This window comes from Citrobacter sp. CK198, assembly GCF_030333295.1.
Taxonomy (GTDB): domain Bacteria; phylum Pseudomonadota; class Gammaproteobacteria; order Enterobacterales; family Enterobacteriaceae; genus Citrobacter_B; species Citrobacter_B koseri.
Window position 1 is genome coordinate 57672 of sequence record NZ_JAOWGE010000035.1, and the last position, 57671, is coordinate 115342.

Consider the following 57671-nt stretch of genomic DNA (forward strand, 5'->3'; position numbering starts at 1 on the left):
GTACTCCGGCAACCATTGCGCCGCGCGCAGCAGACGCAGGCGGAACTGTTCAGCCTCCGGCGTCCAGTTGAGCACACTTAGCCCTTTATCGCGAATGCCATTGAGCATCGCCTGGTGCAGTTCCTCTTCCGAAGGCTTAGCCAGCGGCTGAACTTTTACCGTCAGTTGCCCGATACGCATTCGGCGCAGCGCCTTTAACGTTCCCTGCGCGTCGTCCCACTCTACCGTGTCAGACTGCTGCAACAGCGCCGGACATGCCTGAATAAGCGCCTCGATATCCAGCGGTAAAGCCAGCAGAATACGGGCATCCGGCGACGCGCTTCCCTGCAACAGCAACGGTGCGATAAGCCACTCATGGCGACCCAGCGCGTCATCGGCGTCAAGCACCGCGCCCATGCCATTCGCCAGTTGATAGCGCCCTTCCTGACCGCGTCGACGCGCGATACGATCGGCAAACGCCTGCGCAAGCAGCGGCGCCAGCATCGTGCCGTCCACTTCGCCGCCTCGCCCGTTGAGCCGTTTCAGGAGCTGCTGGCTACGCTGCTGCCAGCCCGGTTGCTGGCGCGAAAACGCCACGCTGAGGTCGGTATTGCCCGCGCGTGGCGGCTCCTCCAGAATCGCCGCCAGTTTCGCCGCTGTCGCCTTTTCACTGTCATTGCCGGCGCTGACCAGCATCGCCGCCAGACGGGGGTCGTTGCCAAGCCGCGCCATTTTCTGCCCCGTCGCGCTCAGCCGCTCGCCATCCAGCGCATTCAGCATCTGCAACAGCCGCCGGGCTGCCTGCACGTTGGCAGACGGGGGAAGGTCCAGCCAGTTTAGCTGCGCGGGATCGCTGCATCCCCATTGCAGCAGCTCCAGCAGTAAACCGGACAGATCGCTTTGTAAAATCTCCGGCTCGCTTTGCGCCGCCGCCCTTTCCGCCTGCTCTTTCGCCAGCAGGTGAACACACACGCCCGGTTCCAGACGCCCGGCGCGTCCGGCTCGCTGCGTCATGGAGGCCTGACTGACGCGCTGGGTAATCAGCCGCGTCAGGCCGGTTCGCACGTCATAGCGCGCCACGCGCTCCTGCGCGCTGTCCACCACCAGACGGATACCCTCGATGGTTAAACTGGTTTCGGCAATATTGGTCGCCAGCACGACTTTGCGCATCCCGCGCGGCGCAGGCAGTATCGCTTTACGCTGCGCCTCCAGAGACAACGCGCCATACAGCGGGCATAACAGCACATCATCCGCCACGCGCGCGGCCAGGTATTCCTGTACGCGCAGAATTTCCCCAACGCCCGGTAAAAACAGCAGCAGAGAGCCGGTTTCGTGACGCAGCAAATCTGCCGTGGCGATGGCCACCGCCTCATCAAAACGCAGTTGGGCCGGAAGTGACTGGTAGCGACGCTCAACGGGCCAGGCACGCCCCTCAGACACCACCTGCGGCGCATCAGGAAGGCGCTGTTGCAGCTTCCCGTTGTCCAGCGTCGCAGACATGATCAGCAGTTTCAGATCGTCACGCAGCCCTTGCTGCACGTCCAGCAGCAAGGCCAGCGCCAGATCCGCCTGCACACTACGCTCATGAAATTCATCGAGGATCACCAGCCCGACGCCGTTCAGCTCGGGATCGCGCTGGATCATTCTTGTCAGCACCCCTTCCGTCACTACTTCAAGCCGCGTCTGCGGGCCAACACAGCTTTGCGCGCGCATCCGATAACCGACCGTCTCGCCGGGCTTCTCGTTCAGGAGTTCCGCCAGCCGCTGCGCCACATTACGTGCCGCCAGGCGGCGCGGCTCCAGCAGGATAATTCGCCCCTGAATGCCTTTATGCGTCAGAAACTGCAACGGCAGCCAGGTCGATTTCCCCGCGCCGGTTGGGGCGGTGAGCAAAACCTGGGGCGCGCCTTCAAGCGCGGCAAGTAATTCGGGCAGTACGGCGGCAACGGGCAACGACGTCACAAATGGCTCCAGAGGGTTAACATTCTTCGCGCTGCATTGTAGCATCGCGTTAATTCATAACCGAGTACCCATCATGTCTGAGCCGAAAAGGCTGTTCTTTGCCATTGAATTGCCCGACGAGGTTCGTGAGCAGATCATCGCCTGGCGCGCCGGTCATTTTTCCCCGGACGACGGCAGGCCGGTCGCCGCAGCGAATTTGCACCTGACGCTGGCGTTTTTAGGCGAGGTGAGCGCGAGCAAGCAACAGGCGTTATCACAGCTTGCCGGACGCATCCGTCAGCCGGGCTTTACGCTCAGGCTGGATGACGCGGGCCAGTGGCTACGTTCGCGGGTCGTCTGGCTGGGGATGCGACAGCCGCCGCGCGGGCTGCTGCAACTGGCGAACATGTTACGCGCCCAGGCGGCGCGCAGCGGTTGTTATCAAAGCCCGCAGCCTTTTCATCCGCATATTACGCTGCTGCGTGACGCCAGCCATGCGGTCGCCATTCCAGCGCCGGGTTTTTGCTGGTCGTTTCCGGTCAATGAATTTGCGCTTTATGCCTCGTCGTTCGAACGCGGCCGCACACGTTACACACAACTACAGCGCTGGACGCTTACCGAATAAAATAGTCTGCAAAAGCAGGCTTTAAGGAAATCACATGCAGTTCTCTCCGCCATTACAGCGTGCCACCTTAATTCAGCGCTACAAACGTTTTTTAGCCGATGTCATTACACCGGACGGCACGGAATTAACGTTACACTGCCCAAATACCGGTGCGATGACCGGATGCGCCACGCCGGGCGATACCGTCTGGTATTCGACATCAGAAAATACTAAACGCAAATATCCGCACACCTGGGAATTAACGCAAACCCGGACAGGCGCACTTATCTGCGTTAACACCCTGTGGGCAAACAGATTAACGAAGGAAGCGATTCAGAATGAGCAGCTTTCAGAACTTTCAGGCTACAGCCTGTTAAAAAGCGAAGTAAAATACGGCGCGGAACGCAGCCGTATTGATTTCATGTTACAGGCAGATTCCCGACCCGACTGCTATATTGAAGTGAAATCGGTCACATTAGCGGAACAAGAGTATGGTTATTTTCCCGATGCCGTCACCTTACGGGGACAAAAACACCTTCGGGAACTGATGAGCGTAGCGGCTGAAGGCCATCGCGCCGTGGTGTTATTCGCGGTGCTGCATTCAGCCATTACACGGTTTTCACCCGCGCGGCATATCGATGCAAAATATGCGCAACTATTGATTGAAGCACAGCTAAAGGGGGTAGAAATTCTGGTTTATAAAGCCGAACTTTCTGCCGAAGGTATGACTCTAAAAGAATCGTTACCCATGACTTTATAATGGCGTAAACAATCGGTTAATTAGTATTCTGGTCGCGTACGCAAATACGCTTTTCCTCACAGGGTTGTCAAGTGTTACGTTTAGATAATTGCTATCCTGAAAAGCATCTGCTATTTATAGCGACCTGATTTTTCCCCCGACAATGGGGATCGATAGTGCGTGTTAAGGAGAAGCAACATGCAAGAAGGGCAAAACCGTAAAACATCGTCCCTGAGTATTCTCGCCATCGCTGGGGTGGAGCCGTACCAGGAGAAACCGGGCGAAGAGTATATGAACGAAGCCCAGCTGTCGCACTTCAAGCGTATTCTTGAAGCATGGCGTAATCAACTCAGGGATGAAGTCGATCGCACTGTGACTCATATGCAGGACGAAGCGGCTAACTTCCCTGATCCGGTTGACCGTGCCGCGCAGGAAGAAGAATTTAGCCTTGAGCTGCGTAACCGCGACCGTGAGCGCAAACTGATCAAAAAGATCGAGAAAACGCTGAAGAAAGTGGAAGACGAAGATTTTGGCTACTGCGAATCCTGCGGTGTCGAAATTGGTATTCGCCGTCTGGAAGCGCGTCCAACAGCCGATCTGTGCATCGACTGCAAAACGCTGGCTGAGATCCGCGAAAAACAAATGGCGGGCTAATCCCGTCAGACCGTAGAACGCCGGATGGCGCTACGCTTATCCTGCCTGGCAACAATTCATAGGCCGGATGAAGGGTTTGCGCCGCCATCCGGCAAAATCCGGGCGGGGTTATCTCCCGCCTTATTCTTTTATATTGTCCACCGGTATGACCAACGCACACTATATTGGCCGCTTCGCCCCGTCCCCCTCTGGCGAGCTGCACTTTGGTTCACTGATCGCCGCCCTCGGTAGTTACCTGCGAGCCCGCTCTCAGCATGGGATCTGGCGAGTACGCATTGAAGATATCGATCCCCCTCGTGAAGTTCCCGGTGCCGCAGAGACAATTCTGCGTCAGCTGGAACATTACGGCCTGCACTGGGATGGCGATATATTGTGGCAGTCCCAACGCCATGACGCCTACCGCGACGCGCTCGCCTGGCTGCGCCAGCAGAATTTAAGCTACTACTGCACCTGCCCACGCGCGCGTATTCAACGCATCGGCGGCGTTTACGACGGCCATTGCCGAACCTTGCAGCATGGGCCGGAAAATGCCGCCGTGCGGATTAAACAGTTCAGTCCGGTGATGCAATTTCATGACGTGCTGCGCGGCGATATCCAGGCCGACCCGCTGCTGGCGAGTGAGGATTTTATTATTCATCGCCGCGATGGTCTGTTCGCCTATAACCTGGCGGTGGTCGTGGACGATCATTTTCAGGGCGTCACGGAAATCGTGCGCGGCGCGGATTTAATCGAACCCACGGTACGGCAAATTTCGTTGTACCAGCAGTTCGGCTGGCGCGCGCCGGACTATATTCATCTGCCGTTGGCGCTCAACGAACAAGGCGCTAAACTTTCCAAACAGAATCATGCCCCAGCCTTGCCGGAGGGCGATCCACGCCCCGTACTCATTGCCGCGCTGCGCTTTCTGGGCCAGAACGCCACGGCGCAATGGCAGGATATGCATACCGACGAATTATTGCAGTATGCGGTGGATAACTGGACGCTTACGACGGTGCCGGAATCGGCAAGTGTAAATCCAGCATTCTCAAATGCGTCTTGCTGAGCTATGATTAGCCGCTATTTTTACGCAGTAACTTGTCCTGATTGATGTTTGACACTACCGAGGTGCACTATTTTTACCCGAGTCGCTAATTTTTGCCGCAAGGTGCTAAACCGCGAGGAGAGCGAGGCCGAGCTTGCCGTCGCCCGTCCACATATGACGGTAATCCCGCGTGAGCAGCACGCTATTTCCCGCAAAGATATCAGTGAAAATGCTCTGAAAGTAATGTACAGGCTCAATAAAGCGGGATATGAGGCCTGGCTGGTTGGCGGCGGCGTGCGCGATCTTCTGCTCGGCAAAAAACCGAAAGATTTCGATGTCACCACCAATGCAACGCCGGATCAGGTGCGGAAGTTGTTCCGTAACTGTCGTCTGGTGGGTCGCCGTTTCCGTCTGGCGCACGTCATGTTCGGCCCGGAGATTATCGAAGTGGCGACATTCCGTGGTCACCATGAAGGCAACGACAGCGACCGCGCCACCTCCCAGCGCGGGCAAAACGGCATGCTGTTGCGCGATAACATCTTCGGCTCCATTGAAGAGGACGCCCAGCGTCGCGACTTCACCATTAACAGCCTCTATTACAGCGTGGCGGATTTCACCGTGCGCGACTATGTCGGCGGTATGCAGGATCTGAAAGACGGCGTGATTCGCCTGATCGGCAACCCTGAAACGCGTTACCGCGAAGATCCGGTGCGAATGCTGCGTGCAGTCCGTTTCGCCGCAAAACTCGATATGCGCATCAGCCCGGAAACCGCAGAGCCGATTCCGCGCCTGGCGACCTTACTCAACGATATTCCGCCCGCGCGTCTGTTTGAAGAGTCCCTGAAGCTTCTGCAAGCGGGATATGGTTTCGAAACCTACAAAAAGCTGCGTGAATACAGCCTGTTCCAGCCCCTGTTCCCCACCATTACGCGTTATTTCACCGAAAACGGCGACAGCGCGATGGAGCGCATCATTGCGCAGGTGCTGAAAAATACCGATAACCGCATTCATAACGACATGCGCGTTAACCCGGCGTTCTTGTTTGCCGCCATGTTCTGGTATCCGCTTCTGGAAATGGCGCAGAAAATCGCTCAGGAGAGCGGCCTGGCCTATTACGACGCCTTTGCGCTGGCCATGAACGAGGTGCTGGACGAAGCGTGCCGTTCGCTGGCGATCCCGAAACGCCTCACAACGTTAACCCGTGATATCTGGCAACTCCAGTTGCGGATGTCCCGCCGCCAGGGCAAACGCGCCTGGAAGCTGCTGGAGCATCCGAAATTCCGCGCCGCATACGATCTGCTGGCGTTGCGCGCCGAGGTAGAAAACAACGCTGAACTGCAACGTCTGGCGCAGTGGTGGGGCGAGTTCCAGGTTTCAGCGCCGCCCGATCAGAAAGGCATGCTGAATGAACTGGATGAAGACCCCGCGCCGCGCCGCCGCCATCGTCGTCCGCGCAAACGCGCGCCACGCCGCGAGGGAACCGCGTGACGGTTGCCTATATCGCGCTCGGCAGCAACTTAGCCTCTCCGCTGGAGCAGGTTAATGCTGCCGTGAAGGCTATCGGCGACATCCCGGACAGCCGCATTGTTGCCGTTTCCTCGTTTTACCGCACTCCCCCGCTAGGCCCGCAGGATCAGCCCGACTACCTGAACGCCGCCGTTGCGCTGGAAACCCAACTGGCGCCGGAAGAACTGCTCAACCACACGCAGCGTATTGAGTTACAACAGGGCCGCGTTCGCAAAGCCGAACGCTGGGGACCGCGCACACTCGATCTCGACATCATGCTGTTTGGTGATGACGTAATAAATACGCCCCGCCTGACGATACCGCACTACGACATGAAAAATCGCGGTTTTATGCTGTGGCCGCTCTTTGAAATCGCCCCCGACCTGGTGTTCCCGGACGGCGTCACGCTGCATCATTACCTCACACGCCTCGCAGCAGAAAAACCTGCCCACTGGTAAATTGCCCGCCCCTCTTTAGCGTTTACTGCTTTCGGGTTAATCGATTGCTTAAATCCATTGCCCCCATCAATGCTGCTGTTAAAATGCCGGTTAATATGACCTCCACCATCAGGAAACGTTATGAAACCGACGACTATCGCCTTGCTGCAAAAATGTAAGCAAGAGAAAAAGCGCTTCGCGACTATCACCGCCTACGATTACAGCTTTGCCAGACTCTTCGCTGACGAGGGTATCAACGTGATGCTGGTAGGCGACTCGCTGGGCATGACGGTTCAGGGACACGATTCCACCCTGCCTGTTACCGTAGAAGATATCGCTTACCACACGCGTGCGGTGCGCCGTGGCGCGCCTAACTGTCTCCTGCTCTCCGACCTGCCGTTTATGGCCTATGCCACCCCGGAGCAGGCGTTTGAAAACGCCGCCGTGGTGATGCGCGCGGGGGCGAATATGGTCAAAATCGAAGGCGGCGCCTGGCTGGTCGATACGGTAAAAATGCTCACCGAACGCGCGGTGCCGGTGTGCGGCCATCTGGGACTGACGCCGCAATCCGTCAATATCTTTGGCGGCTATAAGATCCAAGGGCGCGGCGATGCGGGGCAGGTACTGCTGGATGATGCGCAGGCGCTGGAAGCGGCAGGCGCACAGTTGCTGGTGCTGGAATGCGTACCGGTTGAGCTTGCTAAACGCGTCACCGAAGCGCTCTCCATTCCGGTCATCGGCATTGGCGCAGGCAACGTAACTGACGGTCAGATCCTGGTGATGCACGACGCCTTCGGCATTACCGGCGGCCACATTCCGAAATTTGCTAAAAATTTCCTAGCGGAAGCAGGCGACATGCGCGCCGCCGTGCGGCAGTATATTGCCGAGGTTGAGTCCAGCGTCTATCCGGGCGAAGAACACAGCTTCCATTAATGGGGTGCTTGTAGGCCGGATAAAACGCCCTGCGTCGCCATCCGGCAAAATGCCTGATGGCGCTACGCTTATCAGGCCTACAAACCACGGTCCATCAGGCAACTTAAGGAGTCTTGTTGTGCTAATTATTGAAACCCTGCCGCTGCTGCGACAGCATATTCGCCGCCTGCGCCAGGACGGTAAACGCATTGCGCTGGTGCCAACGATGGGCAACCTGCACGATGGTCATATGAAACTGGTTGAGGAAGCGAAAGCGCGCGCTGACGTCGTGGTGGTCAGTATTTTCGTGAACCCAATGCAGTTTGACCGCCCGGACGATCTGGTACGCTACCCACGAACGTTGCAGGAAGATTGCGAAAAGCTGAACAAACGCAAAGTGGATTTCGTGTTCGCGCCGGCGCCAGCGGAAATTTACCCGCAAGGCACCGACGGCCAGACTTACGTTGATGTTCCTGGGCTGTCCACCATGCTGGAAGGCGCCAGCCGTCCGGGCCATTTTCGCGGTGTTTCCACCATCGTCAGCAAACTCTTCAATCTCGTCCAGCCGGACATCGCCTGCTTTGGCGAAAAGGACTTCCAGCAACTGGCTTTAATCCGCAAGATGGTGGCCGATATGGGCTACGACATCGAGATCGTCGGTGTACCGATTATTCGCGCCAAAGATGGTTTAGCGCTGAGTTCGCGTAACGGTTACCTGACCGCCGAACAGCGCAAAATTGCTCCCGGCTTAAATAAGGTGATGAACAGCGTCGCCGAGAAATTGCTGGCGGGTAATCGCGATCTGGAAGAGATGATCGCCGTCGCCGAGCAGGAGCTGAATGAAAAAGGCTTCCGCGCGGATGACATTCAGATTCGCGACGCGGACACGCTGCTGGAACTCACCGATAGCAGCAAACGCGCGGTGATCCTGATGGCAGCATGGCTGGGTCAGGCTCGCCTGATCGACAATCAGTCCGTTACATTAACCCAGTAGACAGGGGTTAAAAATCAGGCAATACTGCCTGAGAATTTCCTCAAAGCAGGCGACGCCTGCTTCGTTATCGCTAAGATTTAAAGGTAGAAGTTATGATTCGCACTATGTTGCAGGGCAAACTCCACCGCGTGAAAGTGACTCAGGCGGACCTGCACTACGAAGGTTCCTGCGCCATTGATCAGGATTTTCTGGACGCAGCCGGTATTCTTGAAAACGAAGCCATTGATATCTGGAACGTGACTAACGGCAAGCGCTTCTCAACCTATGCGATTGCCGCCGAACGTGGCTCCAGAATCATCTCCGTGAACGGCGCTGCGGCGCACTGTGCTGCGGTGGGCGATATCGTGATCATCGCAAGTTTCGTTACCATGTCAGACGAAGAAGCGCGTCGCTGGCAGCCCAACGTCGCCTATTTTGAAGGCGATAATGAAATGAAGCGCACCGCGAAAGCGATCCCGGTACAGGTTGCCTGATATTTCCCAAATATATTATTATATTAATAAAAGGAGCCGAAAAACTTCAGCTCCTTTTATTTTAAATAATTCCGGCCTTTCTTATCAGGACAACTAATAATATTAGTTGAGGCGTTATCAGAAAATTTAAACAAACGTTCAACAATCCATCGTTATATTTATTTATATCATTAAATTCTTTTCCTCACAAATTCATCAGATGAATAGCCAAAAATAAAAACACTTACCTTTCAACGAAATAACCATCAGTTAAGTTTACTTAAACACCATTTAAGTAAAGATAATTACAATTATCAATAAATATTTTCCTATACTCCGCAAAGTTAATGTAATTCCCCGGCCGGCCTTTACGCTTAACAGACGAAGTACTTTTTCTAAAAACGTAAAGTACACTTATTATCTAATACGGATGTTTATCAAAATGGCATTGAAAAAATACGCATTAGCTGCGGCAGTTCTGGCAACTATTTCCAGTTCAGCATTCGCAGCAGACGCAGATCGTGGCACCATCACCTTCCACGGCCTGGTCACCCCGAATACCTGTAACATCACGCTGAAAGATGATCCACTGAGCTCCCAGACAACTAAAGACTTCAACGTCACTCTGCCGACCGTGTCAGTAGAAGACTTCACCCCAGGTACTGCTGCCGACGTTAACAGCACCCTGGGCCAGGCTAAGTTCGCGCTGTCTATTTCCTGTGCGGATACTGAGTTGCAGTCTGCTGATGCGCAGTTTGATTCCTGGGGCGGTTCTTCCGCAAACAACGAAGGCGCGCTGGTTCCACCAACTGGCCTGCAAGGTTCAGCAACCAACGTAAGCCTGGTTCTGCACAACGATGGCAACACGAAGACCGATCTGATCAAAATCGATCATCCTAACAACACTCAGTCAACCACGCTGACTGATGGCAAAGGCGAACTGAACTACACCGTCGCTTATATGGGTCCGGCTACTGGCGTAACCAGCGGTTCCGTGCAGGCACAGGTTGCCTTCACCATGAACTACCAATAAGCAACAGGACTGTTGTTCTTCATCCTCTGGCTTAAGCCAGAGGATGTTTTCGTTACATCCAACAGGGAGTGGGTAGCATTATGTTCAGCCTGACGTTAAAAACCGGATTAAAAACCCTCACCGCCGCCATGATCGGCATCGCCTCTTTTCAGGCATGCGCCGACGTGGTTATCTCCGGCACACGCATCGTATATCAACAATCCATGAAAGATGTGATTGTGAACCTGGATAACCGAGGCAAAAACCCGCTGTTACTTCAGATCTGGCTGGATGACGGGAGCCCGAACGTTAACCCGCAGGAATTAAAACTGCCTTTTGTCATTACCCCGCCCATTTCACGCATCGATCCAGGGAAAGGCCAGTCTGTGCGTGTGACATATTTACAGCAGCCGCTGCCGCAGGATCGGGAATCCTTATTCTGGTTTAACGTGCTGGAAATCCCCAAAAAAGCAACGGCGAAAGACGGCGAAAGCCAGAACCAACTGCAACTCGCTTTCCGTACCCGTATTAAGCTATTTTTCCGCCCGGACGGCTTAAAAGGCACCCCAGGTGAGGCGATGAAGCAGGTTAAATGGTCGCAAACGCGCCAGGGCAACACCCTGTCTTTAGTTGGCCGTAACGACTCGCCCTATAACGTTTCACTCTCCAGCGCAACGTTTAAGGTCGGCGCCAAAGAGTATGAAATTGACAGTAAGTCGATTAAGCCGTTCTCCAGCGAAACCATGACGGTTAAAGGATTAACGAATAACGCCAGCGGAGAAGTGGTGTATATCGCTATCAATGATTTTGGCGGAACGGAAAAACTCACCGCCAACGTTAATTAATAAATTAAAAATATATTTTTTCTTCTTATATAACGGCAACCCGCTTTAATCGACTGGACTTGTTATGATTTTTCGACGATCTCTATTATGTCTCGCCATTAGTGCGGCATTGCCGTTCTCTGTTCATGCGACGGGAAATACGCCTGCACAGTCCTCTGCTCCCGACTCAGAGGAAATGGTAGAGTTTAACGATCAATTCCTGCTGAATATGGGGAGTGCAGTCGATGTAAGCCGTTATGCTCAGGGTAATCCAATATTACCGGGAACCTACCGGGCGAAAATAAGCCTGAACGGTGAAAATAAATCGACGCAAAACATCGAATTTAAAGATAACGGAACGCCACGCGCCACGCCGTGTATTACCGCATTGTTGCTGAAACAAGCGGGCGTTGATAGTAGCGTGCTGGGGAATACTATTTCCGACGATGATACAACCTGTATTGATATCAAAAAATATTACCCCCACTCGTCGGTGAATTTCGATACCTCAAAACTCACCCTGGAATTGACGATGCCGCAGCTTTACGTTCTCAAGCGCCCGGCGGGATATGTCGATCCATCATTATGGGATGCAGGTATTCCGGCGGCGTTGCTGTCGTACAACCTCAACGCCTGGCATAGCGAAAGCGATGGCAATAATTCCGACACGGCTTATGCCGGTCTGCAATATGGGCTGAATTTGGGCGCATGGCGGCTGCGCTCCCGCGGCACCTACAACTGGGATAAAGACAACGGCTCGGACTACTCCAGCCAGGACATTTACCTCCAGCGCGACATTCCGGCGTTAACCGCGCAGGTTGTGGCGGGCGAAACCTACACCAACGGCGATACCTTCGACTCCGTCAGCCTGCGCGGGATGCGCCTGTACAGCGACGATCGCATGCGCCCGGAAGGCCGTACCAACTACTCACCGGTCATTCGTGGCGTCGCTAACAGCAACGCCAAAGTCACCGTCATGCAAAGCGGCAGCAAAATTTATGAAACCACCGTACCACCAGGCCCGTTTGAACTGAGCGATCTCAGCACCACCGGCTACGGTAACGATCTACAGGTGACTGTAGAAGAGTCTGACGGCAGCAAGAGAACCTTCACGGTTCCTTTTTCCTCGGTTACGCAGATGATGCGTCCGGGAACCTCACGCTGGGAGTTTGGCGCGGGCGAACTGAACGACGATTCGCTGCATGACAGACCGAACATTGGTTACGCCACCTGGTATTACGGTCTCAACAACACCTTTACCGGCTACGCGGGCGTGCAGTACAGCGACATGGATTTTTACGCCGGTTTGCTTGGCGTGGCGATGAACACCGCGATCGGCGCCTTCGCGTTAGACGTCACGCAGTCACATGCACAAATTGACGAGCTGGGAACGCTGACCGGCCAAAGCTATCGCCTGACGTACAGCAAAGTCATCGAAACCACCGACACCTCATTCAATGTGGCGGCATACCGTTTCTCGACGGAGGACTACCTCAGCTTACGGGACGCCGCCGCGCTGCACGACGACGTGAAATACGGCAGCTATAAGAATCAGTCATATGAGTCCAGCGACGAACTCTATTCTGACTATCAGCGTATGAAAAACCAGTTTCAGATTAGCGTCAGTCAACCGCTGGCGTTCAATGGTGAAAACTACGGCTCGCTCTATGTCACCGGCACCTGGGAAGACTACTGGAATGAGAGTGGTTCCACCTCAAACTACAGCGCAGGTTACAGCAATGACTTCCGCTATGGCAGCTACAGCATCTCGCTCCAGCGTACCTATGATGAAGATGGCGAAAAAGATGACAGCGTTTATCTCAACGTCAGCATTCCGTTAAGCACGTTTTCCAGTGAACGTAAAAATATTGCCGGTTTTAACAACGTCAATATGAGCGCGCGTACGGATATGGAAGGCAGCGCCAACTTTAACAACACCGCCAGCGGTAATACTGAAGACGGTAAGATTAACTACTCCATCAGTACGGCAAGCAACACCGGTGATTATGGCGATTTGAATCAGATCAGCGGTTACGGCTCATGGAGCAGTCCGTATGGCCCCCTGTCAGTCTCTACCTCTTTTAGCGATGACAGCAGCAAACAATATTCCGCCAACTATAGCGGCGGCATGGTGGTTCACACTGGCGGCCTGACGATGGCGCCAGGAACGTTAAGTGACACCGGCCCCATCATTCTGGTTCATGCCAGCGGCGCAAAAGGCGCGCAGCTCGGTTACGGCAAAGGTGAAATTGGTCGTTCAGGATACGCGATTATGCCGTATGCCTCGGCTTACCGTGAGAACCGCGTTGGGCTGAATATCAGTTCTCTGGACGCCGACGTCGAGGTCAAAAACACCAGTGAAACCATCGTCCCGCGTGATGGCGCCGTGGTGCTGGTCAACTTCGAAACCGACGAAGGTCGTTCTCTCATCCTTGAACTTCTACGCAACGATAAAGGCTTTATTCCACTCGGCGCAGACGTCCTGACCGATAAAGGCGAGCTGGTCGGCGCCGTCGGTCAGGCCGGGCAGGCTTATGTGCGCGGCGTAGAAGATCAGGGCACCCTGCGAGTTGTCTGGGGTAAAGAAGCAGGTAGCGCCTGTACGGTGAATTATCACATTACCGACAGCGCACAAAAGGCAGGATTAACCACAATCCTGAACAATCAACTCTGTCATATGCAATAAGTTATTTTTCTACAGGGAGTTCCCTTAATGACTTTAAAAAGTAATAAATATCTCCGCAGTTTACCTGTCGCTATGTTAGCGCTGGCGGTGTGTTCATCCGTTCATGCAGACAACGGCGACAGCATCGACATTACCTTCCGAGCCAATATCCGGGACACAACCTGTGATATGACGATTAATGACTCGGACAGTAGCTCCACCATCATCATCGGCGCCGACGGCAAAGTGTCGCTGGGCGATATCATTAAATACCAGACCAGCGAGACAGCGTCAGGGCCAACGATGGCGCAATTCGCCCTGAAAATTAAAAACTGCCCGGAATCCGTAACCGGAATTAAAGCCTCCATCAGCGGCACGACCTCCGGTTACGACGGCGGTACGCCGAAAACCATCCTCCTCCCCGGTACGGGTGAGACAGGCCCCACCGGGATTGGCCTGAAATTCTCTCGTGTCAGTGCGCCAACCAGCTATTTTGCTATTTTTGCCAACGAAACGGAGACCTCAGATAACGATGCCGAGGTGATTAAATGGAGTCCTGCTGAAATAGACAGCAAACAGGTCGACCTTGTGGCGCGTCTGGTGACGACAAGGATCTCCGGTACAACCCCGGCGGTTGGCGCCTTCCAGGCAACAGCAACCTTTAACTTTAGCTATGAATAATTCCTGCGATATAACGGAGCATCATAATGAAATCTAATTCTCTTTTTCTCGCGCTGGCGGTAGCTGGTGGATTATTCAGCGGCCTGACCCACGCCGCCCCGGTGACAGGCACCAATCAGTTGCAGGCTATCTTTACCACTGAGATCCTCCCTGGCACCTGTAACACCCAGGTGACGGATGCAGATGGCCCGACCAGCACGATTGACTTCGGCGATCTGTATAAGAACGAAGTCGGTACGCGTACCGAATCCTTTAATATCGCACTGACCGAATGCGCGGGCGTGTTAACCACAACCGTGGCGGCTCAGCCAGGGGCGGGCAATACCTGTTCCGGCGACTCCTACGCGACAACAGGCGCCACGAATACCGCCGTTGAGATCTGGGAAACCGCCGCAGACTCAGGCACCCAGTTAGCCTGCCAGACGGGCAACCCTTCGAATGTACTGACGCATTCGTTTGGTTCGAAGAATATGAACCAGAGCTACACCTATCCTCTGGTGGCTCGCTGGGTCGTTGCGAACGGTAAAACAGCCGCTGATATCACAACAGGTGAAGCGACGTCGCTTATCACCTTTTTAGTCACCTACCAGTAATGTAGCCAGCGGGCAACTATGCGACAGACACTATTTTTTATGCGATTTACTTTCGCCCTGCTGGTGGGCCTGGCAGGACTGTGGCCTGTCGTCAGTCAGGCTGACGACAGCGGAATGGACGTCAATTTTAAGGCGAAGATTCTGGCCAATACCTGCCAAGTAAGCCTGGAAAATGGCGGTAATGTCGAGTTGCCAACCGTCACGCGCAGTTGGTTTTACAATACGGACAACAGCGATCGCCTGCGGCCGGAAACGGACGCTGGCGGTACAACGTTTACCATTCAGGTTGTCAACTGCGACGTGCCGCCAGCAGGAAGCGAAGGAAGCCAGCAGCTTCATTTTCGATTTGAACCGCAATTCGGTATAAACCCCGACAACAGCCAGGTATTTATCAATAACGCGGTCAGCGATCAGGCCAGAAATGTCGGTGTGGTTGTTTTTTCCGCCACACACCACACGAACGTATTGAATAGCGATGGCAGTTCCGACGTAGCGTATGACCTTAGCGGGCAAGCGGCACCGCTCTTTCCAGCAGATTATGTGTTTTACGCCCGCTACCAGAACACGGGCGATGTCGGCAACGGACTGGTGACCAGCAATGTGGTGGTCAATGTAACCTATCAGTAAAGGGATTTATGATGAAATTACGCTATTTACTGCCGCTATTATTTTGCGTGCTCTCCATTTCCACCAGGCAAGCGTTAGCAGACACCGCATGTCATTTTACGACACAGCAGGCCAGTATACCTGCTTTCTGGACTGCCAGAACGCTCATCGGCCCCATCGGAGGCATCGATACGCCGCTCATCATTATGAACCCTCAGTCTATGGAGGGTGATTTCCCTTTATTCCAGGGAGCGGCGCCCATCACATGCGGAGGTAGTGGGAGCAATGCCGTAACGTTGACCGGCCCTACCGACGCCAATTTGTGGGATCAATATACCACTCAGGGGTCAGATGGCCCTACCGGGCTGCTCAAAACCTCGATTCCCGGCATTGTTTACACCTATTCCGTGAGGTGTATCGGGAACTGCCACAACGGCAACAACACTAACGATCTGGATTTAAACCTGCCGCTGCCCGGAGGAACGTCAACCTTCCCAAGCCATGGCGATGCCCCCTGGACGGGGCCTAGCGCAACACGCAACTGGGATATCTTCGTCACGATGTATCAGACGCCAGACTACCACCCCCGAAATGGTCAGACGGACGGGAACGCGCTGCCAGGGAAAATCGGTACTCTGCACATAGGAGATGCCGGGCAAAACGATCTCGACCTTATGATGAGTGGAGCATCGATGGCGTTTTCCGTCATGGAGCCGACCTGCCAGGGAATGGGGATAAATAATGACGAATACGATCGGGACGTGGATTTTGGCGACTTTTACCGTTCCGATTTCGAAAAAACGGGCGAGTCGGTAGAAAAGCCGTTTACGTTTAACTTATTCCGCTGCTCATTGACGACCGTTACTGTCACCCTGACCGGCAATCATGGCGCAGACAATACGATTCTCACCAACTCTTCAGGGAGCGCCGAGGGCGTGGGCGTAAAAATTCGTTCCATTATCAATAACAACACACAAACAATGAAGGTAGACGGTTCGGAGCGTGTCGGTATCACCTACAGCGGAAATCGTGAGTGGTATCATGAATCTATTGGTCTGGATTTCACCGGGCAGTTAATCAAAATCGGTACAATTAAAGCCGGCACTTTTGAAACCGTCGGTACTTTCACCCTCAGCTACGAATAACGTTCCCTGCGGCTGACTGCCTGTCAGCCGCATCATCGCCTCCACGAATTGACCGTCAGTACGCGTACAAATCATGCTTCAGCACAAAAGGCGGATTTTTTTGCTGTTGATGCCAGAGACTGGTGACATCGGGCGCGCCGAGGGAAACAATGGTGTCACGGAACGCCGCGCTGCTCATGGATTCCCGTGCGGCAAGCATTTCTTCAAGCAATGAATACGTCACACCGGCAATCACTTCGCAGCCGGAATGTTTATGGCTCATCAGCGACGCCACACGATAAGGTGCGGCGCCGGACGTGTCCGTTAAAAAGATCACCCCATCGCCGGAATCCGCCTGGTGTAATGCTTCACACATCATACGGCTGAGCATATTGGTACTCAGACCGCGCCAGAAGTTCACCGCCCGGCACTGCGCCAGCGGGCCATGTTTTTCTTCCAGACGATCCTGTAGCTCCTGCGCGCGATCGTCATGACAGGTAATCACCCAACCCAACATAGCCTACCTCCTTAGCAAGCAAGTAGTTTATCAGTGTGATAAATGAGTAAGGGTGATAAACGTCAAAGTCTGCCCCTCCCCCGGCGGAGGAGAGGAAAAACATTACGTGCGCAAGCCGCGTCCGCGCTGGATTAAGTACCAGCACAGCAGGTAAAACGCCAGGATAAACACGGCCAGCACGCCGAACGTAGTGACCAGAGGTACATCGTGAATGCCCAGGAAACCATAGCGGAAGCCGCTGATCATGTAGACAATCGGGTTCAGATGCGACAATCCTTGCCAGAACGGCGGTAGCAGCGTCAGGGAATAAAACACCCCACCCAGGTAGGTGAGCGGCGTCAGCACGAACGTCGGGATCAGGCTGATATCATCAAAGGTTTTCGCAAAGACCGAGTTCAGCAGCCCTGCCAGCGAAAACAGCACCGCCGTCAGCACCAGCGTTAACGCCACGAACACCCAGGAGTGTACCTGGAACGGCACAAAGAACAGCGAAATCACCGTAACCAGAACCCCTACGCACAGCCCGCGCGCCACGCCGCCGCCAATATATCCGACGATAATGACGTGCGTCGGGACAGGCGCCACCAGCAGCTCTTCAATGTTGCGCTGGAATTTGGCGCTAAAGAAGGATGAGGCCACATTGGCATATGCGTTGGTGATCACCGCCATCATGATTAAGCCCGGCACGATAAACTGCATATAGCTAAAACCGTGCATCTCGCCAATGCGTGAGCCGATCAGATTACCGAAGATAATAAAATAGAGCGTCATGGTGATGACCGGCGGCACCAGCGTCTGCACCCAGATACGCATAAAGCGGTTAATCTCTTTCGCCCAGATGCTTTTCAGCGCGACCCAATACAGCTGCATCATCCGCGATCTCCTTTTTTATCATGCACCAGAGAGACAAACAGTTCTTCCAGGCGGTTTGCCTTGTTACGCATACTGAGAACCTGAACGCCCTGGCTGCTCAGTTGCGAAAAGACGCTATTGATGCCCTGCTCCCGCAATACTTCGACCTCCAGCGTCGAGGTATCCACCAGACGGTACTGATAGCCTTCCAGCCTCGGCAGCGGGCTTTTCGCCGCCAGATCGAGAATAAACGTCTCGGATTTCAGCTTAGAGAGCAGATTTTTCATCGAGGTGTTTTCCACCAGCGCGCCGTGCTGAATGATACCGATGTTGCGACACAGCATTTCCGCTTCTTCAAGATAGTGCGTCGTCAGGATAATCGTGGTGCCTTTGTCGTTTAAATCCTTCAAAAAGCCCCACATTGAGCGGCGAAGTTCAATATCCACCCCCGCGGTGGGTTCATCCAGAATCAACAGTTTCGGCTCATGCATCAGCGCCCGGGCGATCATCAAACGACGCTTCATCCCGCCGGAGAGCATACGCGCGCGTTCGTTACGTTTTTCCCACAGATCGAGTTGTCTCAGGTACTTTTCGCTGCGCGCAACGGCTTCTTTACGCTCAACGCCGTAGTACCCCGCCTGATTGACGACGATCTGCTGGACGGTTTCAAACGGGTTGAAGTTAAATTCCTGCGGCACCAGGCCAAGCTGGCGTTTGGCGTTGACCACATCTTTTTCAAGGTCGTAGCCAAAGACGCAGACGCGCCCGGAGGTTTTGTTAACCAGCGAGCTGATAATGCCAATGGTGGTTGATTTCCCCGCCCCGTTTGGCCCCAGAAGCGCATAAAAATCACCCGCTTCAACCTGCAAATCGATCCCACGGAGCGCCTGAACGCCGCCCGGATACGTTTTTTTAAGTTGCTGAAGTTCCAGTGCAATGGTCATGAATTTTTACTTACCTTACGTTCTTACACTTTATTTACACTCTAAATAATTCGAGTTGCAGGAAGGCGGCAACGCAGTGAATCCCCGGAAGCTTACACCAGTAAGTGACCGGGGTGAGCGAGGAAGCCAACGCACCTGCAACGTGAAGAATGACGAGTATATGGTTTAAATAATCCCGGAGTTGCCCTATATTAGCCCAACGCACTTATTTGGTTACAGGTCGTTAACCTCCATGAAAGACATAGATACACTCATCAGCAACAATGCACTATGGTCAAAAATGCTGGTGGAAGAGGACCCCGGATTTTTTGAGAAACTGGCGCAAGCGCAAAAACCGCGCTTTCTATGGATTGGATGTTCCGACAGCCGCGTTCCCGCAGAACGTTTAACCGGCCTTGAGCCGGGCGAATTATTTGTTCACCGCAATGTTGCCAACCTGGTCATTCACACCGATCTCAACTGCCTATCCGTGGTGCAGTATGCCGTCGATGTACTGGAAGTTGAACACATTATTATTTGTGGTCACTACGGTTGTGGCGGCGTCCAGGCGGCTGTTGAAAACCCGGAACTGGGGTTAATTAACAACTGGTTGCTGCACATTCGCGATATCTGGTTCAAACATAGCTCATTACTCGGAGAAATGCCGCAGGAGCGTCGAATCGATACCCTGTGCGAGCTGAACGTGATGGAACAGGTATACAACCTGGGCCACTCAACCATCATGCAGTCCGCGTGGAAACGCGGTCAGAAAGTGACGATTCACGGCTGGGCCTACGGTATTCACGACGGCCTGCTGCGCGATCTGGAAGTCACGGCGACCAACCGTGAAACGCTGGAACAGCGCTATCGTCGGGGGGTTTCAAACCTCAGCAAAAAGCATATTAACCACAAGTAAACGTGTATTGCCGGGTGGCGGCTACGCCTTACCCGGCCTACATTTCTACGGATATAGCACCTGTAGCGCCATCCGGCACAACGTTCTTACTCGTCCAGCAGCACCACTTTACCAACATACGGCAGATGGCGATAACGCTGAGCATAGTCGATGCCGTAACCCACAACGAACTCATCCGGGATCGAGAAACCGATAAACTCAACCGGGACGTCAACCTCACGGCGAGACGGCTTATCCAGCAGCGTACAAATCGCCAGAGACTTTGGCTCACGCAGGCTCAGGATTTCCCGCACTTTCGACAGCGTATTCCCGGAATCGATAATATCTTCGACAATCAGCACATCCTTGCCACGGATATCTTCATCCAGGTCCTTGAGAATTTTCACATCGCGAGTGGTGGACATGCCGCTACCGTAGCTGGAGGCGGTCATAAAATCGACTTCATGAGACACCTGTACCTCGCGGCACAGATCCGCCATAAACATAAATGAGCCACGCAGCAGACCTACCAGCACCATGTCACTGCCGCTGTCTTTATAACGTTCAGTAATTTGACGACCCAGTTCGGCAATGCGCGCTTTGATCTCCGCTTCGGGGATCATTACTTCTACAGTATGTTTCATATCTCTAACCATATGATTTAAAAACAAATCACTTCATGCCTGCTCTTGATAAGACAGCATCGAAGCGCAAGGCACGCAGTATACCAGCAAAAGTATTTATTCGCGGCATCTGTTAATAAAGCTCATTTTGTGATGACGATCACACTTGTTAAATCCTATAATTAATTGCTACTAAAAAATTAACAAATTGAGATGGTATCTTTTTATGGCAAATAACAACGCAAAAGCGCCACGGCTTCTCGTGACGCTGACAGCCCTCTTCGCTGCACTCTGCGGGCTGTATCTGCTGATCGGCGGCGGCTGGCTGGTCGCCATCGGCGGCTCCTGGTACTACCCGATTGCGGGCATCGTCATGCTTGGCGTCGCCGGGCTATTGTGGCGCAGCAAGCGTTCCGCGCTGTGGCTGTATGCCGCCCTGCTCCTCGCCACTATGATCTGGGGCGTGTGGGAAGTCGGCTTCGACTTCTGGGCGCTAACCCCGCGTAGCGACATTCTGGTCTTCTTCGGCATCTGGCTGATTTTACCGTTTGTCTGGCATCGCCTGAGCGTCCCTTCCGGCGGCGCTGTCAGCGCACTGGTGGTTGCCCTGCTGATAAGCGGCGGCATCCTCACCTGGGCTGGCTTCAACGACCCGCAAGAGATCAACGGTACGCTAAGCGCGGACGCGGTGCCTGCCGAACCGATCTCTCCGGTTGCGGACCAGGACTGGCCTGCCTATGGCCGCAATCAGGAAGGGCAGCGCTACTCTCCGCTGAAGCAGATCACGGCTGATAACGTCCACAACCTGAAAGAGGCGTGGGTGTTCCGTACCGGCGATCTGAAGCAGCCGAACGATCCGGGTGAAATCACCAACGAAGTGACCCCGATTAAAGTCGGCGATACGCTGTATCTGTGTACCGCCCACCAGCGTCTGTTCGCGCTGGACGCGGCGAGCGGGAAAGAGAAGTGGCATTTCGACCCGCAGCTCAATACCGATCCCAGCTTCCAGCATGTCACCTGCCGTGGCGTCTCCTATCATGAAGCCACGACCGATAACGCCTCGCCGGATGTCGTTTCAGACTGCCCGCGCCGCATTATTCTGCCGGTGAACGATGGCCGTATTTTCGCCCTCAACGCGGACAACGGCAAGCTGTGCGAATCCTTTGCCAACAACGGCATTCTGAACCTGCAAACCAATATGCCGGTCACTACGCCGGGCATGTATGAACCCACATCACCTCCGGTCGTGACCGACAAGGTGATCGTCATTGCAGGCGCCGTCACCGATAACTTCTCTACCCGCGAGCCGTCCGGGGTTATTCGCGGCTTTGACGTGAACAGCGGTAAACTGCTGTGGGCATTCGATCCCGGTGCGAAAGACCCGAACGCGATCCCGTCGGATGAGCACCACTTCACGCCAAACTCGCCAAACTCCTGGGCGCCAGCCGCGTATGACGCGAAGCTGGATCTGGTCTATCTGCCGATGGGCGTCACCACCCCGGATATCTGGGGCGGCAACCGTACGCCAGAGCAGGAGCGCTATGCCAGCTCGATCCTGGCGCTCAATGCAACGACCGGTAAACTGGCCTGGAGCTATCAGACCGTTCATCACGATCTGTGGGATATGGATATGCCGTCCCAGCCGACGCTGGCGGATATCACCGTGAAAGGGCAAACCGTTCCGGTCATCTACGCCCCGGCAAAAACCGGTAATATTTTCGTGCTGGACCGTCGCAATGGTCAGCTTGTGGTGCCTGCCCCGGAAAAACCGGTACCGCAGGGCGCGGCCAAAGGGGATTACGTCACCAAAACGCAGCCGTTCTCTGATTTGAGCTTCCGTCCGACGAAAGACCTGACCGGTGCGGATATGTGGGGCGCCACCATGTTCGATCAGCTGGTGTGCCGCGTGATGTTCCATCAGATGCGTTATGAAGGGATCTTTACCCCGCCATCAGAAAAAGGCACGCTGGTCTTCCCGGGCAACCTCGGTATGTTCGAATGGGGCGGCATTTCCGTCGACCCGAACCGTCAGGTGGCGATTGCCAACCCGATGGCGCTGCCGTTTGTCTCTAAACTGATCCCACGCGGCCCGGGTAATCCGATGGAGCCGCCGGAAGATGCCAAAGGCACCGGTTCGGAATCGGGTATTCAGCCGCAGTATGGCGTACCGTATGGCGTGACGCTGAATCCGTTCCTGTCGCCGTTTGGTCTGCCGTGTAAACAGCCTGCCTGGGGCTACATCTCCGCGCTGGATCTGAAAACCAACGAAGTTGTCTGGAAAAAACGTATTGGTACGCCGCAGGACAGCATGCCGTTCCCGATGCCGTTTAAAGTGCCGTTCAATATGGGGATGCCAATGCTGGGCGGCCCAATCTCTACCGCTGGCAACGTGCTGTTTATTGCCGCGACCGCAGATAACTACCTGCGCGCTTACAACATGAGCAATGGTGAAAAACTGTGGGAAGGCCGTCTGCCCGCAGGCGGTCAGGCAACGCCGATGACGTATGAAGTCAACGGTAAGCAGTACGTCGTGATTTCCGCCGGGGGGCACGGTTCGTTCGGGACGAAGATGGGAGACTATATTGTCGCGTACGCTCTGCCTGACGACGCGCAGTAACGTTTATGCCGGATGGCGGCTTCGCCTTATCCGGCCTACAGGATGCTCATTTTACTGTAGGCCGGATAAGCGTCAGCGCCATCCGGCATGTTTATACCGTAAAACCGAAACTGTAGGCCGGATAAGCGCCAGCGCCATCCGGCATGTTTATACCGTAAAACCGAAACTGTAGGCCGGATAAGCGCCAGCGCCATCCGGCATGTTTATACCGTAAAACCGAGACTGTAGGCCGGATAAGCGCTAGCGCCATCCGGCATGTTTATACCGTAAAGCCAAGCATCATGCCTGTATCTTCATGCTCCAGCAGATGGCAGTGCGCCATGTAAGCATGTTCTTGCGATGCCTCGTGATCAAACTTCACCAGCACCTCGCTGATCCCGCCTTCAACCCGCACCGTATCCTTCCAGCCTGCGCGATGCGCCGCCGGAGCGCTGCCGTTTTCCGACAGGATGCGGAACTGCGTACCATGAATATGGAACGGATGCAGCATCATGTCGCCTTCGCCGGAAATAACCCAGCGCTCATACTGCTCTTTGGCGGCGGCAAACATCGGTGTCGTCATATCAAACGCCTGGCCGTTGATCTTATTGGCATTGTGGAAATCGAACTTCCCGCCGTGGTTCATATGCCCACCACTACCGTGATTCATATGCCCCATCATCTGCCCATGATCCATTCCCGCCATCGCCCGATCGCCATACTTTTGCATCAGCATCTGCATACCCATCATGTCGAGCATCGGGTCCATCGACAGTTGCAGTTTTCGCTGCGTCAGGCCATCAAGAGAAGGCAATGCAGGCATCGTGGTCAGCGTATCCGGCAAAGTGCCGGAGGCCGTGACCGCCAGCGGCTGAATATGCATAACCGGGTGCGGTTTATCAAACGGCGCGATCGTCATCCCCATCTGGCTGACGGGCAGCGTCATCAACTCAAACGCTTTGCCGTCGCTGATGTCGATAAGCACTTCGAAACGCTCCCCCATTAACATGGGCAGTGCGTTTACCTTCACCGGCTCCGCCAGCAGGCCGCCATCGCTGGCGATAACATACAGCGGGCGGTTGTCGCTGGTGGCGATGTTCAGTGAACGCGCGTTGCAGCCATTCAGCAGGCGCAGACGCAGCCAGCCTTTTGGCGCAGCATGTTGCGGATAAATCGCCCCGTTGGTCAGCAGCGTGTCGCCAAACCACCCGACGGCGGCGGTCATCATATCCAGCTGATAATTGATTTGTCCGTCAGGGGAAAACTGTTTGTCCTGAATAATCACCGGCACATCGTCTATCCCCCACTGTTTCGGCAGGAGCAGTTTGCCAATGTCTTCATCTTCAATCAGTACCAGGCCCGCCAGTCCCATCGCCACCTGACGACCGGTTTTCCCATGCTGATGAGGGTGGAACCAGCAGGTTGCCGCACGCTGTTCAGGCGTGAAGGTGACGGAGCGCTTGCCGCCCGCCGCAATCACCCCCTGCGGGCCGCCGTCCACCTCGCCGGGAACTTCCAGCCCATGCCAGTGCAGCGTCGTCTCCTCGGCAAGCTGGTTATGAATATCCACGGTAATACGCTGACCTTTGCGCAGCTTAAGCGCCGGCCCGAGTAGCGTGCCGTTGTAACCCCAGGTCGTTGCCGTTTTACCCGCGAAGGTCGACTGTCCGGCTTTGACAATCAGCGAAATGTGATTGCGTGCGTCGGCGGTTAAAAGATCGGGAATGGGTAACGCGGGACGTTCCGCAGCAAACACGGCGCGGCTCCACAACGGCAGTGCCGATGCGACCCCAAGCGCCACAGAATATTTTAAGAAATCACGACGTTGCATAATCACTTCCTTATTTTCAACCGGCGGGACGCAGTCTGACCTTTGAGCATAGACCCTCCCCTTACGGGAAGGTCAAGTCACAGACGCCCGTCGGATACAATAATAAATGTCGTCGCCTCGCCCGCAGTGTGCTAACGTTTAATTTCCGTGATGCAGTGGTAGAAGCAATGAAGACGTTTTTCAGAACAGTGTTGTTCGGCAGCCTGATGGCCGTATGCGCAAACAGCTATGCGCTCAGTGAATCCGAAGCCGAAGATATGGCAGATTTAACGGCGGTGTTCGTCTTTCTGAAAAATGACTGCGGCTACCAGAATCTCCCGAACGGTCAGATTCGTCGCGCACTGGTCTTTTTTGCCCAGCAAAACCAGTGGGACCTCAGCAATTACGACTCCTTCGACATGAAATCCCTCGGTGAAGACAGCTACCGCGATCTGAGCGGCATCGGTATTCCCGTCGCCAAAAAATGCAAAGCGCTGGCGCGCGATTCCCTGAGTTTGCTGGCCTACGTAAAATAACTCGCGTTATACCCAACGGATACCTTATTGCTGAAATAATGACCGTGCATCATCGGTCATTGTTAGCTATTATGTTGCGCCCATTTTTTACGGGTGTTAACAATGGAGGTATCAGCCAATGGCCGAAAATACGAAGTGGCATGAAACGCTACACGACCAGTTTGGTCAGTACTTTGCCGTGGACAACGTGCTGTATCACGAGAAAACCGATCACCAGGATCTGATTATTTTCGAGAACGCCGCGTTTGGCCGCGTAATGGCGCTGGACGGCGTGGTGCAAACCACCGAGCGCGATGAGTTTATCTATCACGAGATGATGACCCACGTTCCGCTGCTGGCACACGGCCACGCGAAACATGTGCTGATCATCGGCGGCGGCGACGGCGCAATGCTGCGTGAAGTAACACGGCATAAAAATGTCGAAACGATCACGATGGTGGAGATCGACGCAGGCGTGGTCTCTTTCTGCCGTCAGTATCTGCCGAATCACAACGCAGGCAGCTATGACGATCCGCGTTTTAATCTGGTGATCGACGATGGCGTTAACTTCGTGAATCAGACCAGCCAGACCTTTGATGTGATCATCTCCGACTGTACCGATCCGATCGGCCCCGGCGAGAGTCTGTTCACCTCAACCTTCTATGAAGGTTGCAAGCGCTGTCTGAATCCTGGCGGGATCTTTGTCGCACAGAACGGCGTCTGCTTCCTGCAACAGGATGAAGCCATTGACAGCCACCGCAAGCTCAGCCATTACTTTGGCGATGTCAGCTTCTACCAGGCAGCCATTCCGACCTACTACGGCGGCATTATGACCTTCGCGTGGGCGACGGACAATGACGCGCTGCGCCACCTGTCAACCGAGATTATTCAGGCGCGTTTCCATACCTCCGGCCTGAAATGCCGTTACTACAATCCGTCTGTTCACACGGCAGCTTTTGCCTTACCTCAGTATTTGCAAGACGCGCTCGCAACACCGTCGTCCTAAGGAGAAGATAAGAAATTGAAAAAACTGAAACTGCATGGCTTTAATAATCTGACCAAAAGTCTGAGTTTTTGTATTTACGATATCTGCTACGCCAAAACCGCAGAAGAGCGCGATGGTTACATTGCCTATATCGATGAACTCTATAACGCCAATCGCCTGACGGAAATTCTGTCAGAGACGTGCTCCATCATCGGCGCGAATATCCTGAATATCGCCCGCCAGGATTATGAACCCCAGGGCGCCAGCGTCACTATTCTGGTAAGCGAAGAGCCGGTCGACCCACAGCTTATCGACAAAACAGAGCATCCCGGCCCGCTGCCCGAGGCCGTCGTCGCCCATCTGGATAAGAGCCATATCTGCGTGCATACCTACCCGGAAAGCCACCCGGAAGGCGGATTGTGCACCTTCCGCGCCGACATTGAAGTTTCGACCTGCGGCGTGATTTCCCCGCTGAAGGCGCTGAATTACCTGATCCACCAGTTAGAGTCCGATATCGTCACCATCGACTACCGCGTACGTGGGTTTACCCGCGACGTCAACGGCATGAAACACTTTATCGATCATGAGATTAATTCCATTCAGAACTTTATGTCCGACGACATGAAGTCGCTGTATGACATGGTGGATGTGAACGTGTATCAGGAAAATATCTTCCATACCAAGATGCTGCTTAAAGAGTTCGATCTTAAGCACTACATGTTCCACACTAAACCGGAAGATCTGACGGAAACCGAGCGCAAAGAGATTACCGCTGCGCTGTGGAAAGAGATGCGCGAGATTTACTACGGCCGCAATATCCCTGCGGTATAAGCGTAACGGCGGAGCACGGAGGCTCCACCGTATTTAGCGTTGTTGAATGAAATGACGGTAAGCCGCAACAACCTGAAGAAAGTCCTCCACGCCGCAGAGCGATAAGCTCTCTTCGTCGTAGTAGTTCATCCCCTCTTCCATTTCGTCGCCGGTAAACTCCAGTTGATTAGCGCGAACCATCACCTCTTCGCCATCCATCCAGAGCGTATATTCATGTCCCGCCCGTTGCCAGGAACGCTCACTGCCCTTTAGCGCACGCGCCGCTTGTTCCACTTCATCAAGCAAGGCCAGGTTCTCTTTCACTTCTTCGTTAAACCAGTGCCCCACCACCTCGTGGCCCATGGACATTCGCACTTTTACCACTCCGGTAATATCGCGCAGAAATTCGTAATCCATAATGTGTTCCTCTGCTCCCGGCAATGCGCCATTACCGCATTGCGCCCATGCTGTAATTATCGCAGCACAACGGAAGAAAAAAAGCGGAACGGGCGGAAGGAATAGAAATAAAAATGCCCGGTGACGCAAGGTTCACCGGGCATTGATGCGTTTTTACGCAGAACAGGTCGGAGCCGTTACACCGCGGTCTGGAAAATCACGCCGTCGGCTTTCTCGGTGTACTGGGAAAGCTGATCGAAGTTCAGATAACGGTAGGTATCCACGGAGGTTTTATCCACCTGCGCAACGTAGGTCTGGTACTCTTCCGGCGTCGGCAGTTTGCCGATCAGCGCCGCAACCGCCGCCAGTTCCGCAGAAGCCAGATAGACATTCGCCCCGGTTCCCAGACGGTTCGGGAAGTTACGGGTTGAGGTAGAAACAACCGTCGCCCCGTCAGCCACACGCGCCTGGTTCCCCATGCACAGTGAACAGCCTGGAATTTCAATCCGCGCGCCGCTCTTACCAAAGACGCTATAGTAGCCCTCTTCGGTCAACTGCTCGGCATCCATACGGGTTGGCGGCGCCACCCACAGGCGGGTCGGCAGCTGGCCTTTGTGCGCATCCAGCAGTTTACCTGCCGCACGGAAGTGACCGATGTTGGTCATACAGGAACCGATAAAGACTTCGTCAATCTTCTCGCCCTGCACATCAGACAGCAGACGCGCATCGTCAGGATCGTTCGGCGCGCAGAGGATCGGCTCTTTGATATCAGCCAGATCGATCTCGATCACCGCCGCATAATCGGCATCCGCGTCCGCTTCCAGCAACTGCGGGTCCGCCAGCCATTTTTCCATGCCCTGAATACGGCGCTCCAGGGTGCGGCGATCGCCGTAACCTTCCGCGATCATCCACTTCAGCAGAACGATGTTGGAGTTCAGGTACTCGATGATCGGCTCTTTGTTGAGCTTAATGGTACAGCCTGCCGCAGAACGCTCCGCAGAGGCATCGGTCAGCTCAAACGCCTGTTCCACTTTCAGGTCCGGCAACCCTTCGATTTCCAGAATGCGGCCAGAGAAGATGTTTTTCTTACCTTTCTTCTCAACGGTCAGCAGACCCTGTTTGATCGCGTACAGCGGGATCGCGTGTACCAGATCGCGCAGGGTGATACCCGGCTGCATTTTGCCTTTGAAGCGCACCAGCACTGATTCCGGCATATCCAGCGGCATGACGCCGGTCGCCGCCGCAAATGCCACCAGGCCAGAACCCGCCGGGAAGGAGATGCCAATCGGGAAACGGGTATGGGAGTCGCCGCCGGTACCAACGGTATCCGGCAGCAGCATACGGTTCAGCCAGGAGTGGATTACGCCATCGCCCGGACGCAGAGAGACGCCGCCACGGTTCATGATGAAATCCGGCAGCGTGTGGTGCGTAGTTACGTCAACCGGCTTCGGATACGCCGCAGTATGGCAGAAAGACTGCATCACCAGGTCAGACGAGAAGCCCAGGCACGCCAGGTCTTTCAGTTCGTCACGGGTCATTGGGCCAGTGGTATCCTGAGAGCCTACGGAGGTCATTTTCGGTTCGCAGTAAGCGCCCGGACGGATACCGGCAACACCGCAGGCGCGGCCCACCATCTTCTGCGCCAGCGAGTAGCCGCGAGCGCTTTCCGCCACGTCTTTCGCCTGACGGAACACATCGCTGTGCGGCAGACCCAGCGCTTCACGCGCTTTGGTGGTCAGGCCGCGACCGATGATCAGCGGAATACGACCGCCCGCGCGCACTTCGTCGATCAGCACGTCGGTTTTCAGTTCAAAGCTCGCCAGCAGTTCGCCGGTTTCGTGATGGCGGACTTCACCTTTGTACGGGTAAACGTCAATCACATCGCCCATGTTCAGGTTATTCACGTCCACTTCAATGGGCAGCGCGCCCGCATCTTCCATCGTGTTAAAGAAGATAGGCGCAATTTTGCCGCCAAGACACAGACCGCCGCCGCGTTTGTTCGGCACATTCGGGATGTCATCGCCCATGAACCACAACACGGAGTTGGTGGCGGATTTACGCGAAGAACCGGTGCCGACAACGTCGCCCACGTAGGCTAACGGATAGCCTTTTTGCTGCAACGCTTCGATCTGTTTGATCGGCCCCACCACGCCAGGCTGATCCGGCTCAATGCCTTCACGGGCGTTTTTCAGCATCGCCAGCGCGTGCAGCGGAATGTCCGGGCGGGACCAGGCATCTGGCGCCGGAGAGAGGTCGTCGGTGTTGGTTTCACCGGTCACTTTAAAGACGGTAACGGTGATTTTTTCAGCCAGAGCAGGACGGTTCAGGAACCATTCGGCATCGGCCCAGGACTGCATCACCTGCTTCGCGTATTCGTTGCCCGCTTTGGCTTTTTCTTCTACATCGTAGAAGTTGTCGAACATCAGCAGGGTATGGGACAGCGCTTTAGCGGCAATCGGCGCCAGTTTGGCATCGTCCAGCGCGTCGATCAGCGGATGAATGTTGTAACCACCCTGCATGGTGCCCAGCAGTTCAATGGCTTTTTCTGGAGTAACCAGCGGGGAGGTAGTGTCGCCTTTCGCGACGGCAGCGAGAAAGCCCGCTTTTACATAGGCGGCTTCATCGACGCCAGGGGGAACACGGTTGATTAACAGGTCTAACAGGAATTCTTCTTCGCCCACAGGCGGGGTCTTCAGCAGCTCGACAAGTGCGGCCATTTGGGTTGCATCTAAGGGTTTGGGCACAATCCCAAGGGCGGCACGCTCAGCTACGTGCTTACGGTATTCTTCTAGCACGACGGTTCTCCTCGCTCTCATTGTCATAGTGCGGCGCTTTTGTATATGGGCGATTCTCTTCACGCTCCTGTGAGACAGCAGTTTGTAGGGTAAATGCCCGATACCGCAACGGGCAGAATAGCAGGATTTTAGTGGGGTGTTAATCTGTTTACAAAAAAGCAACATAAAAAAGTGGCTGAATCGTTACGCATGGTCTATTGCCCTTCGCCTTTCCAGGAAAGAGACATTTTCCCCTGCAACGTTTGCTCACATTATTTCGAACGCTAATCATCACCTGACGGTAGCGATCCCAATATTAGTCAAAAATTAAACTCCCGCCGCCCTATACTCACGCAACACCGCACCCGCTGGCGGCAGGCATAATGACCATGACGATTCTTCAGGAATCGGGAGAGATAAAATGACGTTGCCCTTTAAGCCCCATGTAATTGCGCTGGTATGCAGCGCAGGGTTATTTGCCGCTTCGGGTGTGTTGTATGTAAAAAGCCGCACGCCCGAAGCCCCGCTTCAACCCGCGCCCGTCGCCGTGCAGCCGCAGCCGACCGCCGCCGCGGAACCTGAAGCAAAAGCCGCGTTTACCGCAGCGCAAATCGATCAATGGGTCGCCCCGATAGCGCTCTACCCTGACTCGCTGCTTTCTCAGGTGCTGATGGCCGCCACCTATCCGGCGAACGTGGTTCAGGCAGTGCAGTGGTCGCATGACAACCCAACCCTGCAAGGCGATGCGGCAATACAGGCCGTCTCCGGTCAGCCCTGGGACCCGAGCGTGAAATCACTGGTGGCGTTTCCCCAGTTGATGGCGCTGATGGGCGAAAACCCAACGTGGGTGCAAAACCTTGGCGACGCTTTTCTGGCCCAGCCGCAGGACGTCATGGACGCGGTGCAACGGTTGCGTTTACTGGCGCAGCAAACCGGCTCGCTGAAATCCACGCCGCAGCAAACGGTCAGCAGCACGCCGAAGCAGAGCGCCGCAGCTAACGTACAAAGCACGACGCCGACGGTGATCAAAATTGAGCCCGCCGATCCACAGGTCGTCTATGTTCCCAACTATAATCCCGCGACCGTTTACGGCGCCTGGCCGAACACCGCTTACCCGCCCGTGTATCTGCCGCCGCCTCCCGGACAGCAATTCGCCGACAGTTTCGTGAAAGGCTTTGGTTATAGCCTCGGCGTCGCCACCACCTACGCATTGTTCAGCAGCATCGACTGGGACGATCATCATCATCACCACGACGATGACCATCACCACCACGATGATAACGACCATCACGGCGGCAATGGCTACCAGCACAACGGGGATAACATCAATATCAATGTGAATAACTTCAATCACATTACCGGGCAAAATCTCAAAGGGCAGACAATGGCCTGGCAGCACAACCCGGCGTATCGCAACGGCGTGCCCTATCAGAACAACGCGGTGTCCCAACGTTTTCATCAAACCGATGTCAGCGGCGGGTTAAGCGCTACTCAACAGACGCCAGCCTCCCGCGACGGCCAGCGTCAGGCGGCGATGGCGCAATTCCAGCAGCATAGCCACGCGTCTCCCGCCACGCGAACCCAACCGCCTGGCGCGACGTCCCGCGATGCTCAGCGCAAAGCGGCCTCGCAGCAGCTAAACCAGATTGCCCAGCGGAATAACTATCGCGGCTACGACACCCGGCAAAACAGCGTTCACAGGGAGTCGGTTCAGTCACATTCACTGTCACAGCAGCAACGGGAGACCGTTCACCAGCGCGTCGCATCCGCCACGCCGCAGCAGCGTCAGACCTTCCGGCAGAACCATGCCAATGTGTTCAGCGGTAACGACAGCCGTTCGCCCTCCTGGCAATCTCAGCAGCAGCGCGGCCAGCAGAGTCGTCACGTCGGCAATCTCAATACTGAACAGCGTGCCGCTGCGCGTGAACACCTTTCCGAGCGCCATGAATTTCGCCGTCGTTAACCGGAGTCGATGATGAAAAAAATCCTGTTAAGCACCCTGCTGCTGTCGTTGCCGTTATTGAGCTACGCGCAACAACGTTTCCCTTCGCCTGATGACGCGGCAACGGCGTTCGCGACCGCAGTCGCCACGCAAAACGAGGCGCAGTTGACTGCGCTATTGGGCGATAACTGGCGACAGTTTCTGCCGCAGGAAGGCGCCGATCCCGAAGCCGTTGCCCGCTTTAACCGCGACTGGAAAATCAGCCACCGTATCGTGCAGCAAGGCGATACCGCGCACCTGAACGTCGGGCGCGACGAGTGGCAACTGCCTGTACCGATGATGAAAGATGCTGATGGCTGGCATTTTGATATGGCGGCCGCACAGGACGAGATCCTCACCCGCGCCATCGGCCGCAATGAACTGTCGGCGATAGAAGCGATGCGCGCCTATGTGGATGCCCAATACGATTACTGGCAACGCAAACAGAGGTTCGCGACAAAACTCATCAGTAGCAAAGGTCAGCAGGATGGACTGTACTGGCCGGCACAACCCGGCGAGATGCCCAGCCCGTTAGGCCCGGCATTCAGTCCTTCGGCACCCGGTGAGGGTTATCACGGCTACCATTTCCGCATTATTCCCGATAGCGAAAAGGACGGTTTCGCCCTGCTGGCCTGGCCGGTAATTTGGGGGAAGACGGGCGTCATGAGCTTTATGGTGAATCAGGACGATAAGGTGTATCAGGCGAACCTGGGAAAAGAGACGGAGAAGAACGTCGCGACAATCAATAAATTCAATGCCGATGCCCACTGGCAGACCGTTGAGTAAAAGCGGTTATCAAAGATTACAGGCCGGATAAGGCGTTGATGCCGCCATCCGGCAAAACCCGGGTCAGGATTTGCCCCAATAAAAAAGCGGCCGCTAAGCCGCTTTTTCTTTATCCACTCAGAAGATTATTTCTTCTTCGCTTTCGGGTTCGGCAGGTCGGTGATGCTGCCTTCGAACACTTCGGCTGCCAGGCCAACGGACTCGTGCAGAGTCGGGTGAGCGTGGATAGTCAGCGCGATGTCTTCAGCATCACAGCCCATCTCGATCGCCAGACCGATTTCGCCCAGCAGCTCGCCGCCGTTGGTGCCGACAATCGCACCACCGATAACACGGTGAGATTCTTTGTCGAAAATCAGCTTGGTCATACCGTCTGCGCAGTCAGAAGCGATAGCACGGCCAGATGCAGCCCACGGGAAGGTGGCGGTTTCGTAGCTGATGCCTTTCTCTTTCGCTTCTTTCTCCGTCAGACCTACCCATGCAACTTCTGGCTCAGTGTAGGCGATGGACGGAATAACTTTCGGATCGAAGTAGTGTTTCTTACCGGCGATAACTTCAGCGGCAACGTGACCTTCGTGAACACCTTTGTGCGCCAGCATCGGCTGACCGACGATATCGCCGATAGCAAAGATGTGCGGTACGTTAGTGCGCAGCTGTTTGTCTACGCGGATGAAGCCACGGTCGTCAACTTCTACGCCAGCCTTGCCAGCATCGAGGTTTTTACCGTTCGGCACACGGCCGATAGCCACCAGCACCGCATCGTAACGCTGTGCTTCTGCTGGTGCTTTTTTGCCTTCCATGGAAACGTAAATACCGTCTTCTTTCGCTTCAACGGCAGTCACTTTGGTTTCCAGCATCAGGTTGAATTTCTTGCCGATGCGTTTGGTGAAGACTTTAACGATGTCTTTGTCAGCCGCCGGGATAACCTGGTCGAACATTTCAACCACGTCGATCTCTGAACCCAGCGCATGGTACACCGTACCCATTTCCAGACCGATGATACCGCCGCCCATAACCAGCAGACGTTTCGGTACGGATTTCAGTTCCAGTGCGTCGGTGGAGTCCCAGACGCGCGGATCTTCGTGCGGAATAAACGGCAGTTGGATCGGACGGGAACCTGCTGCGATAATCGCGTTGTCGAAGTTGATCACGGTTTTGCCGTTCTCGCCTTCCACTTCCAGGGTGTTGGCCCCGGTGAATTTACCCAGACCGTTTACCACTTTCACTTTACGGCCTTTCGCCATGCCAGCCAGACCGCCGGTCAGCTGAGTGATAACTTTCTCTTTCCAGGTACGAATTTTGTCGATATCGGTTTTCGGCTCGCCAAAAACGATACCGTGTTCAGCCAGTGCTTTGGCTTCTTCGATAACTTTTGCTACGTGCAGAAGAGCTTTAGAAGGGATACAGCCGACGTTCAGACAAACACCGCCGAGGGTGTTGTAACGTTCTACGATTACGGTTTCCAGACCTAAATCAGCGCAACGGAAGGCAGCAGAGTAACCTGCCGGGCCTGCCCCAAGTACCACGACCTGAGTTTTGATTTCAGTACTCATCATGACCTCTTAATTTATTCCCGGCGATCCCTGGTCTTGTCGCCCATCATCCACCGGGTCGTTCTATCCGCCCGTATTTTACAAAATTGTTAACAATTTTGAAACAACAAACGGCAACCGATTTGTCTTTCGCACGATAACCTCACTCACTTCATGAGATTACCAGAAAAAAGCCGGCCGTCAGGCCGACTTTTTTGCTTGCTTACATCACCAGACGGCGAATGTCAGACAGCGTGTTGTTGATGATGGTGATAAAGCGAGCACCATCAGCACCGTCAATCACGCGGTGGTCGAAGGAGAGAGAAATCGGCATCATCAGACGCGGAGTAAACTCTTTACCATTCCACACCGGTTCCATTGCGGACTTAGAAACGCCGAGGATAGCCACTTCCGGCGCGTTCACAATCGGCGCGAAGTGGGTGGTGCCCAGGCCACCGATGCTGGAGATAGTGAAGCAACCGCCCTGCATTTCGCCAGCGGTCAGCTTACCATCACGCGCTTTCTTAGAGATGGTCGTCAGTTCACGGGACAGCTCAGTAATGCTCTTCTTGTTCACATCTTTGAACACCGGAACAACCAGACCGTTCGGCGTGTCGACCGCGACACCAATGTTGATGTACTTCTTCAACGTCAGGCGCTGACCGTCTTCAGACAGAGAGCTGTTGAAGCGCGGCATCTGTTCCAGAGCAGCGGCAACGGCTTTCATGATGAAGACCACTGGCGTGAATTTCACGTCCAGCTTACGTTTTTCAGCTTCCGCATTCTGCTGCTTACGGAACGATTCCAGATCGGTGATATCCGTTTTGTCGAAGTGCGTAACGTGCGGGATCATCACCCAGTTACGGCTCAGGTTAGCACCAGAGATTTTCTGGATGCGGCCCAGTTCAACTTCTTCCACTTCACCAAACTTGCTGAAGTCCACTTTCGGCCACGGCAGCAGACCTGGCAGAGAACCGCCGGTTGCGCCCGCTGGCGCGGATTCAGCGCGCTTGATAGCGTCTTTCACGTAAGCCTGAACGTCTTCGCGCAGGATACGACCTTTACGGCCAGTACCCTTCACTTTCGCCAGGTTAACGCCGAACTCGCGCGCCAGGCGGCGAATCAGCGGGGTCGCGTGAACGTAAGCGTCATTTTCAGCAAACTCAGATTTGCCTTCCGCTTTTGCCGCAGGCGCAGCAGCCGGTTTAGCGGCCTGAGCAGGTGCAGCGGCAGGTGCCGGAGCAGCAGCCGGAGCCGCGGCAGGGGCAGCGCCTTCCACTTCGAAGACCATAATCAGAGAGCCGGTAGACACTTTGTCGCCAACGTTAACTTTCAGCTCTTTAACCACGCCCGCGAACGGAGCCGGCACTTCCATAGAGGCCTTGTCGCCTTCTACGGTGATCAGCGACTGTTCAGCTTCAACTTTATCGCCGACTTTAACCATCACTTCGGTGACTTCAACTTCGTCGCCGCCGATGTCCGGTACGTTAACGTCTTTCGCGCCAGCCGCTGCTGCCGGAGCCGCCGCTGCTAGTGCTGCCGCCTGAGCGGGCGCAGCAGCAGGCGCAGCGCCCGCCACTTCGAAGACCATGATCAGAGAGCCGGTAGACACTTTATCGCCAGCGTTGACTTTGATCTCTTTAACCGTACCCGCGAACGGCGCCGGCACTTCCATAGAGGCTTTGTCGCCTTCTACGGTGATCAGCGACTGCTCAGCCGCAACGGTGTCGCCCACTTTCACCAGGATCTCGGTGACTTCAACTTCGTCGCCGCCGATATCTGGTACGTGTACGTCTTTCGCTGCCGCAGCAGCAGGAGCGGCTGCCGGAGCGGCTTCTTTCTTCTCTTCTGCCGGAGCAGGCGCAGCGTCAGCTGCACCGTCGGCGGAATCGAAAATCATGATAAGTGCGCCCGTCGCGGTTTTGTCGCCAACAGAGACTTTAATCTCTTTAACGACGCCCGCCTGCGGCGATGGAACTTCCATAGAGGCCTTGTCGCCTTCTACGGTGATCAGCGACTGTTCAGCTTCAACTTTGTCGCCCACTTTGACCAGGATCTCGGTGATTTCAACTTCATCAGCCCCGATGTCCGGTACGTTGATTTCGATAGCCATTATTCTTTTACCTCTTACGCCAGACGCGGGTTAACTTTATCTGCATCGATGTTGAATTTGGTGATGGCTTCCGCTACCACTTTCTTATCGATTTCGCCACGTTTAGCCAGCTCGCCCAGAGCCGCAACAACCACATAAGATGCATCCACTTCGAAGTGGTGACGCAGGTTCTCACGGCTGTCAGAGCGGCCGAAACCGTCAGTACCCAGTACGCGGTAATCATCAGCCGGTACATAAGTACGAACCTGCTCGGCGAACAGTTTCATATAGTCAGTCGATGCCACTGCCGGCGCGTCGTTCATTACCTGAGCAATGTACGGAACGCGTGGAGTTTCCAGCGGGTGCAGCATGTTCCAGCGCTCACAATCCTGGCCATCACGCGCCAGTTCAGTGAAGGAGGTGACGCTGTAAACGTCAGAACCTACGCCGTAATCTTTCGCCAGGATCTCTGCTGCTTCACGAACGTGACGCAGGATAGAACCGGAGCCCAGCAGCTGAACTTTACCTTTCTTACCTTCGAGGGTTTCGAGTTTGTAGATACCTTTACGGATACCTTCCTCAGCACCTTCCGGCATGGCTGGCATGTGGTAGTTTTCATTCAGCGTGGTGATGTAGTAGTAAACGTTCTCTTGTTTCTCACCGTACATACGCTCCAGACCATCGTGCATGATGACCGCAACTTCGTACGCGTAAGACGGATCGTAAGAGATACAGTTCGGGATAGTCAGAGACTGAATGTGGCTGTGACCATCTTCGTGCTGCAAACCTTCGCCGTTCAGCGTCGTACGACCGGAAGTACCACCGATCAGGAAGCCGCGCGCCTGTTGGTCACCTGCTGCCCAGCACAGGTCGCCGATACGCTGGAACCCGAACATGGAGTAGTAGATGTAGAACGGGATCATCGGCAGGTTGTTGGTGCTGTAAGAGGTCGCAGCGGCCAGCCAGGAAGAACCTGCGCCCAGCTCGTTGATGCCTTCCTGCAAAATCTGACCTTTCTCGTCTTCTTTGTAGTAAGCAACCTGCTCACGGTCCTGCGGGGTGTACTGCTGGCCGTTCGGGCTGTAAATACCGATCTGACGGAACAGACCTTCCATACCGAAAGTACGCGCTTCGTCAGCGATGATCGGAACCAGACGATCTTTGATCGACTTGTTCTTCAGCATCACGTTCAGGGCACGAACGAAAGCGATAGTGGTGGAGATCTCTTTGTTCTGCTCTTCCAGCAGCGCGCCGAAGTCTTCCAGGGTCGGCAGTTCCAGCTTCTCAGTGAAGTTCGGCTGGCGGCTCGGCAGGTAGCCGTGCAGTTTCTGACGCTGTGCGTGCAGATAAGTGTGCTCTTCAGAACCTTCCGGGAAGGTAATGTACGGCAGTTTTTCGATGTCAGCATCGGATACCGGCACGTTGAAACGATCGCGGACGTAACGAACGCCGTCCATGTTCATTTTCTTAACCTGGTGCGCGATGTTTTTACCTTCGGCAGTGTCACCCATGCCATAACCTTTGATGGTATGGGCCAGGATTACTGTTGCTTTGCCTTTGGTTTCCTGCGCTTTTTTCAGTGCAGCGTAGACTTTCTTCGGATCGTGACCACCACGGTTCAGTGCCCAGATCTGCTCATCAGTCCAGTCAGCAACCAGGGCTGCGGTTTCTGGATATTTACCGAAGAAGTGCTCACGTACGTAAGCGCCATCTTTGGATTTGAAGGTCTGGTAGTCGCCGTCAACGGTTTCGTTCATCAGTTGGATCAGTTTACCGCTGGTGTCTTTACGCAGCAGCTCATCCCAACGACCGCCCCACATCACTTTGATCACGTTCCAGCCAGCGCCGTCAAAGATGCCTTCCAGTTCGTTAACGATTTTGCCGTTACCGGTTACCGGGCCGTCCAGACGTTGCAGGTTACAGTTGATGATGAAGACCAGGTTGTCCAGTTTCTCACGGGTGGCGATGGTGATAGCCCCTTTGGATTCCGGCTCGTCCATCTCGCCGTCGCCCAGGAAAGCGTAAACGGTCTGTTTGGACGTGTCTTTCAGACCACGGTGTTCCAGATATTTCAGGAATTTAGCCTGGTAGATCGCACCGATTGGCCCCAGACCCATAGATACGGTCGGGAACTGCCAGAATTCCGGCATCAGTTTCGGGTGCGGGTAGGAAGAAAGGCCTTTGCCATGAACTTCCTGACGGAAGTTGTCCATCTGCTCTTCAGTCAGACGGCCTTCCAGGAATGCGCGTGCATACACGCCCGGGGAGATGTGGCCCTGGAAGTATACCAGGTCGCCGCCATCCTGCTCATTGCGTGCGCGGAAGAAGTGGTTGAAGCAAACATCATAAACAGTTGCGGAAGACTGGAAGGAAGCCATGTGGCCACCCAGTTCGAGGTCTTTTTTAGACGCACGCAGTACGGTCATGATGGCGTTCCAGCGGATAGCTGAACGGATACGACGCTCCAGTTCCAGATTGCCCGGGTATTCCGGTTCATCTTCAACGGCAATAGTGTTTACATAGTTGCTAGCCCCTGCACCTGCCGCTACTTTCACGCCGCCTTTGCGGGCTTCAGAAAGAAGCTGGTCAATCAGATACTGAGCACGCTCAACACCTTCTTCACGGATGACCGATTCGATCGCCTGTAGCCAGTCGCGAGTTTCGATCGGATCCACGTCATTTGGGAAACGTTCTGACATGGGGGTATTCCTTATCTATCTAATACGTTGATTTGTCTGGAACCTGTCCCATTGAGCTTTCGCCAGAAAGCGCAATAAGACAGGTTCTGCGTTTAGTTGCCGCGCGCTATAATTTGCGCTTGATTTACAACATCTTCTGGTTAACGTTCTGCCAGAAAAATCACTAATTCTTTCGTTGCTCCAGACGGCGTAAGGCGCGTTCACGACGGCTTTCCTCACGGCTTCTGTCCAGGAGAATCTCTTCGATAAACGCCAGGTGACGATGCGACGCTTCACGCGCATCGATCGGGTTACCGGCGATGATCGCTTCAAAAATACGGGTGCGATGACTGCTCACCAGCGGAAGCATCTCCCGGCGCGCATACAGCAATTCAAAGTTCTGACGAACGTTTTGCGCCAGCATCGGCTCCATACACCTTAGCAGATGGAGCAGCACCACATTGTGCGCCGCTTCGGTGACAGCGATTTGATACTGGAGAACCGCGTCGGATTCGGCATCCAGATCGCCGGACTGTTGTGCAAGCTCGATGGCATGATGGAGTTCACGAATGCGGGTTTTGTCTTCATCCGTGCTACGCAATGCCGCGTAATAAGCGGCAATGCCTTCCAACGCATGGCGCGTCTCAAGCAGGTCAAATTGGGATTCAGGATGATCGGAGAGCAGTTCTACCAGTGGGTCGCTAAAGCTCTGCCACAGACTGCTCTGCACAAAAGTTCCGCCGCCCTGGCGACGAAGCAGCAAACCCTTCGCTTCGAGACGTTGGATCGCCTCGCGTAAAGAGGGGCGGGAGACGTCGAACTGTTTAGCCAGTTCACGTTCCGGTGGGAGTTTTTCGCCGGGGCGCAAAGTCCCCTCAAGAATTAAAAACTCCAGCTGCTGCTCAATCACATCGGATAGTTTTGGTTGGCGGATTTTGCTGTAGGCCATGATTTCCTGTCTTAAGCCATTTGCCCGGAGTCAATTGGTCTTACCAATTTCACGTTCGTGACGCTAAAGTAACAAAGTATTCACCTTCTGTCCATACAGGTTTTGATTGAAATCAGTAAACCACGCACATTTTAACAAGATTACAGAAATAACGTTTCAAAGATGTAACTATGCACAAATGTTAAATTTACTCCCCTGGGAGTAGATTTAACGTAATTGAAACGAGGAAAAATTTTATCTGAACCGATTCAACCGCTTATTTAATGATTTTATATTCACAAATAATGAATAAATATTTATCAGCTAAAATTTGAGGTGGGAGAGGTGGTATTTACAAATGGTTTCTTTTTATTCAACTCGTCATCGTCCCTTCATAAAGCAGGTGCATTAACGCCCGCATACCATTATTCTTTAGCCGACGAAAGACTTTCGGTAACAATTAAGATTTCATCAGCGTAAACATATTAATACAACAAATGGAATTGCAAACTTACACACGCGTCACTGCGTAGTTCAAAAATAACCACACACGAGGTTTCATGATGGAAGGTCAACAGCATGGCGAGCAGCTAAAGCGCGGTCTTAAAAACCGCCATATCCAGCTAATCGCCCTGGGGGGCGCAATCGGTACCGGGCTGTTTCTGGGCAGTGCATCCGTTATCCAGTCAGCAGGGCCAGGGATTATTCTGGGTTATGCCATCGCGGGCTTTATCGCTTTTCTGATCATGCGTCAGTTAGGTGAAATGGTGGTTGAAGAGCCGGTTGCCGGTTCGTTCAGCCACTTTGCCTATAAATACTGGGGCGGATTTGCAGGCTTCGCTTCCGGCTGGAACTATTGGGTGCTGTATGTGCTGGTTGCGATGGCGGAACTGACGGCGGTCGGGAAATACATTCAGTTCTGGTGGCCTGAAATCCCCACCTGGGTCTCCGCTGCGGCCTTCTTTGTGCTCATCAACGCCATCAACCTGACCAACGTGAAAGTGTTTGGTGAGATGGAGTTCTGGTTTGCCATCATTAAAGTTATCGCAGTGGTGGCGATGATCCTCTTCGGCGGCTGGCTGTTGTTTAGCGGCAACGGCGGCCCGCAGGCAACCGTGCGTAACCTGTGGGAACAGGGCGGCTTTCTGCCGCATGGTTTCACCGGGCTGGTCATGATGATGGCGATTATCATGTTCTCCTTCGGTGGACTGGAGCTGGTCGGGATCACGGCGGCGGAAGCGGACAACCCGGAGCAAAGCATTCCGAAAGCGACGAACCAGGTTATCTACCGTATTTTGATTTTCTATATTGGTTCGCTGGCGGTGCTGCTTTCTCTGCTGCCGTGGACGCGCGTAACGGCTGATACCAGCCCGTTCGTCCTGATCTTCCACGAACTGGGCGATACCCTCGTAGCCAACGCGCTGAATATCGTGGTACTGACTGCGGCGCTGTCCGTCTATAACAGCTGCGTATACTGCAACAGCCGTATGCTGTTCGGCCTGGCTCAGCAGGGCAACGCGCCGAAAGTGTTTTTAAGCGTGGATAAACGCGGCGTACCGGTGAACACCATTCTGGTTTCCGCACTGGTTACCGCGCTCTGCGTGCTGATTAACTATATGGCGCCGGACTCGGCATTCGGCTTGCTGATGGCGCTGGTGGTCTCTGCTCTGGTGATCAACTGGGCAATGATCAGCCTCGCGCACATAAAGTTCCGTCGCGCCAAACAGCAGCAGGGAGTGAAAACTCGCTTCCCGGCGCTGTTCTACCCGCTGGGTAACTGGGTCTGCCTGCTGTTTATGGCGGCGGTGCTGGTCATTATGCTGATGACGCCAGGCATGGCCATCTCGGTCTACCTGATTCCAGTGTGGATTGTCATTCTGGGCGTTGGCTATCTGTGTAAACAGAAAACCGCAAAAACCGTTAAAGCGCATTAATCCCCACAGCCCTCACTCGCAAGAGTGAGGGTTGCAACCTGCCTCACATTTTCCTCTGTATAGCCATTTTATCCATATCAGCGGCGTTATCCTACAACGCAATTACTTCGCTTGCGCAGAATAATTCTCTACATCATCTGATGGGAGACGTTTCAATGGAAAAGGGTAAGCTGTCGATAAAAGAAAAAATCGGCTATGGCATGGGTGACGCCGGATGCAACATCATCTTTGGCGCCATAATGCTGTTTGTTAACTATTTTTATACAGATATTTTTGGGCTGGCTCCCGCTCTGGTCGGTGTATTACTCCTCTCCGTTCGCGTGATTGATGCCGTTACCGACCCGATTATGGGCGCAATCGCCGATCGTACCCAAAGCAAATACGGGCGATTTCGTCCCTGGCTGCTGTGGATTGCCTTCCCTTATGCGCTGTTCAGCATCCTGATGTTCACCACCCCGGAATGGACATATAACAGCAAGGTTATCTATGCGTTTGTCACCTATTTTCTGCTGTCGATTACCTACACCGCCATCAATATTCCCTACTGCTCATTAGGCGGCGTCATCACCAACGATCCGCAAGAGCGCGTGGCCTGCCAGTCATACCGTTTTGTGCTGGTCGGGATTGCCACTCTGCTGTTGTCATTAACGCTGCTGCCGATGGTGGAGTGGTTTGGCGGCGATAATAAAGCCAAAGGCTACCAGATGGCGATGACCGTACTGGCGATTATCGGCATGTGCATGTTCCTGTTCTGCTTTGCCACCGTTCGTGAACGCATTCGTCCCGCCGTTCCTACCCATGATGACATGAAGAACGATTTCAAAGACGTATGGAAAAACGATCAATGGGTGCGCATCCTGCTGCTGACATTGTGCAACGTCTGTCCGGGTTTTATCCGCATGGCGGCAACCATGTATTACGTGACCTGGGTAATGGGGCAAAGCACTCACTTCGCCACCCTTTTCATTAGCCTTGGCGTGGTGGGAATGATGATCGGCAGTATGCTGGCGAAAGTGCTGACCGACCGCTGGTGCAAACTGAAGGTCTTCTTCTGGACCAATATCGCGCTGGCGCTGTTCTCCTGCGCCTTTTACTTCTTCGATCCAAAAGCCACTACGCTTATCGTGGTGCTCTACTTCCTGCTAAACATCCTGCATCAGATCCCTTCCCCGCTGCACTGGTCGCTGATGGCAGACGTCGATGACTACGGCGAATGGAAAACCGGCAAGCGCATCACCGGCATCAGCTTTTCCGGCAACCTGTTCTTCCTGAAACTGGGTCTGGCGATTGCCGGAGCAATGGTCGGTTTCCTGTTATCCTGGTATGGCTACGACGCTGGCGCCAAAGCGCAGAGCGACACGGCAATCGGCGGTATTGTTCTGCTCTTCACGGTGATCCCCGGCGTCGGCTATCTGATCACCGCCGGCGTGGTTCGCCTGCTGAAAGTGGATCGCGAACTGATGAAACAGATTCAGAAGGACCTGGAAAAACGCCGCGCCAACTACCGCGAGCTCAACGATGACCCGCAATTTAACGTCGCTGAAACAGTAAGGAAAGCCTGATGCAAAACTGGCCCAACCCGTTTATTGAACAACGCGCCGATCCGTTTATCCTTCGCGACGGCAACCATTATTACTTTATCGCCTCGGTACCGGAGTATGACCGGCTGGAGATCCGTCGGGCAAACTCGCTGGAAAACTTACGCACCGCCTCCCCTGTCGTCGTCTGGCGTAAACCTGAAAGCGGCCCGATGTGCGAGCTTATCTGGGCGCCAGAGATTCACCGCATCGACGGCAAGTGGTACATCTATTTCGCCGCCGCGCATACCCAGGCGCTCGACAAACTGGGAATGTTCCAGCACCGCATGTTTGTCCTGGAGTGTACAGATGCCGACCCACTCAGCGGCGTCTGGGAAGAAAAAGGTCAGGTCAAAACACCATTTGATACCTTCGCGCTGGATGCCACGACTTTTAGCCATCAGGGAAAACAGTGGTATTTGTGGGCGCAGAAAGCGCCGGATATCGCCGGAAACTCCAATATCTATCTTGCCGGGCTGGAAAATCCGTGGACGATCAAAGGCGCGCCGGTGATGCTCAGCAAGCCGGAATACGACTGGGAGTGCCGGGGTTTTCGCGTCAATGAAGGGCCTGCGGTTATAACGCACGGCGATAAGCTGTTTATCAGCTATTCCGCCAGCGCCACCGACGAAAACTACTGTATGGGTCTGCTGTGGATTGATATGCATGCCGATCCGCAAAACCCGGCAAACTGGCACAAATCACCGCGTCCGGTCTTTACCACCAGCAATGAAAACTGCCAGTATGGGCCAGGGCACAACAGCTTTACCCAAACGCCGGAAGGCGATGATGTACTGGTCTACCATGCGCGAAATTATACGGAGATTGAAGGCGATCCGCTGTACGATCCGAACCGTCATACCCGCCTGAAGCTGATTCGCTGGGACGAAAACGGAATGCCAGATTTTGGCATCCCGCCTGCGGATACAGTCTGAGCACGTTGCCCGGCGGCGCTGCGCTTGCCGGGCCTACAGTCCGTGCAAACGTAGGCCGGATAAGCGCAGCGCCATCCGGCAAAACGACATTACACCAGCGCTCCGTAAATGGTCAGAAATGCGATCGCCACCACCACCGCCAGAGACGTTTTCTTCGCCATTGAGACAGCGGCTTTCGGCGTTTCAACCTTATCCGTGTGCGGCTCGCGGGCCAGCGAGAACTGTGCCAGACGCGTCAATACCTGGTACTGAGACGTGCGCAGATCCGCCAGCGAAACAAACCAGGCGGGCAGCGCCTTCTCGCCATGCCCCAGCAGCGCATAAACCACGCCAGCCAGACGCACCGGAATCCAGTCCAGAACATGAAGAATCGCGTCAATGCCAGACTGCAAACGTTGATGCGGCGTTTGATAACGCGCCAGCCAGGACTGCCAGGCGCGCAGAAACGCATAGCCGACCAGCGTCACCGGCCCCCACGGGCCGCCGACAATAAACCAGAACAGCGGCGCCAGATAGAAGCGGAAATTTATCCAGAGCAGCGCATTTTGCAGCTCGCGCAAAAACTCCCGTTCGTTGCAGTCTGGCGGCACGCCGTGGATCAGCGTCAGTTCGTTAGCCATCGCTTCACGGGCATGGGCATCATTACGGGAAGCCGCGTTCAGGTACGCGTGATAATGTAGACGAACCTTCCCTGCGCCAATACACAACACACCAATCAGTATCCAGACCACCAGCGTGGGAGCGTTAAACAGTAAACCTTCCAGCGCACGCAGCAGCAGGAACGTCACCGCCATCGCAACAATCGTCATCCCCAACGTACGCACCATCGAAAAATGCGTCGTCCGGCGGAACAGGACCTCCAGTCGGTGGTCGAGGTGCCAGTGCTCACCCAGCTTGAACAGGCGCTCAACAATCAGCACCAGTAATGTCGTAAACAGCGTCATGTCATCTCCTTGTGTGACGAGGCGGTGACCAGCGCGCGAAACTTCGCCCAGTCGAAAGACGGACCGGGATCGGTTTTACGCTCAGGCGCAATATTGCAGTGTCCGGTCATGTTGTCGGCTATCGCCGGGTAAAGCGCAATCAGCGTGCGCGTCACGGCGGCCAGTTGCTGATACTGCGCATCGGTATAAGCCAGCGAGTCCGTTCCCTCCAGCTCGATACCAATGGAAAAATCATTACAGCGCTCACGCCCCTGATAGTTCGACACGCCCGCATGCCAGGCACGCTTGTCGAAAGGGACATACTGCACAATTTCGCCATCGCGGCGAATCAGACAATGTGCCGAAACGCGCAAATGGGCAATCTCGGCAAAAAAAGGATGGGCAGCGGGATCGAGTGTTCCGGTGAATAGCGCATCAATCCACGGACCGCCAAACTCGCCTGGCGGCAGGCTGATATTGTGCACCACCAGCAAAGAAGGGGTTTCGTCATCCGGGCGGCAGTCAAAATGGGGAGAGGGGACGCGTCGCGCCTCCGCCAGCCAGCCCTTGTCTAACAGCATACAGAACCTCCTTTTATATGGTGCAGTTATCCGGTTCAGAGTAGCATGTTTCTACCTTATGATTCGTTACCAATTTGGAGTTTTATCATGCCGCCTCGCCGCTACAACCCTGACTACCGACGTGACGCGCTGTTGGAACGCATAAATCTGGATATCCCCACCGCTGTCGCCCAGGCGCTGCGTGAAGATTTAGGCGGAGAAGTTGACGCAAATAACGATATTACCGCGCAGCTTTTACCGGAGAACACCCGTTCTCACGCCACGGTGATTACCCGTGAAGATGGCGTATTCTGCGGAAAACGTTGGGTAGAAGAGGTTTTTATTCAACTGGCCGGCGATGATGTCAGCATCACCTGGCGCGTACAGGACGGCGACAGCATTAAAGCCAACCAGCCGCTGTTTGAACTGGACGGCCCGTCTCGCATCCTGCTGACCGGCGAGCGCACCGCGTTGAACTTTGTTCAGACGCTTTCCGGCGTCGCAAGCGAAGTCCGTAAATACGTTGATTTGCTGGCGGGGACAAAAACGCAACTGCTGGACACCCGCAAAACCCTGCCGGGTCTGCGAACCGCATTAAAATACGCCGTATTGTGCGGCGGCGGCGCGAATCACCGTCTGGGGCTTTCCGACGCCTTTCTGATTAAAGAGAACCACATCATCGCTTCCGGCTCAGTGCGTCAGGCGGTCGAGAAAGCCTTCTGGCTGCATCCTGATGTGCCGGTTGAAGTTGAAGTTGAGAATCTGGATGAGCTGGACGACGCGCTGAAAGCGGGCGCAGACATCATCATGCTGGATAACTTCGAAACGGATCAGATGCGTGAAGCGGTGAAACGCACCAACGGACAGGCGCGGCTGGAAGTTTCCGGCAATGTCACTGATGAAACCCTGCGCGAATTTGCCGAAACCGGCGTGGATTTTATCTCCGTTGGCGCGCTGACCAAACATGTGAGAGCGCTCGATCTCTCCATGCGTTTTCGCTAACGCCGGATTGTCATGCCCGATGGCGCTTCGCTTATCGGGCCTACAAATGATGCTAATCCCGGCTGATAATGCCCGGTGGCGCTCCGCTTATCAGGGCCTACAAACGATGCAACGCCCTGCCGATAATGCCCGATGGCGCTTCGCTTATCGGGCCTACAAACGATGTAAATCCGTAGGCCGGATAAGGCGTTTACGCCGCCATCCGGCACATTTTTTCGGGCTGCCTCGCAAACCTGTTGCCTTGCTATGCAACCCGCCAACAATCTTCTGAATCCCCTTTCCCGTTTCGATTTTTGCCGCTCGCGAATTATCCCCTACGTTTGCCAAAGTAGCGCCTGTTAACTCAAGGAGCAGACAATGGACAAACAACGCGGATTTACGCTTATCGAACTGATGGTGGTGATCGGCATTATCGCCATCCTGAGCGCCACCGGCATTCCGGCCTACCAGAACTACCTGCGCAAAGCCGCACTGACGGATATGTTGCAGACATTCGTTCCTTACCGCACCGCCGTCGAACTCTGCGCGCTGGAACACGGCGGCATTGCAACCTGCGACGCCAGCAGCAACGGCATCCCCTCTCCGACCACCACCCGCTACGTCTCTGGCATGAGCATAGAAAAAGGCGTGGTAATGCTCACCGGGCAGGAGAGCCTCAACGGTCTGAGCATCACCATGACGCCCAACTGGGATAACACCAACGGCATCACCGGCTGGACGCGCAGTTGCAACATCCAGAGCGACAGCGCGCTGCAACAGGCCTGTGAAGATGTTTTCCGCTTTGACGCCAGCTAAGGAGAAAGCAATGAACATCACGCAACTTACGGCGCTGTGCCTGCGTCATCAGGGAATATTGCTCGATGCCGATAACGAGGTGGTTCACGTCGCGGTCATAGATTCACCGTCCCATGAACTGCTGGACGCCCTGCACTTTGCCACAACAAAGCGGATCGACATTGTCTGCTGGACTCGTCAGCAGATGGAAGGCCATATGCATAAGCCGCGGAAAATGCTCCCGGCCGTCATCGCCGACGATAGCCGCACGGCGGCGGAACTTTTGCAGCAGACGCTGGAATCCGCGCTGGCAAAACGCGCTTCCGACATCCACATTGAACCTGCGGAAAACCACTACCGAATCAGGCTGCGCGTGGATGGCGTACTTCATGCCTTGCCCGGCGTTTCATCCGTCACCGGCGCGGCACTGACGGCAAGGTTAAAGGTACTGGGCAATCTGGATATTGCCGAACATCGACTCCCGCAAGACGGGCAATTTACCGTGACGCTTGCGGGCAATGCGGTTTCATTTCGTGTCGCGATCCTCCCCTGCCGGGACGGTGAGAAAGTGGTACTGCGGTTACTTCACCAGGTCGAGCAGGCGCTTGATCTCAACGCGTTAGGCATGCCTGATACGCAACTCGCCCTGCTCATGCAGGCGCTACGGCAACCGCAGGGACTGGTTCTGGTGACAGGCCCTACCGGCAGTGGAAAAACCGTAACGCTCTACAGCGCGCTACAGGCGCGCAACACCCAGGATGTGAATCTCTGTAGCGTAGAGGACCCGGTCGAAATTCCTGTCGAGGGCCTTAATCAGACACAAATTCATCCGCGCGCCGGACTTACTTTTCAGAGCGTATTACGCGCGCTGCTGCGTCAGGACCCCGACATTATAATGGTGGGCGAAATCCGTGATGGCGAAACGGCAGAAATTGCGATTAAAGCCGCGCAAACCGGCCACCTAGTGCTGTCCACGCTGCACACCAACTCCACCAGTGAAACGCTGATACGTTTACAACAGATGGGCGTCGCGCGTTGGATGATCTCATCCGCCTTGACGCTGGTCGTCGCCCAGCGACTGGTCAGAAAATTATGTCCGTACTGCCGTCATCTTGCCGCAGAGCCTGTCTCGCTTCCCGCCGCGCTATGGCCTACCACGCTTCCCCGCTGGCAAGCGCCCGGTTGCGAACGTTGCTACCACGGATTTTATGGGCGTACCGCGCTCTTCGAGGTTTTGCCTGTTACGCCCGCATTGCGACAGTTGCTTATCAACAATGCAACCGTTGAGGCGCTGGAGTCCTGCGCCCGACAGGAAGGGATGAGTACGCTTTTTGAGAACGGCTGTCATGCGGTTGAACAAGGATTGACGACCTTTGAAGAACTCCTGCGCGTTCTGGGGCTACCTCATGTCAGCTAAACAGCTTTGGCGCTGGCAAGGGATTAACGCCACGGGCCATTCGGAAGAGGGGGCCTTATGGGCTGACGATCGTGCCGCACTGCTCGTTGCTCTGGAACATCAGCACATCATGCCGATACGCGCAAAACGCTTGGGCGTTAAAGCGGCACACTGGCGCGCAGAACAAAGCGCGGAGATCGTCCACCAACTGGCGACGCTTCTCAAAGCGGGGCTTACGCTTTCCGAAGGACTGACGTTGCTTGCCGGGCAGCACCCCAGTCGACAATGGCAGGCGCTGCTGCAAACGCTGGCCCATAACCTGGAGCAAGGCGCCCCGCTTTCTTCCGCGCTGGCGCAATGGCCGCAGGTCTTTCCTCCACTCTATCAGGCGATGATCCGTACCGGGGAACTTACCGGAAAACTCGATGAATGCTGCTTTGAGCTGGCGCGTCAGCAAAATGCCCAAAAACAGCTTGCTGACAAAGTCAAAAAAGCGCTGCGTTATCCCATCATGATTCTGACGATGGCCATGATGGTTGTTTTCGCCATGCTGCACTTTGTTCTGCCGGAGTTTGCCGCTATCTACCGGACATTCAATACGCCGTTACCGGCACTGACGCAGGGCATCATCACACTGGCGCAGTGGAGTGCCCAATGGGGCTGGCTGATGGCGCTGCTCGGTATCGCAACGGGGGTAATCTACGGTTTGATAATAAAAAAACCGTACTGGCAGATTCAACGCCAGCGTCTTCTGCTGCGCTGTCCCGTTATTGCACGCCTGGTCAGAGGCCAAAAACTCACGCAGATTTTCACCATCCTGGCATTAACGCAACGCGCCGGAATCCCCTTTTCACAAGGGCTGGAAAGTGTCGCAGAAACCCTGAATTGCCCTTACTGGTCTCAGCGTTTAGCTCAGGTTCATCGCGATATTCATGCCGGAAAACCGGTCTGGCAGGCGCTTAAAAATGCCGGTGAGTTCAGCCCATTGTGCATACAGTTGGTCATTACCGGTGAAACTTCCGGCGCGCTGGATGCAATGTTGCATAACCTTGCCCGGCACCACGGTGAGAATACGCTATCGCTGGCGGATAACCTGGCGGCGCTACTGGAACCCGCCTTGCTTGTTATCACAGGGGTCATTATTGGTACGTTGGTCGTGGCAATGTATTTGCCCGTTTTCCATCTGGGGGATGCAATGAGCGGTATGGGATAATGCTGGCGCATTGTGCTGCGCCAGCGCACGGGATTACAGGCTATTGAAAATGCGGTTTTCTTGTTCCTGTACCCGAATAAACGTCGTGCGTTTCGTCAGCTCTTTCAGACGGGAGGCGCCAACGTAGGTACAGGCTGAACGCAGACCGCCGAGGATATCACGCGCGGTGTATTCCACCGGGCCACGCAGCGGCAGCTTAACGGTTTTCCCTTCTGCTGCACGATATTGCGCAACGCCGCCAACGTGACGGGTCATAGCGGATTCAGAACTCATGCCATAGAACAGCATAAATTTCTCGCCATTCTCTTCAACAATTTTACCGCCGCTTTCTTCATGGCCTGCCAGCATACCGCCCAGCATCACGAAATCCGCACCGCCGCCGAACGCTTTTGCGACATCGCCAGGCATGGTGCAACCGCCATCGCTGACAATCATACCGCCCAGACCATGCGCGGCATCGGCGCATTCAATCACCGCAGAAAGCTGCGGATAGCCCACGCCGGTTTTCACACGCGTGGTACATACGGAGCCAGGACCAATCCCGACTTTTACAATATCCGCGCCGGAAAGAACCAACTCTTCACACATTTCACCGGTCACCACGTTACCGGCACAAATGGTTTTTGTCGGCCATGCTTCACGCGCCTTTGAAACAAACTGCACGAAGTGTTCGGAGTAACCATTTGCCACATCAATACAAACAAAGTTCAGTGCCGGGCTCTGCGCCAGAATCTGTTTGGTTTTTTCGAAATCAGCATCGGAGGTGCCTGTTGAAACCATCACATGCCTGAGAACATCCTCAGAGGCGGTACTGGTGAAGGCGTTCCAGTCCTCAACGGAATAGTGCTTATGTACGGCAGTCAGAATGTCGAACGATGCCAGAGCGCTTGCCATCTCGAAAGTCCCGACGGTGTCCATATTTGCCGCGATAATCGGCACGCCGGACCAGGTCTGACCTGAATGTTTAAAGGTGAATTGACGTTCCAGTTCAACATCAGAACGACTTTTGAGGGTAGAGCGTTTAGGGCGGATAAGAACGTCTTTGAAACCTAATTTCAGATCTTCTTCGATACGCATGTGCGGATTCCTGGGGTTAATGGCAAAAAAGCGAAACTCACAACTCCAGTGACGTTATCATACGCACTAATCAGGCTTGCGCAAGACTGCGAAATTCTCTTTTTTTACGCTACAATCCCATAAATTTACCTGGCGAATAGTAGATAATGCCTACAGTAATATCGCCTTCGTGCGCTCAACTTTTAACCATTTGATTATCAAACCTAAATCCCAGGATCTGGACTTATGAGGTATACAGTAGCCTTAACCGGCGGCATTGGCAGTGGTAAAAGCACCGTTGCGAATGCATTCGCTGACCTCGGAATAAACGTTATCGACGCCGATATTATTGCGCGTCAGGTGGTTGAACCCGGTCAACCCGCCCTTATGGCGATCGCTGAACATTTTGGTTCTGCACTTATCGCGCCAGACGGTTCGCTACAACGCCGGATGTTGCGCGAACGTATCTTTGCCAGTCCTGAAGAGAAATCCTGGCTGAATGCCCTGCTCCATCCGTTAATTCAGCAGGAAACCCGGCGTCAGTTTCAGCAGGCAACGTCCCCTTACGTGCTATGGGTTGTGCCCCTGCTCGTCGAAAATGCGCTGTATAAACAAGCCAATCGCGTTCTGGTGGTCGACGTGACGCCCGAAACGCAGCTCTTGCGAACCATGCAGCGCGATGATGTGACGCGTGAACATGTTGAACAAATTCTGGCTGCCCAGGCAACGCGTGAAGCACGCCTTACCGTGGCAGATGATGTTATTGATAATAATGGCGCACCGGACGCTATCGCGTCGGATGTCGCCCGCCTGCACGCGCGCTATTTACAGCTTGCGTCGCAGTTTGTCTCACAGGAAAAACCGTAATGCACACCCAGGTCCTTTTTGAACACCCTCTCAATGAGAAGATGCGTACATGGCTGCGCATTGAGTTTCTGATTCAGCAACTCTCCGTCAATTTGCCCCTTGCAGATCATGCGGACGCTCTGCATTTTTTCCGTAACATCGGGGATTTGCTGGATGTGTTCGAACGTGGTGAAGTGCGGACCGAGTTGCTAAAAGAGCTTGAGCGTCAGCAGCGCAAACTTCAGGCCTGGGTTGAAGTGCCGGGGGTTGACCAGAGTCGAATTGAGGCTCTGCGCCAGCAATTGAAGACGGCGGGCAGCATTTTGATTTCAGCTCCGCGTATCGGGCAGCAGCTACGTGAAGATCGCCTGATTGCTCTGGTTCGTCAGCGCCTGAGTATTCCTGGCGGTTGTTGTAGTTTTGATTTGCCGACCCTGCATATCTGGCTGCATTTGCCGCAGGAACAGCGTGATGCGCAGGTTGAAACCTGGATCGCCAGCCTGAATCCGCTCAATCAGGCATTAACGCTGATCCTGGATTTAATTCGTAATTCCTCGCCGTTCCGTAAGCAAACCAGCCTGAATGGTTTTTATCAGGACAATGGCGATGATGCCGACCTGCTGCGTTTGCAACTGGCGCTTGATTCACAGCTCTATCCACAAATTTCCGGGCATAAGAGCCGCTTTGCGATTCGCTTTATGCCGCTGGATAGCGAAAATGGGCTGGTGCCTGAGCGCCTCGATTTCGAACTGGCATGTTGTTAAGGAGTAAAGATGTCAGAAACTATCACCGTTAGCTGCCCAACCTGCGGGAAAACCGTTGTCTGGGGCGAAGTGAGTCCGTTCCGTCCATTTTGTTCTAAACGTTGCCAGTTGATCGATCTCGGCGAGTGGGCCGCTGAAGAGAAGCGTATTCCAAGCTCTGGCGACTTGTCAGAAAGCGACGACTGGAGTGAAGAGCAGAAGTAATTCCACTAAAACGTAGGGCGGGCAAGCGTAGCGCCCCCGCCATAATTTGCCGGATGGCGGCGTTGCCTTATCCGGCCTACAAACACCATTAGCCAGCAATCAGCTTTTCAATTACTGGCGCATTCGCGGGCGGGAAATCTTCCGCATTCAGAGCATCTTGCGCAATCCACCGCCCCGGTTGCCCCTCTTTTCCCCACGGCTCCCCTTCCCAGTGATCAACTAACCAGAACCACAGTGTGATGTGCCTGTCCGGGAACTGATATTCCAGCTTTTCAAATAGCGTCGCTTCACGCGGGGTGATCCCCACTTCTTCCTGCAACTCCCGGATCAGCGCCTGCTCCGGCGTTTCGCCCGCTTCGATTTTCCCGCCGGGAAACTCCAGTTTATTGGCCATATGAGCATCGGCCGCACGTTGGGTAATAAAAATTTCGTGGTTCGGGTTGCGAATAATCCCGACAGCGATTTGCAGTTTTTTCATACGGTTACATCCATAAAAAAGGCGCAGTCACCTGCGCCTCATTGTCTTTATTCAGACCTTAGCTCAGACGGCCGTGGCACTGTTTGTATTTTTTACCGGAACCGCAAGGGCAAGGATCGTTACGACCCACTTTACGATCGCCCGTTTGCGCTGCCAGAGCAGCAGCCGCTGCGCTGTCGTCATCCTGATGACTGAGCTGCTGCATCTGCGCTAAACGCTCGGCTTCTTCGCGGCGCTGTTGTTCCATCGCTTCCACTTCTTCAGGCATACGAACCTGAACTTTGCTCAGCGTACTGACCACTTCATACTTCAGCGATTCCAGCATTGCCGCAAACATGGAGAAGGACTCGCGTTTGTATTCCTGCTTCGGATCTTTCTGCGCATAGCCACGCAGGTGGATACCCTGACGCAGGTAATCCATCGCCGCCAGGTGCTCTTTCCACAGCGAATCGAGAGTTTGCAGCATGACGCCTTTTTCGAAGTGACGCATCATCTCTGCGCCAACCACTTCTTCTTTACGCTGATACACTTCGATTGAGTGCGCCAGAATACGCTCACGCAGCGTCTCTTCGTGCAGCTCCGGCTCTTTATCCAGCCACTCGGCAATTGGCATATCCAGATCGAAGTCGTTTTTCAGACGTTCCTGCAAACCCGGAATATCCCACATCTCTTCCAGCGACTGCGGCGGAATGTACGCATCGATCGTCACTTTAAAGACGTCTTCACGAATGCTGTTGATGGTTTCGCTGACATCGCTGACATCCAGCAGTTCGTTACGCTGGGTGTAAATGGCGCGACGCTGATCGTTCGCGACATCATCGTATTCCAGCAGTTGCTTACGAATATCGAAGTTACGGCTTTCAACTTTACGCTGCGCATTAGCAATCGCTTTAGTCACCCACGGGTGCTCAATGGCTTCACCTGGTTTCATACCCAGTTTACGCATCATGCCCGACACACGGTCAGAGGCAAAAATACGCATCAGCGCATCTTCCATTGACAGGTAGAAACGGGAAGAACCCGCATCGCCCTGACGACCGGAACGACCACGCAACTGGTTGTCGATACGGCGAGATTCGTGGCGCTCAGTACCGATGATGTGCAGACCGCCTGACGCCAGCACCGCCTCATGACGAACCTGCCAGTCCGCTTTGATCTGCGCGATCTGCTCTGGCGTTGGGTTTTCCAGCTCCGCCACTTCAGCCTGCCAGCTACCGCCCAGCACGATGTCCGTACCACGACCGGCCATGTTGGTGGCGATAGTGACCGCAGCCGGGTAGCCCGCCTGCGCGACAATCGCCGCTTCGTTAGCGTGGAATTTGGCGTTCAGAACGTTATGCTTGATGCCCGCTTTGGTCAGCTCATTAGAGACCACTTCAGATTTTTCGATCGAGATCGTACCCACCAGCACCGGCTGGCCGTTCGCGGTACGCTCTTTGATGTCTTCAATGATCGCCTGAATTTTTTCCGCTTCGGTCATGTAGACGAGATCCGGCATATCCTTACGGATCATCGGACGGTTAGTCGGAACCACAACGGTATCGAGCTTATAGATGGAGCTGAATTCGAACGCTTCGGTATCCGCTGTACCGGTCATACCGGCCAGTTTCTCATACAGACGGAAGTAGTTCTGGAAGGTGATGGATGCCAGCGTCTGGTTCTCGTTCTGGATTTCCACGCCTTCTTTCGCTTCCACAGCCTGGTGCAGACCGTCGGACCAGCGGCGACCCTGCATGGTACGACCGGTGTGTTCGTCAACGATAATCACTTCGCCATCTTTAACGATGTAATCCACGTCGCGGGTAAACAGCGCGTGCGCGCGCAGCGCGGCGGTTACGTGGTGCATCAGCATGATGTTGCCCGGAGAGTACAGGGACTCGCCTTCATCCATAATGCCTTCTTTCACCAGCAGTTCTTCGATCAGCACCAGACCGCGTTCCGTCAGGTTGACCTGACGCGCTTTCTCATCAACGGAGAAGTGGCCTTCACCCTGGAAGGTATCAGAGTCTTCTTTCTCCTGGCGAATCAGGTGCGGGATGATCTTGTTTACTTTCTTGTACATTTCCGAGCTGTCTTCAGCCGGGCCGGAAATGATCAGCGGCGTACGCGCTTCATCGATCAGGATGGAGTCGACCTCATCCACCAGCGCATAGTGCAGTTTACGCTGTACGCGCTCTTCCGGGCTGAACGCCATGTTATCGCGCAGGTAGTCAAAGCCGTATTCGTTGTTGGTGCCGTAAGTGATGTCGGCGGCGTAAGCTTCACGTTTTGCTGGAGCAGGCATGCCCGGCAGGTTAATACCAACGCTCATCCCGAGGAATTCAAACAGCGGGCGGTTGTTTTCAGCATCACGTTGCGCCAGATAGTCGTTCACTGTGACGACGTGTACGCCCTTACCGCTTAACGCGTTCAGGTAAGCAGGCAGCGTTGCGGTCAGGGTTTTACCTTCACCGGTACGCATTTCCGCGATACAGCGATCGTTCAGCACCATACCGCCCAGCAACTGGACGTCAAAGTGACGCATGCCGAATACGCGCTTACTCGCTTCACGAACCACGGCGAACGCTTCCGGGATCAGGCTTTCAACGCTTTCGCCTTTCTCCAGACGCGCGCGGAACTCTGCCGTTTTCCCTTTCAGTTCGTCATCGGAGAGTTTTTCCATCTCCGGTTCCATGGCATTGATGATGCCGACCGCTTTACGCATACGACGCAAGGTACGATCGTTACGACTACCGAATACTTTGGTTAACAATTTGATTAGCATAATAAAATCTCAAACGCCCCGCGATGCGGAGTCTCTATAATTAGTTGAAGGTTTTTTGTTTTTAGCTGAGGCGTTGAGGGCCAGCGCGGATTCCCTGCGCCTGACTTATCCAGGCGGGAACGCTAAATGAGGCCTGAGGCGTAAAGTGCGCACGGGCGACGCGACGTACAATCGTTGGCGGTGTGCCTTCCTGCGTCAGCATCGCGCTGAGCGTGTTCAGTAACGCAATATGGTGCGCCTGAAGTGGCGAAGGCTCTTCAACAACCGGCAGCGTTTGCGGCGCCATGGCAAAAGAGAGATGACGGATAACCGTGCGAATCGCATGCTGATGCCAGTAGTCGACGGTAAAATTCGGGCGGCGGTTACTCGCCTCCAGCAGCGCGAGCTGGCTGAAGTTAACCTTAACGGATTGATCGTGGTTACTGGCGGTCGCTTTCGCCGGCGTATTAGGCTCGGCTGCGTTACTGAGAGCGGGCAGACCAAAGCTAGCCGCGACCATCCCCAATAAGAGATGCGGCCAGAAGTACCGTCTACCTAACTGTCGCCAGCGCGTCAGTATTCCACTCACGTCATTGCCACCCTGATATGCCCGGCATGTGGGCTTACGAATTCAAAACGTTTTTTGCGCACAAATCTTACCATTAAAGCGTACGCTCTACAGCAGTAATGACATGGCGCTGAGGATAAAAATGCTTAAGAAAGCAGCGAACGCACTGTATTTCGGTTCAGCGGCAGAGAAAAAGGCGAAGGCAAACGCCGTACGGAAGAGATAAAAAAACGACTGGCTTACCTGGCCGGAGAGGGTGCCAGA

The 57671-nt window shown here is 54.5% G+C and carries 51 protein-coding genes (1 of these 51 only partly in view); 33 read left to right on the top strand and 18 right to left on the bottom strand.

All coding sequences use genetic code 11. From position 1 onward, the window contains the following. Positions 1-1941 carry the 5' portion of an ATP-dependent helicase HrpB gene (gene hrpB / locus OGY62_RS18230; protein WP_219935969.1) on the bottom strand. It extends 489 nt beyond the left edge of the window, so only the first 1941 of its 2430 coding nucleotides appear in the window; the start codon lies at positions 1939-1941; the stop codon falls past the left edge of the window. A gap of 73 nt (positions 1942-2014) precedes the next feature. Here hrpB and thpR point away from each other — a divergent pair, with 73 nt between their 5' ends. The 16 genes from thpR (at position 2015) to OGY62_RS18310 (ending at position 16765) form a co-directional block, all read left to right on the top strand. Beyond that, entirely contained in the window at positions 2015-2545 is a 531-nt protein-coding gene (gene thpR / locus OGY62_RS18235) for an RNA 2',3'-cyclic phosphodiesterase (RefSeq protein WP_219935971.1), read from the top strand. Positions 2546-2579: 34 nt separating this feature from the next. Further along, a complete protein-coding gene (gene sfsA, locus OGY62_RS18240) occupies positions 2580-3284 on the top strand; it encodes a DNA/RNA nuclease SfsA (protein WP_286460379.1) in 705 nt (234 codons plus the stop codon). A 177-nt stretch (positions 3285-3461) separates the two neighbouring features. After that, positions 3462-3917 (top strand): RNA polymerase-binding protein DksA, encoded by a 456-nt coding sequence (gene dksA / locus OGY62_RS18245; protein WP_001155232.1) that lies wholly within the window; start codon positions 3462-3464, stop codon positions 3915-3917. A 145-nt stretch (positions 3918-4062) separates the two neighbouring features. Further along, positions 4063-4959, top strand: a complete 897-nt coding sequence (gene gluQRS, locus OGY62_RS18250; RefSeq protein WP_115182357.1) for a tRNA glutamyl-Q(34) synthetase GluQRS — start codon at positions 4063-4065, stop codon at positions 4957-4959. 69 nt (positions 4960-5028) lie between these two features. Continuing rightward, complete coding sequence (gene pcnB, locus OGY62_RS18255) at positions 5029-6426, top strand: polynucleotide adenylyltransferase PcnB (protein WP_204267647.1); 1398 nt, start codon at positions 5029-5031, stop codon at positions 6424-6426. Continuing rightward, the gene (folK, locus tag OGY62_RS18260) at positions 6423-6902 is read left to right on the top strand and encodes a 2-amino-4-hydroxy-6-hydroxymethyldihydropteridine diphosphokinase (RefSeq protein WP_101744228.1); all 480 of its coding nucleotides are present in this window, start codon (positions 6423-6425) and stop codon (positions 6900-6902) included. The genes pcnB and folK overlap by 4 nt, the downstream gene beginning before the upstream one ends. 120 nt (positions 6903-7022) lie before the next feature. Continuing rightward, positions 7023-7814 (top strand): 3-methyl-2-oxobutanoate hydroxymethyltransferase, encoded by a 792-nt coding sequence (gene panB / locus OGY62_RS18265; protein WP_286460380.1) that lies wholly within the window; start codon positions 7023-7025, stop codon positions 7812-7814. A gap of 118 nt (positions 7815-7932) precedes the next feature. After that, positions 7933-8787, top strand: coding sequence for a pantoate--beta-alanine ligase (panC, locus tag OGY62_RS18270; RefSeq protein WP_024130695.1), 855 nt, complete (start codon positions 7933-7935; stop codon positions 8785-8787). 92 nt (positions 8788-8879) lie between these two features. Then, positions 8880-9260, top strand: a complete 381-nt coding sequence (gene panD / locus OGY62_RS18275; RefSeq protein ID WP_012134019.1) for an aspartate 1-decarboxylase — start codon at positions 8880-8882, stop codon at positions 9258-9260. Positions 9261-9681: 421 nt separating this feature from the next. Further along, the gene (locus tag OGY62_RS18280; protein WP_024130696.1) at positions 9682-10272 is read left to right on the top strand and encodes a fimbrial protein; all 591 of its coding nucleotides are present in this window, start codon (positions 9682-9684) and stop codon (positions 10270-10272) included. A gap of 80 nt (positions 10273-10352) precedes the next feature. Beyond that, on the top strand, positions 10353-11096 hold the full coding sequence (locus tag OGY62_RS18285; RefSeq protein ID WP_049009322.1) for a fimbrial chaperone: 744 nt from the start codon (positions 10353-10355) through the stop codon (positions 11094-11096). Positions 11097-11160: 64 nt separating this feature from the next. After that, a complete protein-coding gene (locus OGY62_RS18290) occupies positions 11161-13761 on the top strand; it encodes an outer membrane usher protein (protein WP_047458871.1) in 2601 nt (866 codons plus the stop codon). Between the two features lie 27 nt (positions 13762-13788). After that, positions 13789-14421 (top strand): fimbrial protein, encoded by a 633-nt coding sequence (locus OGY62_RS18295; protein WP_052194418.1) that lies wholly within the window; start codon positions 13789-13791, stop codon positions 14419-14421. Between the two features lie 26 nt (positions 14422-14447). Next, positions 14448-15014 (top strand): fimbrial protein, encoded by a 567-nt coding sequence (locus OGY62_RS18300; protein ID WP_012134024.1) that lies wholly within the window; start codon positions 14448-14450, stop codon positions 15012-15014. A gap of 18 nt (positions 15015-15032) precedes the next feature. Next, positions 15033-15641: a fimbrial-like protein gene (locus OGY62_RS18305; protein ID WP_012134025.1), complete on the top strand. Its 609-nt coding sequence runs from the start codon at positions 15033-15035 to the stop codon at positions 15639-15641. Positions 15642-15649: 8 nt separating this feature from the next. After that, complete coding sequence (locus OGY62_RS18310) at positions 15650-16765, top strand: fimbrial protein (RefSeq protein WP_199971803.1); 1116 nt, start codon at positions 15650-15652, stop codon at positions 16763-16765. Positions 16766-16820: 55 nt separating this feature from the next. Here the strand turns inward: OGY62_RS18310 and OGY62_RS18315 are convergent, their stop codons facing one another. From OGY62_RS18315 to OGY62_RS18325, 3 genes are all read right to left on the bottom strand, one after another. Further along, the gene (locus OGY62_RS18315; protein ID WP_012134027.1) at positions 16821-17261 is read right to left on the bottom strand and encodes a PTS sugar transporter subunit IIA; all 441 of its coding nucleotides are present in this window, start codon (positions 17259-17261) and stop codon (positions 16821-16823) included. Positions 17262-17363: 102 nt separating this feature from the next. Beyond that, entirely contained in the window at positions 17364-18134 is a 771-nt protein-coding gene (locus OGY62_RS18320) for an ABC transporter permease (protein WP_012134028.1), read from the bottom strand. Next, a complete protein-coding gene (locus tag OGY62_RS18325; protein WP_104869070.1) occupies positions 18131-19057 on the bottom strand; it encodes an ABC transporter ATP-binding protein in 927 nt (308 codons plus the stop codon). Before OGY62_RS18325 ends, OGY62_RS18320 begins: the two co-directional genes overlap by 4 nt. Positions 19058-19289: 232 nt before the next feature. Here OGY62_RS18325 and can point away from each other — a divergent pair, with 232 nt between their 5' ends. Then, positions 19290-19952, top strand: coding sequence for a carbonate dehydratase (gene can, locus OGY62_RS18330; RefSeq protein ID WP_012134030.1), 663 nt, complete (start codon positions 19290-19292; stop codon positions 19950-19952). 86 nt (positions 19953-20038) lie between these two features. On the opposite strand, the gene hpt is transcribed toward can, so the two are convergent. After that, positions 20039-20575, bottom strand: a complete 537-nt coding sequence (gene hpt / locus OGY62_RS18335; RefSeq protein WP_024130701.1) for a hypoxanthine phosphoribosyltransferase — start codon at positions 20573-20575, stop codon at positions 20039-20041. A gap of 205 nt (positions 20576-20780) precedes the next feature. Here hpt and OGY62_RS18340 point away from each other — a divergent pair, with 205 nt between their 5' ends. Further along, positions 20781-23171, top strand: coding sequence for a glucose/quinate/shikimate family membrane-bound PQQ-dependent dehydrogenase (locus OGY62_RS18340; protein ID WP_115615121.1), 2391 nt, complete (start codon positions 20781-20783; stop codon positions 23169-23171). 259 nt (positions 23172-23430) lie between these two features. Here OGY62_RS18340 and cueO read toward each other — a convergent pair whose 3' ends face one another. Further along, a complete protein-coding gene (gene cueO, locus OGY62_RS18345; RefSeq protein WP_286460381.1) occupies positions 23431-24981 on the bottom strand; it encodes a multicopper oxidase CueO in 1551 nt (516 codons plus the stop codon). 167 nt (positions 24982-25148) lie between these two features. On the opposite strand from cueO, the gene OGY62_RS18350 reads away from it, so the two are divergent. The 3 genes from OGY62_RS18350 (at position 25149) to speD (ending at position 27291) form a co-directional block, all read left to right on the top strand. Then, a complete protein-coding gene (locus OGY62_RS18350; RefSeq protein WP_012134034.1) occupies positions 25149-25496 on the top strand; it encodes a YacC family pilotin-like protein in 348 nt (115 codons plus the stop codon). Positions 25497-25614: 118 nt separating this feature from the next. Continuing rightward, on the top strand, positions 25615-26481 hold the full coding sequence (gene speE / locus OGY62_RS18355) for a polyamine aminopropyltransferase (protein ID WP_012134036.1): 867 nt from the start codon (positions 25615-25617) through the stop codon (positions 26479-26481). A gap of 15 nt (positions 26482-26496) precedes the next feature. Beyond that, complete coding sequence (gene speD, locus OGY62_RS18360) at positions 26497-27291, top strand: adenosylmethionine decarboxylase (protein WP_012134037.1); 795 nt, start codon at positions 26497-26499, stop codon at positions 27289-27291. 33 nt (positions 27292-27324) lie between these two features. Here speD and yacL read toward each other — a convergent pair whose 3' ends face one another. Both yacL and acnB read right to left on the bottom strand, forming a co-directional pair. Beyond that, positions 27325-27687 carry a protein YacL gene (yacL, locus tag OGY62_RS18365; RefSeq protein ID WP_012134038.1) on the bottom strand — a complete coding sequence of 121 codons (363 nt, stop codon included), beginning with the start codon at positions 27685-27687 and terminating at the stop codon, positions 27325-27327. 176 nt (positions 27688-27863) lie between these two features. Continuing rightward, positions 27864-30461: a bifunctional aconitate hydratase 2/2-methylisocitrate dehydratase gene (acnB, locus tag OGY62_RS18370; protein WP_286460382.1), complete on the bottom strand. Its 2598-nt coding sequence runs from the start codon at positions 30459-30461 to the stop codon at positions 27864-27866. A gap of 400 nt (positions 30462-30861) precedes the next feature. On the opposite strand from acnB, the gene OGY62_RS18375 reads away from it, so the two are divergent. Both OGY62_RS18375 and OGY62_RS18380 read left to right on the top strand, forming a co-directional pair. Next, a complete protein-coding gene (locus tag OGY62_RS18375) occupies positions 30862-32403 on the top strand; it encodes a DUF3300 domain-containing protein (RefSeq protein WP_286460383.1) in 1542 nt (513 codons plus the stop codon). A gap of 12 nt (positions 32404-32415) precedes the next feature. Then, on the top strand, positions 32416-33207 hold the full coding sequence (locus OGY62_RS18380; protein WP_200053659.1) for a DUF2950 family protein: 792 nt from the start codon (positions 32416-32418) through the stop codon (positions 33205-33207). A gap of 125 nt (positions 33208-33332) precedes the next feature. Here the strand turns inward: OGY62_RS18380 and lpdA are convergent, their stop codons facing one another. The 4 genes from lpdA to pdhR all read right to left on the bottom strand — a co-directional run bounded on the left by lpdA (position 33333) and on the right by pdhR (position 40455). Next, positions 33333-34757, bottom strand: a complete 1425-nt coding sequence (lpdA, locus tag OGY62_RS18385) for a dihydrolipoyl dehydrogenase (RefSeq protein ID WP_047463778.1) — start codon at positions 34755-34757, stop codon at positions 33333-33335. A 202-nt stretch (positions 34758-34959) separates the two neighbouring features. Next, the gene (gene aceF, locus OGY62_RS18390; protein WP_286460384.1) at positions 34960-36849 is read right to left on the bottom strand and encodes a pyruvate dehydrogenase complex dihydrolipoyllysine-residue acetyltransferase; all 1890 of its coding nucleotides are present in this window, start codon (positions 36847-36849) and stop codon (positions 34960-34962) included. Between the two features lie 14 nt (positions 36850-36863). After that, positions 36864-39527, bottom strand: a complete 2664-nt coding sequence (gene aceE, locus OGY62_RS18395) for a pyruvate dehydrogenase (acetyl-transferring), homodimeric type (protein WP_012134048.1) — start codon at positions 39525-39527, stop codon at positions 36864-36866. A gap of 163 nt (positions 39528-39690) precedes the next feature. Then, the gene (pdhR, locus tag OGY62_RS18400; protein WP_012134049.1) at positions 39691-40455 is read right to left on the bottom strand and encodes a pyruvate dehydrogenase complex transcriptional repressor PdhR; all 765 of its coding nucleotides are present in this window, start codon (positions 40453-40455) and stop codon (positions 39691-39693) included. A 539-nt stretch (positions 40456-40994) separates the two neighbouring features. Here pdhR and aroP point away from each other — a divergent pair. From aroP to OGY62_RS18415, 3 genes are all read left to right on the top strand, one after another. Next, positions 40995-42368 carry an aromatic amino acid transporter AroP gene (aroP, locus tag OGY62_RS18405; RefSeq protein WP_012134051.1) on the top strand — a complete coding sequence of 458 codons (1374 nt, stop codon included), beginning with the start codon at positions 40995-40997 and terminating at the stop codon, positions 42366-42368. A 155-nt stretch (positions 42369-42523) separates the two neighbouring features. After that, positions 42524-43930, top strand: coding sequence for a glycoside-pentoside-hexuronide (GPH):cation symporter (locus OGY62_RS18410; protein WP_047458898.1), 1407 nt, complete (start codon positions 42524-42526; stop codon positions 43928-43930). Beyond that, positions 43930-44880, top strand: a complete 951-nt coding sequence (locus tag OGY62_RS18415; RefSeq protein ID WP_012134053.1) for a glycoside hydrolase family 43 protein — start codon at positions 43930-43932, stop codon at positions 44878-44880. The genes OGY62_RS18410 and OGY62_RS18415 overlap by 1 nt, the downstream gene beginning before the upstream one ends. An 89-nt stretch (positions 44881-44969) precedes the next feature. Here OGY62_RS18415 and ampE read toward each other — a convergent pair whose 3' ends face one another. After that, a complete protein-coding gene (gene ampE / locus OGY62_RS18420) occupies positions 44970-45824 on the bottom strand; it encodes a beta-lactamase regulator AmpE (protein WP_012134054.1) in 855 nt (284 codons plus the stop codon). Beyond that, positions 45821-46384 (bottom strand): 1,6-anhydro-N-acetylmuramyl-L-alanine amidase AmpD, encoded by a 564-nt coding sequence (gene ampD / locus OGY62_RS18425; RefSeq protein ID WP_286460385.1) that lies wholly within the window; start codon positions 46382-46384, stop codon positions 45821-45823. Before ampD ends, ampE begins: the two co-directional genes overlap by 4 nt. Positions 46385-46471: 87 nt before the next feature. Between ampD and nadC the strand changes: the two genes are divergently transcribed. The 4 genes from nadC to hofC all read left to right on the top strand — a co-directional run bounded on the left by nadC (position 46472) and on the right by hofC (position 50748). Next, positions 46472-47365: a carboxylating nicotinate-nucleotide diphosphorylase gene (gene nadC / locus OGY62_RS18430; RefSeq protein WP_012134056.1), complete on the top strand. Its 894-nt coding sequence runs from the start codon at positions 46472-46474 to the stop codon at positions 47363-47365. 357 nt (positions 47366-47722) lie between these two features. After that, the gene (gene ppdD, locus OGY62_RS18435) at positions 47723-48160 is read left to right on the top strand and encodes a prepilin peptidase-dependent pilin (protein ID WP_286460386.1); all 438 of its coding nucleotides are present in this window, start codon (positions 47723-47725) and stop codon (positions 48158-48160) included. Between the two features lie 10 nt (positions 48161-48170). Beyond that, complete coding sequence (gene gspE, locus OGY62_RS18440) at positions 48171-49556, top strand: type II secretion system protein GspE (RefSeq protein ID WP_286460387.1); 1386 nt, start codon at positions 48171-48173, stop codon at positions 49554-49556. Beyond that, positions 49546-50748 carry a protein transport protein HofC gene (gene hofC, locus OGY62_RS18445; protein WP_286460388.1) on the top strand — a complete coding sequence of 401 codons (1203 nt, stop codon included), beginning with the start codon at positions 49546-49548 and terminating at the stop codon, positions 50746-50748. The genes gspE and hofC overlap by 11 nt, the downstream gene beginning before the upstream one ends. Before the next feature lie 33 nt (positions 50749-50781). Here hofC and OGY62_RS18450 read toward each other — a convergent pair whose 3' ends face one another. Then, a complete protein-coding gene (locus OGY62_RS18450) occupies positions 50782-51825 on the bottom strand; it encodes a GMP reductase (RefSeq protein WP_058668571.1) in 1044 nt (347 codons plus the stop codon). 225 nt (positions 51826-52050) lie between these two features. On the opposite strand from OGY62_RS18450, the gene coaE reads away from it, so the two are divergent. The 3 genes from coaE to yacG are packed head-to-tail and all read left to right on the top strand — an operon-like array spanning position 52051 to position 53618. After that, on the top strand, positions 52051-52671 hold the full coding sequence (gene coaE / locus OGY62_RS18455) for a dephospho-CoA kinase (protein ID WP_112001185.1): 621 nt from the start codon (positions 52051-52053) through the stop codon (positions 52669-52671). Next, positions 52671-53414 (top strand): cell division protein ZapD, encoded by a 744-nt coding sequence (gene zapD / locus OGY62_RS18460; RefSeq protein WP_012134063.1) that lies wholly within the window; start codon positions 52671-52673, stop codon positions 53412-53414. Before coaE ends, zapD begins: the two co-directional genes overlap by 1 nt. Before the next feature lie 9 nt (positions 53415-53423). After that, positions 53424-53618: a DNA gyrase inhibitor YacG gene (gene yacG / locus OGY62_RS18465; RefSeq protein ID WP_047458910.1), complete on the top strand. Its 195-nt coding sequence runs from the start codon at positions 53424-53426 to the stop codon at positions 53616-53618. A gap of 88 nt (positions 53619-53706) precedes the next feature. Here the strand turns inward: yacG and mutT are convergent, their stop codons facing one another. From mutT to secM, 3 genes are all read right to left on the bottom strand, one after another. Next, on the bottom strand, positions 53707-54096 hold the full coding sequence (mutT, locus tag OGY62_RS18470) for an 8-oxo-dGTP diphosphatase MutT (RefSeq protein ID WP_049010061.1): 390 nt from the start codon (positions 54094-54096) through the stop codon (positions 53707-53709). A gap of 58 nt (positions 54097-54154) precedes the next feature. Next, positions 54155-56860, bottom strand: a complete 2706-nt coding sequence (gene secA, locus OGY62_RS18475; protein WP_047458916.1) for a preprotein translocase subunit SecA — start codon at positions 56858-56860, stop codon at positions 54155-54157. 61 nt (positions 56861-56921) lie between these two features. Further along, positions 56922-57428 (bottom strand): secA translation cis-regulator SecM, encoded by a 507-nt coding sequence (secM, locus tag OGY62_RS18480; protein WP_286460389.1) that lies wholly within the window; start codon positions 57426-57428, stop codon positions 56922-56924. Positions 57429-57671: the final 243 nt, after the last annotated feature.

Excerpts from the sequence above, each read along its gene's own strand:
- ampE (WP_012134054.1), bottom strand. The coding sequence starts at position 45,824 with ATGACGCTGTTTACGACATTACTGGTGCTGATTGTTGAGCGCCTGTTC.
- dksA (WP_001155232.1), top strand. The coding sequence starts at position 3,462 with ATGCAAGAAGGGCAAAACCGTAAAACATCGTCCCTGAGTATTCTCGCC.
- gspE (WP_286460387.1), top strand. The coding sequence starts at position 48,171 with ATGAACATCACGCAACTTACGGCGCTGTGCCTGCGTCATCAGGGAATA.
- secA (WP_047458916.1), bottom strand. The coding sequence starts at position 56,860 with ATGCTAATCAAATTGTTAACCAAAGTATTCGGTAGTCGTAACGATCGT.
- sfsA (WP_286460379.1), top strand. The coding sequence starts at position 2,580 with ATGCAGTTCTCTCCGCCATTACAGCGTGCCACCTTAATTCAGCGCTAC.
- OGY62_RS18290 (WP_047458871.1), top strand. The coding sequence starts at position 11,161 with ATGATTTTTCGACGATCTCTATTATGTCTCGCCATTAGTGCGGCATTG.
- OGY62_RS18450 (WP_058668571.1), bottom strand. The coding sequence starts at position 51,825 with ATGCGTATCGAAGAAGATCTGAAATTAGGTTTCAAAGACGTTCTTATC.
- OGY62_RS18340 (WP_115615121.1), top strand. The coding sequence starts at position 20,781 with ATGGCAAATAACAACGCAAAAGCGCCACGGCTTCTCGTGACGCTGACA.
- OGY62_RS18285 (WP_049009322.1), top strand. The coding sequence starts at position 10,353 with ATGTTCAGCCTGACGTTAAAAACCGGATTAAAAACCCTCACCGCCGCC.
- ampD (WP_286460385.1), bottom strand. The coding sequence starts at position 46,384 with ATGCTGTTAGACAAGGGCTGGCTGGCGGAGGCGCGACGCGTCCCCTCT.
- yacG (WP_047458910.1), top strand. The coding sequence starts at position 53,424 with ATGTCAGAAACTATCACCGTTAGCTGCCCAACCTGCGGGAAAACCGTT.
- OGY62_RS18375 (WP_286460383.1), top strand. The coding sequence starts at position 30,862 with ATGACGTTGCCCTTTAAGCCCCATGTAATTGCGCTGGTATGCAGCGCA.
- thpR (WP_219935971.1), top strand. The coding sequence starts at position 2,015 with ATGTCTGAGCCGAAAAGGCTGTTCTTTGCCATTGAATTGCCCGACGAG.
- OGY62_RS18415 (WP_012134053.1), top strand. The coding sequence starts at position 43,930 with ATGCAAAACTGGCCCAACCCGTTTATTGAACAACGCGCCGATCCGTTT.
- speE (WP_012134036.1), top strand. The coding sequence starts at position 25,615 with ATGGCCGAAAATACGAAGTGGCATGAAACGCTACACGACCAGTTTGGT.
- hpt (WP_024130701.1), bottom strand. The coding sequence starts at position 20,575 with ATGAAACATACTGTAGAAGTAATGATCCCCGAAGCGGAGATCAAAGCG.
- cueO (WP_286460381.1), bottom strand. The coding sequence starts at position 24,981 with ATGCAACGTCGTGATTTCTTAAAATATTCTGTGGCGCTTGGGGTCGCA.
- pdhR (WP_012134049.1), bottom strand. The coding sequence starts at position 40,455 with ATGGCCTACAGCAAAATCCGCCAACCAAAACTATCCGATGTGATTGAG.
- yacL (WP_012134038.1), bottom strand. The coding sequence starts at position 27,687 with ATGGATTACGAATTTCTGCGCGATATTACCGGAGTGGTAAAAGTGCGA.
- mutT (WP_049010061.1), bottom strand. The coding sequence starts at position 54,096 with ATGAAAAAACTGCAAATCGCTGTCGGGATTATTCGCAACCCGAACCAC.
- nadC (WP_012134056.1), top strand. The coding sequence starts at position 46,472 with ATGCCGCCTCGCCGCTACAACCCTGACTACCGACGTGACGCGCTGTTG.
- OGY62_RS18300 (WP_012134024.1), top strand. The coding sequence starts at position 14,448 with ATGAAATCTAATTCTCTTTTTCTCGCGCTGGCGGTAGCTGGTGGATTA.
- aceF (WP_286460384.1), bottom strand. The coding sequence starts at position 36,849 with ATGGCTATCGAAATCAACGTACCGGACATCGGGGCTGATGAAGTTGAA.
- ppdD (WP_286460386.1), top strand. The coding sequence starts at position 47,723 with ATGGACAAACAACGCGGATTTACGCTTATCGAACTGATGGTGGTGATC.
- lpdA (WP_047463778.1), bottom strand. The coding sequence starts at position 34,757 with ATGAGTACTGAAATCAAAACTCAGGTCGTGGTACTTGGGGCAGGCCCG.
- OGY62_RS18305 (WP_012134025.1), top strand. The coding sequence starts at position 15,033 with ATGCGACAGACACTATTTTTTATGCGATTTACTTTCGCCCTGCTGGTG.
- OGY62_RS18325 (WP_104869070.1), bottom strand. The coding sequence starts at position 19,057 with ATGACCATTGCACTGGAACTTCAGCAACTTAAAAAAACGTATCCGGGC.
- hofC (WP_286460388.1), top strand. The coding sequence starts at position 49,546 with ATGTCAGCTAAACAGCTTTGGCGCTGGCAAGGGATTAACGCCACGGGC.
- aceE (WP_012134048.1), bottom strand. The coding sequence starts at position 39,527 with ATGTCAGAACGTTTCCCAAATGACGTGGATCCGATCGAAACTCGCGAC.
- panD (WP_012134019.1), top strand. The coding sequence starts at position 8,880 with ATGATTCGCACTATGTTGCAGGGCAAACTCCACCGCGTGAAAGTGACT.
- OGY62_RS18380 (WP_200053659.1), top strand. The coding sequence starts at position 32,416 with ATGAAAAAAATCCTGTTAAGCACCCTGCTGCTGTCGTTGCCGTTATTG.
- zapD (WP_012134063.1), top strand. The coding sequence starts at position 52,671 with ATGCACACCCAGGTCCTTTTTGAACACCCTCTCAATGAGAAGATGCGT.
- coaE (WP_112001185.1), top strand. The coding sequence starts at position 52,051 with ATGAGGTATACAGTAGCCTTAACCGGCGGCATTGGCAGTGGTAAAAGC.
- OGY62_RS18310 (WP_199971803.1), top strand. The coding sequence starts at position 15,650 with ATGATGAAATTACGCTATTTACTGCCGCTATTATTTTGCGTGCTCTCC.
- gluQRS (WP_115182357.1), top strand. The coding sequence starts at position 4,063 with ATGACCAACGCACACTATATTGGCCGCTTCGCCCCGTCCCCCTCTGGC.
- OGY62_RS18410 (WP_047458898.1), top strand. The coding sequence starts at position 42,524 with ATGGAAAAGGGTAAGCTGTCGATAAAAGAAAAAATCGGCTATGGCATG.
- OGY62_RS18350 (WP_012134034.1), top strand. The coding sequence starts at position 25,149 with ATGAAGACGTTTTTCAGAACAGTGTTGTTCGGCAGCCTGATGGCCGTA.
- OGY62_RS18295 (WP_052194418.1), top strand. The coding sequence starts at position 13,789 with ATGACTTTAAAAAGTAATAAATATCTCCGCAGTTTACCTGTCGCTATG.
- aroP (WP_012134051.1), top strand. The coding sequence starts at position 40,995 with ATGATGGAAGGTCAACAGCATGGCGAGCAGCTAAAGCGCGGTCTTAAA.
- can (WP_012134030.1), top strand. The coding sequence starts at position 19,290 with ATGAAAGACATAGATACACTCATCAGCAACAATGCACTATGGTCAAAA.
- OGY62_RS18315 (WP_012134027.1), bottom strand. The coding sequence starts at position 17,261 with ATGTTGGGTTGGGTGATTACCTGTCATGACGATCGCGCGCAGGAGCTA.
- OGY62_RS18280 (WP_024130696.1), top strand. The coding sequence starts at position 9,682 with ATGGCATTGAAAAAATACGCATTAGCTGCGGCAGTTCTGGCAACTATT.
- OGY62_RS18320 (WP_012134028.1), bottom strand. The coding sequence starts at position 18,134 with ATGATGCAGCTGTATTGGGTCGCGCTGAAAAGCATCTGGGCGAAAGAG.
- panB (WP_286460380.1), top strand. The coding sequence starts at position 7,023 with ATGAAACCGACGACTATCGCCTTGCTGCAAAAATGTAAGCAAGAGAAA.